The following is a 55965-nucleotide window of genomic DNA, read 5'->3' on the forward strand; positions in this document are numbered from 1 at the left end:
GCTTTTTCGTTGTGATCAAGCCGATGTGATCGGTCCATACGCTAAATCTCCCGCTGGTTGTATTTGCATCGCTTGGCTCCCGTTTCATCGTCCGATATCTACTTCGGCGGGAAAAGATGGTGGTGGCTCTAAAATTCTCGCCTGCCACTCTCTATATCTAGGATCACGACCGCATCGGGCGGCCAGAGGAGAAACCAATGTTATCCAAGCTTCGGCGTTTCCAGAAACTCTTCGCGATCTTCGCGGTCGGAATGGCAGTTTCGCTAACAGCCGTCGATATGGCGGAGGCGCGCCGCGCCGGCGGCGGTTCCAGCTTCGGCAGCCGCGGTACGCGCACGTTCGCACCGCCGCCGACCACCAACACGGCACCGGGCACGGCAACCGGCATCAATCGTTCGATGACGCCCAACACGCAGCAGAACGCAGCGTCTCCTGCTAACGGCGCAGGCGCCCAGGCGGCTCAGCCGCGTCGTGGCCTGTTCGGCGGCATGGCTGGTGGTCTTCTCGGCGGTCTGGCTCTCGGTGGCCTGTTCGGCATGATGATGGGCAACGGTTTTGGCGGTATGGCCGGCATGTTCGGCATGCTGTTGCAGATCGCGCTGATCGCGGGTCTTGCCATGCTGGCCTTCCGCTTCTTCGCCCGTCGTCGCCAGCAGCAGCACCCGGCGGGTCCTGCGGGCAACGCGCGCGATAACGGTTTCGGCGGTAACAGCCGTGACAACAATAACCATGCCTACCAGGCACCGCAGAACAACGGTGGCGGCTTCCAGATCCCTAAGATCGGTTCTGGCGGCGGTGCGATGGGTGGCTTCGGTGCCACGCAGGCTGCGTCTGCTCCGCGTCAGGCGGGTCCCGACACGGATGAAGTCGGTATCACCGGTCGCGATCTCGGCCTCTTTGAAAAGATGCTGACGGATGTCCAGGCTGCCTATGGCGCGGAAGACTACGCGAAGCTTCGCAATCTCACCACGCCGGAAGCCATGTCCTATCTGGCTGAAGAGCTTGGTGAAAACGCCACCAACGGCGTGAAGAACGAAGTCCGCGACGTGACCCTGTTGCAGGGCGACCTTTCGGAAGCCTGGCGCGAAAACGGCCAGGAATACGCAACGGTTGCGATGCGCTACTCCAGCGTCGACTTCCTGAGCGATCGCAACACCGGCGCTGTCGCCGAAGGGGATCCGAATGCCGTCACGGAAACGGTCGAGATCTGGACCTTCGTGCGCAAGCCGGCCAATGACTGGAAGGTCTCGGCCATCCAGTCGGCTGCCTGATCAGCCAATCCCCAGCAGCGCGATCGTCTTGTCGTCGCGCTGGCCGCCGAAGAACTTCTCAAGGGCTCGCTCGAAAGGCGAGCCCTTTTCTGTTGCGGCTTTATCGAACAGCGTCATCGAACTGCGAAACTTCATGTCGTCGGGGAACCCGAGGATGGTGCGCGCCGAAAGTCCTTCATGCGGAAGCATGGCGTGCGTGCATTCGAGGAGACGTGGTCCAAGCACCGGATGGTCGAGATAGGTCTGGGCTTCTTCCAGAGAGGTAAGTGCGAAGCGTTGTGACATGATTGAGGGACCAAGACCGGCGATCTGCGGGAAAATGTACCACATCCAGTGCGACTCTTTGCGGCCGTTTCGCAGTTCGCTCATGACCTGCGCGTAGACCGGATCTTGTGCATCCACGAATCGGGTCAGATCGGATTTTCCGTTATCGACAGTCATGCCGCGCTCCTCGCATCATCTCCCAACGGCCGCCATGAAGACACCGCAACTGTGAAATTTTTGCGGCAGGGGTGTTTCATGCTGCACTGCACCCTAAATCGGTTGGATGGATTTTTTGATTACAGAGTTTCGTCAATATACCGACTGGCTGCCGAACTGGATGGTGAGCGTCGGCCTTCTCGTGGGCGCGGTCCTGATTGGTCTGGCGATCCACCGTTTCGCGTTCGGTATCTTCAAGCGGCTGGTGGAAGACAAGGACCTGTTCTGGCGATCGCTGGTGTCGCGCGGGCGCCGGCCGATGCGTTTGACGGTTCTGACATTCACTGTATCGTTTGCATCATCTATCGCACCGCTTGCGGCTCGACCGGCCGAAATCATCCGGCATGTGCTGCTGCTGGGTTTCATCCTCGTGCTCGGCTGGGTCGCAAAGACGGCTTTGCATATTTGGATGACGGTCTATCTGCGCCGCTTCAAGCTGGATGCGGAAGACAACCTTCTTGCCCGCACCCACGTGACCCAGTCGCGGATTGCCGAGCGCATTGCCGGCGCGATGATCGTCATCGTCACGGTTGCCGCGATGCTGATGACCTTCCCGGCCGTCCAGCAATACGGCGTCAGCGTGCTCGCCTCCGCCGGTGTCGCCGGTATCGTGCTGGGTCTTGCCCTGCAGCCCATGCTGAAAAACATCTTTGCCGGCATCCAGCTTGCCATTACGCAGCCGATCCGCATCGACGATGCGCTGATCGTCGAAGGGGAGTGGGGCAATGTCGAGGAGATCACCTCGACTTATGTGGTGGTGAAGCTGTGGGACTGGCGGCGCATGATTCTGCCGCTCTCCTATTTCATCGAGAATCCGTTCCAGAACTGGACCCGCGAAGGTTCGGCCCTGATTGGCACTGTGATGATCTATCTCGATTATTCCGTTCCCGTCAGCGCCATCAGGCGCAGGGTCGAGGAAATCGCCAACGAGTCGAAGATCTGGGACAGGCGCGTGGTCAATGTTCAGGTGACGGATTTCAAGGAAAGCGTGATGGAGATCCGTATCCTGATTTCCGCCAACAACGCGCCGAAGACGTTCGACATGCGTTGCGAGATGCGCGAGAAGATCATCGACTTCGTTCAGCGGGAATATCCGGCAGCGCTGCCTCGTCTAAGGGCCGAAGGTGCGAGCAACAGCAACGGGCACGCAAACGGCGCCGTCGCGGATACGGCCCTGCGTCACGCGAACTTCCAGTCCTGATGTTGCTGCTCTCTGACACTGAGGGCGCAGATGGGGTGAACGGGCTTCTCTTGCGCGCCAGCTCATTCCTTTCTATATCCTCTTTCTGAAAGCCTTTGCGCGGACGATCCCGCACATCTGGTGCCACTCTGCCGGCGTGCTTGCCGCCGCGGCCTGAGAGACTTTAAGAGAGTACCCCGTGAATACGCTGGATTTTGACAAGAAGCCGGAAGATACGCGCGTCGTGGTCGCCATGTCGGGCGGCGTGGATTCCTCCGTCGTGGCCGGGCTGTTGAAGCGCGAAGGCTATGACGTGATCGGGATCACGCTTCAGCTCTACGATCACGGCGCGGCCGTGCACCGGGCGGGTTCCTGCTGCGCCGGCCAGGATATCGACGACGCGCGCCGGGTCTGCGAGACGCTTGGTATTCCGCATTACGTGCTCGACTATGAGAAGCGTTTCCGCGAGACGGTGATCAATCCATTTGCCGAAGCCTATGCGATGGGCGAAACGCCGGTTCCCTGCGTTGCCTGCAACCAGACGGTCAAGTTTGCCGATCTTTTGGCGACCGCGCGCGAGCTCGGCGCCGATGCGCTGGCAACCGGCCATTACATCCGTTCGGCGCCGAACCCTACGGCGGACAATCCGGGCCGCCGTGCGCTGTTCAGGCCGATCGATGCGGACCGCGACCAGAGCTGGTTCCTGTTTGCGACCACGCAGGAGCAGATCGACTACCTGCGGTTTCCTTTGGGCGGCATGGGCAAGGCGCAGGTGCGCGAGCTGGCCGAAGACATGGGGCTGGTGGTTGCCAAGAAGGCCGACAGCCAGGATATCTGTTTCGTCCCCGCCGGCAAATATGCCGATATTATCGCCAAGGTGAAGCCGAACTCGGCTTTGGTGGGCGATATCGTCCACATGGACGGCCGCGTGCTGGGCCGCCACGAGGGGATTGTCCATTACACGATCGGTCAGCGCAAGGGTCTGGGCGTTGCGACCGGCGAGCCGCTCTACGTGGTTTATCTCGATGCCCGCTCGCGCCGCGTCATCGTCGGGCCGAAGGAAGCGCTCGATACGCACCGGGTCTATCTGCGCGACGTCAACTGGATCGGCGACGGGACGCTGCAGGATGATGCGGGCAACGGCTTTGCGTGCTTTGCCAAGGTACGCTCGACGCGCCCGCCGTCACCTGCCACGCTGCATACGGATGAGCGCGGCGTCTATGTCGATCTGGCGATCGGCGAGCAGGGCGTGGCCCCCGGTCAGGCCTGCGTTCTCTATTCCGCCGAAGGTGCCGATGCGCGCGTCCACGGCGGCGGCTTCGTCGAACGGTCCGAACGGGCGGCCGATGCCGAGGCATCGTTGCGGGCGCTTCTGGCGACCCCTGTAGCCGCTTGAAAGACCGGTTTTATTCGGCCTGGAGAATGAACGAGGGATCGGGAAAATAGCGGTTCAAATCTCGCCGTTTTTCTCCCATCCTGCGCTTGACACTTCAGTGACGCGGGTTCTATAAGCCGCACATCCAAACGGATCGAGACACTCGATCCACCCTGTGGCGGGGTAGCTCAGTTGGTGAGAGCGCAGGATTCATAACCCTGAGGTCGGCAGTTCAATTCTGCCCTCCGCTACCAAATTTCCCTAAATTTCTATCTGATCTCAGCTGTATCCTGCGGGTGATATCCGAGGCTTGGCCCGGATGCTTCTGCGCCCGCAGCTTCTCGGTGCGAAGTGCTGCAGCCCGCACATTTTCACAGGCAGCAGCTGTTGCGGAAAATCACTTCGCCCGCGCGGCCAGCGCCTTTGCGCGCTTCATCCTGGCGAGGCGTTTCTTTGCGAGGTTGCGGCGGTGCTTGCGAGCTCTGATCTTGAGCTTGGCCTCCCGGTTCTCCAGTCTTCGCTGCAGGCGGACCTGATCGCGGAAGTGCTTGTCGTACGCAAGCGCGCGCGCGCGAACTGCGAAGAACACGGCTGCAATCAGAAGGACCAGGAAACCCAGCAGTGTTACGAGAATGGTGACCATTATTGCGATGCGAACCTTTTTGCTCGCATGAGTAATAGCTCACTTTCCGATAGGGTCAATGTCGCGAAGTTGCAGGAGTGCGCAGGCGTCCGTCGAGAGCGCACTCCTGCGCATCTTTGCGCGTCCCGGATCAACCGGTACGTTCGATGCGCTTTCCGGCGCTGTCGAAAAGATGAAGATGGTGGGGCGCTGTCGTCACGGGCAGTTTCTCGCCGATCGCGATGCGCGAGCGGCCGGGGACCCGGAAGACAAGAGGGCTTCCGTCCGACGTCGCACCATGGACGTAGCTTTCTGCTCCGACGAGTTCGACGGCGATGACCTCGACGTCGGCTCTGAAAGGCGAGGAAACCTCTCCCTCGGCAATCACGATGTCTTCCGGACGAATGCCGACGGTGGCGACAGTGGAGGGAAGGCCTTCGGCCACGCTCCAGCCGCCGGGCTTGCCAAGTGTCATCAGGTTCATTGACGGAGACCCGATGAAGGTTGCGACGAAGGTGGTCGCGGGTTTCTCGTAGAGCTCGATCGGCGTTCCGACCTGCTCGATCCGGCCGGCGCTGAGGACGACGAGGCGGTCGGCGAGCGTCATCGCTTCCATCTGGTCGTGTGTCACGTAGATCGACGTCGTCGCGAGCGATCGCTGCAGCCGGCGGATCTCGACCCGCATCTGCACGCGCAGTTTCGCGTCGAGGTTCGACAGCGGCTCGTCGAACAGGAAGGCTGCGGGCTTGCGCACGATCGCGCGGCCCATGGCGACGCGCTGCCGCTGGCCGCCGGAAAGCTGCCGTGGCTTGCGGGCGAGGAACGGCTCGATTTCGAGTGCGCGCGCGGCCTCGGTGATGCGCCGTTCGATCTCGTCCTTCGAGGTTCCGCGGTTCTTCAGACCGTAGGCAAGGTTCTGCTTGACCGTCATGTGCGGATAGAGCGCGTAGTTCTGGAACACCATCGCGATATCGCGCTCGGCCGGTTCCATGTCATTGACGCGCTTGCCGTTGATGATGACGTCGCCACCGGTGATGCTTTCGAGCCCGGCGACCATGCGCAGCAGCGTGGACTTGCCGCAGCCGGATGGGCCGACCAGAACGATCATCTCGCCGTCTGCGATGTCCAGTGACACGCCCTTGATGGCGTCGATATTGCCGCCATAGACCTTGCGGACGTCTTTCAGTTCAATTGTTGCCATTACTTTTCGGTCTCCACCAAACCTTTGACGAACCAGCGCTGCATGAGCACCACGACGATGACGGGAGGGATGATTGCCAGGATCGCCGTGACCATGACGTAGTTCCAAGGAGTTGATGCATCAGTGAAATCGACCATGCGGCGCAGGCCGATGATGATCGTGTTCATCTCCGCACGGTCGGTGACAAGCAGCGGCCAGAGATACTGGGTCCAGCCGTAGATAAACAGGATGACGAACAGGGCCGCGATATTGGTCGTCGACAGCGGCAGCAGGATATCGCGCATGAACCGGAACGGCCCGGCATTGTCGATCCGCGCCGCCTCGACCATTTCGCCGGGGATAGTGAGGAAAAACTGGCGAAACAGGAAGGTCGCCGTTGCCGATGCCATCAGCGGCAGCGTGAGGCCGGCATAGGTGTTGAGCAGGCCGAGATCGACGATCACCTTGTAGGTCGGCAGGATGCGCACTTCGACCGGCAGCATCAGGGTGATGAAGATCATCCAGAAGAAACCCATGCGGAACGGGAAGCGGAAGAAGACGATCGCGAATGCCGACAGGAAGGAGATGATGATCTTGCCGACGGCAATTGCCACCGCCACCACGAAGCTGTTGAACAACAGTCGCTCCAGACTGACGCCGACGACGCGCTCGACACCGCCGGAGATGGACTCGCTGTAGTTCTCGACCATATGGCCGCCAGGCAGCAGCGACAGCGGTGGTCGGATGATCGCGCTCGACGTCGCCGTCGAGGCAATGAATGTGTAGTAGATGGGGAAGGCGACGATGATGATCCCAAGGATCAGCATCAGATGCGCCATCAGGCGTGCGACAGGACGGTTCTCGATCATCTGATAATTTTACCCGTAATGGACGCGTCGCTCGACGAAGCGGAACTGGAAGGCGGTCAGCGCGATGACGATGACCATCAGGATCACCGACTGGGCCGCAGACGAACCGAGGTTGAGGTTCACGAAGCCGTCGTTGTAGACCTTGTAGACCAGCGTTTCGGTGGCCTTTGCCGGTCCGCCGCCGGTCACCGAATGGATGATGCCGAACGTGTCGAAGAAGGCGTAGACGGTGTTGACGACCAGAAGGAAGAAGGTGGTCGGGGCAAGCAGCGGGAAGACGATCGTCCAGAACCTTCGGCTGCCCCGGGCACCGTCGATCGCGGCGGCTTCGAGCAGGGATTTCGGGATTGCCTGCAGGCCGGCGACGAAGAACAGGAAATTGTAGCTGATCTGTTTCCAGGCGGCTGCCACCACGACGAGGGACATGGCTTGATCGCCGTTCAGCAGCGGGTCCCATGCAATGCCGTTGCGCCGCAGAATATAGGCAAACGTGCCCATGGCCGGGTTGAACATGAACAGCCACAGCATGCCGGCAACCGCCGGCGCCACCGCGTAAGGGATGATCATCATCGTGCGGTAGAAACCCTTACCGCGCACGACGGTATCGGCGGCGGTCGCCAGCAGAAGTGCGACACCCATGGAAAGCAGCGCGGTTGCCACGCTGAAGACGACGGTGACGCGGAGCGCGTGAAGATAGCTCTCGTCGGCCAGGATGGCGGAAAAGTTGGCGAAGCCGACAAAGCTGCTCTGCAGCCCGAACGGATCTTCGCGCATGGCCGACTGGTAGAGCGCCTGGCTGGCCGGCCAGAAGAAGAACACGACGGTCAGGACAATCTGCGGCGCCACCAGAAAATAGGGCAGCACCTTGTTGGGAAATACGACGCTTTGCACGGGCAGGCTCCGTTGAAATGCTGCAGGCCGCCCTCGACAGTCGCCGGGGCGGCCCTAACGCTTACCGCTTACTTGCCGATGGCTTGCTGGATGGCGGCATTGCCTCGCTGCACAGCCTTGTCGAGAGCGGCCTTGGCATCCTGCTTGCCGGCGAGCATCGATTCGAACTCTTCGTTCATGATGTCGCGGACCTGCGGCAGGTTGACGAGGCGAACGCCCTTGGAGTTCTCGGTCGGAGCCTTGCCCATCATCTGCAGCAACGGCGTTTCGCGCGCCGGGTTCTTCTCGTAGAAGCCGGATTTCTTGGTATCCTCATAGGCTGCCATCGTGACCGGCATGTAGCCGGAGACCTGGTGCAGTCGCGACTGGATCTTGGTCTGCGACAGGAAGTTGAAGAAGGTCGCGACCCCCTTGTATTCGGCATCGCTCTTGCCGCCGAATACCCAGAGGCTGGCGCCGCCGGGGATGGTGTTCTGCGGGCGTCCCGGACCTTCTGCATAGGGCAGCTGGCCGATGCCGTATTTCAGGCCGGACTTGACGATGTCGCCCAGACCGCCGGAGGATTCGGTCAGGATGGCGCATTCGCCCGAGGTGAACAGCTGCTTGGCTTCAGACGTGCGGCCGCCGTAACGGAACGTGCCGTCCTTGGCGAGATCGGCGATTGCCTGGAAATGCTTGACGAAGGGTTCGGCGTTGAAGGCAAGCTTGACGTCGGTGCCGCCGAGGCCGTTTTCATTGCTTCCGTAGGAGAGGTTGTTCCAGGCCGCAAAGTTTTCCGTCTGGATCCATGTGAGCCATGTCGAGGTAAAGCCGCAGGGAGCGGCACCGCTGGTCTTGATCTTCTTGGCGGCGTCAAACACCTCGCCCCAGGTCTTCGGCGGCGTGTCGGGGTTGAGCCCGGCCTTCTCGAAGATATCCTTGTTATAATAGAGGATTGGCGAGGACGAATTGTAGGGGAAGGACAGCATCGTGCCGTCAGGCTTCGAATAGTAGGCAACGATCCCCGGCAGGTACTGGCTCTTGTCGAATTTGAAGCCGCCCTTTTCCAGAACGTCCGCAACCGGCACGATGGCGCCCTGGGCGCCCATCATGACGCCGCTGCCGGCGTCAAACACCTGCATGATGGCCGGTGGCTGCTTGGCGCGGAAGGCGGCGATGCCGGCGTTCAGCGTTTCCGGGTAGGTGCCCTTGAAGACAGGCATGACCTTGAAGTCCGACTGGCTTTCGTTGAATTCCTTGGCGAGCTGGTCGACAACCTCGTTGTTGGCGCCGGTCATGGCGTGCCACCACGAGATTTCCGTTGCGGCCATGGCGGTTGATCCCATCAGAAACGATGCGGTCGCCAGAATTGCCGAGCCTGTAATGACTTTCATGAAAATTCCTCCCTTGGCATGAATACCGGTCGAGATCCTCCAATCCCGATCGACGCACCGTGTCGATGACGGCGCATTGGCGGCGACTATGTGTTGGCGAGAGCGCCCGCGTCAACACCTGTCGTTCGCGGCGAGCCGATGGTTGTGGATAGAGAAAGCAGATGAAGCGGTGTCACTTCAGCCTTCAAAGCGGCTGACCGGCCCGAAGCGTGATCCGGGTCAGTTCGGAGGGAACACCGATCCGCAGCGCGAAACCGGGCCAAATGCCCGTGCCGTTGTTGACGTAGAGGGTCATCCCGCCGATCTGATAGCGGCCCGAAACAAAGCCGTTGTTGGCGCGTGCGACCACGCGATCAAGGCCGACAACCATGCCGCCATGAGTATGTCCCGACAGTTGGAGGGCGATCCCCGATGCGGCGGCTTTCTGTGCCAACCTGGGCTGATGGTCGAGAAGAATGATCGGCGCGTCGGCGGGAGCGCCCGCAATAGCCGTATCGAGGTCCGGGGCCGGCGCTCCGTGTCCGCGTGCCGAAAGGTCCGTGACACCGGCCAGCACGAGCCTGCCGCTCCCTCGCGTCAGCACCAAGTGGGCATTCTGAAGCATCGTCATGTTCAAGGTTGCGAGGTGGCGCATCCAGTCCCGGTAATCGAAGAAGTATTCGTGGTTGCCAGGGATGGCATAGACCCCATCGCGCGCCCGCAGGTTTGCCAGCGAAGCGACGTCGCTGCGGCGGTCTGCGACGCTGCCGTCGATAAAGTCTCCCGTGATGACGATGAGGTCCGCATCGAGCGCGTTGGTTTTCGATACGACCGCCTCGGCCCATTTCGCTGGGAACAGTCGGCTGATGTGGAGATCGGTCAGCTGGACGAGGCGATAGCCCTCGAATTCCGGCGGCAGGTTTGCGATTGCAATCTCGATGTCGTTGAGTGGCGGTACACGGATTGCCTGGCTGATACCATAGGCGGAAAGGCAGAGCGCGACGCCACCCATGGCATAACGGAGCCCGGCGGGTGCGGCGGGGAAGTGGCCATTGAAGGGCATGATCAGGAGCGAGGCGACATCGAGCGCGATCTGGAAGACGGCCAGAAAAACGATCGCGCCAAACAGGAGGTTGAACGCAATGATCAGCGGTCGCGGAAACTCCGGCGAAAAGACCGAGCCGGACGAGAGCCGGCTGAAGAAATGGTATTGCGAGGCGATCAGCAAAAGCACCGCCACTGCCACCTTCGCCGACCAGTGCCAGGGCAGCGGCTGAATGAAGCGGAGGACGACAATCAGCCAGGGCAGTCCAAAGATGAGATGAAACATTGGGTACTTTCAGTTGCGCATGTCGACCGCGGCGCCGGTTCCGCAATCCTACCTATCCCTCGTCGATAGGGTGTGGAAGAGCCGAGCGGGCCGTGTCTGCTCGAAGTAGCGCAGATCAGTCCCGTATCTTTCCGTTTGACGGCTTGAGGCAGGTGCCATGTTCGTGGCTGCGGCTGTTTGATCCTCCCCTTGAGTCGCGGCTGGAGTTCGTTAACATGCCTGTTGGAGGAGGGGCTTCGCTTCTCGATGGAAACCGCGGAGACTGACGGTCAGACTGTGCGAAGTCATGCGCAGGCTGACTGTTTGTTCGCGCGATCGGTCGAGAAAGCGGACGTGTGATGCTGTCGTCTACGGCTGTGGCGCATCCCTCGAAGCTGGCTATCTGGTTTCTCGAAGAAAGGATGCGACCTTGGACATCAAACAGATCATCGGCGGCCAGTTGGCCGACGCCATTTCGGGCAAGACGTTCGAACGGATCAATCCCTTTACGGGCGATGTCGCGAGCCGATCGCCGGCGTCCGGCATCGAGGATGCCAAGGCCGCGGTCGCCGCAGCGCAGACCGCCTTTCCGGCATGGTCGACGACCGGTCCCGGCGCACGTCGCGCGCTTCTCAACAAGGCGGCAGATGTTCTTGCCTCCAAGGGTGGCGAGCTCACCGAGCTGATGACCGCCGAGACCGGCGCGACAGGCGGATGGGCCGGTTTCAACGCACATCTTGCGGCCAACATGCTGCGCGAGGCGGCGGCCATGACGACCCAGATCCAGGGTGAGATCATCCCGTCGGACAAGCCCGGAAACCTGTCGATGGCGATGCGCCAACCGGTCGGCGTCTGCCTTGGCATCGCGCCGTGGAATGCACCGATCATTCTCGGCGTGCGGGCCATCGCCATGGCGCTTGCCTGCGGTAACACGGTCATCCTCAAGGCATCCGAAGCATGCCCCGGACTGCATGTCGCGATCGGCAAGGTGTTTATCGAGGCCGGTTTCCCGGTTGGAGTCGTCAACGTCATCACCAACGCGCCCGAGGATGCCGCCGTCGTTGTCGAAGCGCTGGTTTCGGCACCCGAAGTCCGCCGCGTCAACTTTACCGGTTCCACCAAGGTCGGCCGCATCATCGGCGAACTCTGCGGCCGCCATCTGAAGCCGGCGCTTCTCGAACTGGGCGGCAAGGCACCGATGCTCGTGCTTGAGGACGCCGATATCGATGCGGCCGTCAACGGCGCGATCTTCGGCTCGTTCATCAACATGGGCCAGGTCTGCATGGCGACCGAAAAGCTGATCGTCCACGACAAGATCGCCGACGAATTCGTGGCTAAACTGTCCGAGCGCGCAGCCAAGCTTCCGGCGGGCGATCCCCGCGGTCACGTCGTGCTCGGTTCGCTGGTGACGATCGGTGCCGCGGAGAAGATGGGAGAGATCATTGCCGACGCGATCGCCAAGGGGGCCAGTCTCACCGCGGGCGGCAAGCGCACCGGCAGCGTCGTGGAGGCTACGGTGCTCGATCACGTCAAGCCCGGCATGCGCATCTATGACGAGGAGTGCTTCGGTCCGGTCAAGCCGATCATCCGGGTCAAGGACGAGGAGGAGGCGATCCGGATCGCCAATGATACGCAATACGGTCTATCAGGTTCGGTCTACAGCCGCGATATCCAGCGCGCGCTCGCCGTCGCCGGCCGGGTCCAATCGGGGATCTGCCACATCAACGGCCCCTCTGTCGCGGATGAGGCGCAGATGCCGTTTGGCGGCGTCAAGGGCTCAGGTTATGGCCGCTTCGGCGGCAGGGCGGCGATCAACGAATTCACCGATCTGCGCTGGATCACCATCGAGGATCCGCACCAGCACTATCCGTTCTAGCGCGAACGCGGCTGAAGAGGGAGGCCGGCCAATGCGGACGGCGCGCGGGGTTACCTCGTGACGTCGATCACGATCCGGCCGCGCACCTTGCCGTCGATGATCTCTTCTGCCAGTTGCGGCAGGTTGGACATCGGTTCCGTTCTGGTCATGGCGGCAAGTTTTCGGCTGTCGAGATCGCGGGCAAGGCGCGACCAGGCGGTGAGGCGTTGTTGGCGCGAGGCCATGACGGAATCGACTCCGATCAACGTGACGGCGCGCAGGATATGGGGAAGGACCGTCGCTGGAAGGTCGGGTCCACCGGCAAGGCCGCAGGCTGCGATTGCGCAGCCCCGCATGGTCTGCGACAGGGCGTTGGCAAGCGTCGTCGAGCCGACGCTGTCGATGCCGCCGGTCCAGCGCTCCGTCTGCAGCGGGCCGCCCTTTTCGGAAAGCGTTGCGCGATCGATGAAGCTGGTGGCACCGAGCGAGGCCAGATAGTCGTGGGTTTCCGGACGCCCGGTCGAGGCTGTGACGACGTAGCCGCGCGCCGCCAGAAGCGCGATCGCCACCGAGCCGACGCCACCGGCGGCGCCGGTCACGAGGACCTCGCCTGCGCCGGGTTTAATCGAGCCCCATTTTTCAAGCGCGTCGACGCAGAGCGCCGCGGTATAGCCGGCCGTGCCGATTGCCATCGCCTGTTTCATCGTGAAGGCGTCGGGCAGCGGGATCAGCCATTCCGGTTTGACCCGCTGGTAGCGGGTATAGGCGCCCCATTCCGTTTCTGACAGGCCCCAGCCGTTCACGACCACCTTGTCGCCCGGCTTCCAATCCGGGGAGCGTGATTCGACCACGGTTCCGGCAAGATCGATGCCGCCGACCATCGGCATCCGGCGAGCGATCCGGCCCTTGCCGGTGATGGCCAGACCGTCCTTAAAGTTGACCGTCGAATAGGCAATTTCGACCAGAACGTCATTGTCAGGCAGATCGGCGACGGAGATTTCCCGGAAGGCGCCTTTCGGCTTGCCGTCAACGGTATCGATCACCATGGCGGTAAATGTCTCAGTCATGTCCATGCCTCCCGGGCTCTACAGGTCTTGACGAGTTGATCCTTGTCTATCCAGATTTCGATGCACTCAGGCGCGTCGGCATCGAGGACCCCACAGGTCAGGCATGCCTGCGGGGTGCTCCGATCACGCGACGAGCGGCGTGGTCTTGCGCTCACGCGGCCGGCCGATCCGTTTCGGCGCCTTGATCTCGACCGCCTGGGCGGTGGTCAGCGCGCCACGAACCGCATCGGAAATGGTGGTGACGACAAAGTCTGCATCGATGTCCTCTGTCGCAAGGGGGCTTTCCCGCTGACCGTCAACGCCGGTGATCATGATCCCCACCCGAACCGACGGCTTCTGTCGCTTGAACCGGCGGACGGCCTGGCGGGCGTGGGCTTTGGAGCCGCCATTGAGGAAAGCGATGAGGACCGTGTCGACGTCGGTCAGGTTCATCAGGCTTACCGTCTTGCCGCTCACGGCCGTGTGGTCGGCCTGAGACACGGTGGCGCCCTGAATGGCGAGAACCTGCGACAACATGGCGGCCGCGGCATCGTCAATCGCGCCTCTGCCGCCGAGGCAGAGAACGGATTTCCCTTCGCCGCTGGGTAGGTCGATTTCACCGGTGATCTGCTCTGTGACAGCGGCTTCGCCTTCGACCGGATCGTCTTCCGCTTCTTCCTCGATCGCGATCTCCGCCAGATTGCCAATCAGCGTCTGGGTGGTGGAGGCAAACAGGGCAATCTGGGCCTCGCTCATCACGCCGCGCTGCCGGTCGAGTTCACCCAGCCTGAGTGCAGGCAGTCCGACTTTTTCATAATAGTCGACGAGATACTCCTCCTCGAGAAAATCCTCCGCGTTGTCGGTCGCCTCGTTGGGATCGCCGGCAAGCAGTCTCTGGTAGAGTTTTTCCTGCGGTTGCAGAACCGGCTCATTGCCGAGCAGCACGTCGAGAAAGCTGAATTGCGGGACGTAGCGACCGAGAACGACGAGACAGACGGTGAGGGGCGTCGAAAGCATCAGCCCGACAGGCCCCCACAGCCACGACCAGAAGATGGCCGAGACGATGATGGCGAGCGGCGAAAGCCCCGTATGGCTTCCATAGAGCCACGGTTCGACGACGTTGTTGCTGACAAGTTCGGTGACGATAAACAGTGCGGCGACCCAGGCAACCAGCGACCATCCGGGGGCAATCGCCAGTGCCAGAAACAGCGGCAGGATCATGCCGATGACCGGACCGATATAGGGGACAAAGCGCAGGACGAGCGTCAACAGTCCCCACAGGATGGCGTTCGGAATGCCGAGCAGCCAGAGGCCGATCGAGATCGGCAAGGCATAAAGCGCGTTGACGACCAACTGCATCAGCAGATATTTGCCGACGCGTTTTCCAGCATCCTGAAGAGCCGCCGTCGTCCTGTGGAGATCGCCGAGGCCGACAAGGCGTATGAACCGGTCGCGCAGTTCCTCCCGCTCAAGCAGCATGAAAATCACGAGGACGATAACCAGACCCGCGGTTGCAAAGGGACTGATGAGTGGCAGAATGAAATTGCCGAGCGTTTCGATCGGGTTGGCGCGGGTTACGATCTCGACAGGCATCGGATCGCGACGCTTGATCTGTGGCGGCGCGTCTTCCTTGCTCTCTTCCGCGTTGTCCTGCAGTTCCGAGCCGATGCGCTCGACGACCTTGCTGAGATGTTCGAACACGCCGTTGCCGGAGCCCGCCTGGCTGAGAGAGTGCACCTTAGCGACGATGTTGCGCTGATAGGTCGGAATATTGTCCGCGAGATTGGCGACCTGTCCGGCAACGATGAAACCGAAGGCTGCAATGACAAAAAACGCGGTGGCGACGGCGAGGAGGACGGCGGCGATCCTCGGGACGTAGCGCTTGCGCAGGAAACTGACGATCGGCGCTAGCGTGAAGGTGAGGAGGAGTGCGAGCGCAAGCGGCACAAACACTTCCTGGCCGACATAGAGGATCACCGCCACGCCGATGAGAATAAGGATCGTTCGGCCCGAAAGGGTCGGCGCGCTCAGCCCGACAGGCTTGTTCGCGATCCCCGCCGCTGCGATAGCCCCTTTACTCATGTCGCTCATAGCCGTCCCCGATTGAATGCGCTGCTGCCAGAACCCAGGCATGACAGTGTAAATGCGCTTGGAACAAAACTTATCGAGCGGTGACGCAAAAATAATTCGCGACAGCCGTTTGCGGGTCACGCTGGCGGGGAAAGTGGAAGCGTTCAAGCCAAGCGAAACCGCAAGTCGTTGCGGCACGGTTTGTCCCAGAAACGATTAGCTGGACGCAAATCGCGAGAGCGAGACCTCGGCCGACCATTCGAGGTCGCTGGGGTTGTAGTGGACGTCTCGTTCGGAAAACGACAGCGGATTGAGGCCGTAGCACTCGGTCCAGCTGCCGCCCGGTTCGATGATCTTGTCGCTTCGAAGCGTTGCCCTGTAGATCAGGGAGCTATGGCCCGCTTGGCGCGCACTCAGCGTGAAAGATGTCGCGAGCAGCTGTCTGTCCGCGTTGTTGGTGAAGGTAACGGATACGGGCGCGCCGGGTGCCTTGCATGTCTCGCCGCCGGAGCTTGCGACCACGGCGACGGATTGATTGGTCGGCACTTTCGAGTTGATCTGTCCCGACATCAGCCAGAGGCCGACATAAAGCACAGCCAGAACGGCCACCGCCGCTATTCCAGCCCGTCGCGAGTACAGGTAGAGAACCACGACGGCTGCTGCGCCTATTACCCAAATCATCGCGCACCTGTCTTTTCCGGAGTGATATCAACTCCGTATATGTAAGGATTTGGAGGTTAAACCGCAACGGGAACTCCGCAAAGGCCAAGCCTTAAGCGGCCGACGGCAAGATACCGACACGCGAGCGTGCGGGCAAATTCCTATGCGGTTTATATTTCTTCGGCATCTGGGCCATCTCGAATCCCTATGGGGTTCCGCCGCATATTGAGGACGAGACGGATCGTGATCGTCTCCAGCCGGAGAGAGAATGACGCGTTATCAGAACGACGCCCTTCCTGGCTGACACCACGAACAACCAGGATTCCAGAACAATGATGGACCTTATTCTCGTCGCGGCGACTGTTGGCTTCTTCGGTCTCTGCTCGGTCTATACCCGTGCCTGCGACAGGCTTTGAGGAGGGATGCCATGACCCTCGATTATATCCTCGGCGGCGGTGTGACCGTCTTCCTCGCCCTCTACCTCACCTATGCTCTCATTCGCCCCGAACGCTTCTGACCAAAGCTTCAGCTTGCCCGAAAGTCTCTACCCATGACCTTCAACGGATGGCTACAGATCCTCGTCTATTGCGGGATCCTCCTTCTGCTCGTCAAACCGCTCGGGGCCTATATGACCCTTGTGTTTTCCGGCGGGCGCACCTTTCTCTCCCCCGTGTTCGGTCCGATCGAACGCGGGCTTTACGCGCTGGCCGGCACCAGCGAGCGTGAAGAGCAGCATTGGACCGCCTACGCGTTTTCCGTGCTGATGTTCAATCTCGCCGGTTTCCTGCTGCTCTACGGTATCCTGCGGCTGCAGGACGTTCTGCCGATGAACCCGGCAGGTCTCGCATCGCCCGGACCGGAATTGTCGTTCAACACCTCCGTCAGCTTTGTCGCCAATACCAACTGGCAGAGTTACGGCGGCGAAAGCACCATGTCCTATTTCAGCCAGATGACTGGGCTCGCGGTGCAGAACTTTGCCTCGGCTGCGACAGGCATGGCGATCGCCATCGGCCTCATTCGGGCGTTCTCGCGGGCATCGGGCAAGGCGATCGGCAATTTCTGGGTCGATACGACCCGCGCCACGCTCTACATCCTCTTGCCGCTCTGCATCGTGCTGACGCTCATCTATGTCTCGCTCGGCGTTCCCCAGACGTTTTCGGCATACGTCAATGCCACGACGCTTGAAGGCGTCCAGCAGACGATTGCGGTCGGCCCTGTCGCGTCGCAGCTTGCCATCAAGATGCTCGGCACCAATGGCGGCGGTTTCTTCAACGCCAACTCGGCGCATCCTTTCGAAAACCCCGACAACATCTCCAACATGATCCAGATGCTGTCGATCTTTGCGATCGGTGCCGCCTTTACCAACGTGTTCGGCCGGATGGTCGGCAACCAGCGCCAGGGCTGGGCGATCCTCGCCTCGATGGGCATCCTGTTTCTGGCCGGCGTTACCGTTGTCTACTGGGCGGAAGCGTCCGGAAATCCGATCATGCATACGCTCGGCCTTTCCGGCGGCAACATGGAGGGCAAGGAAGTCCGCTTCGGCGTCGTCATGTCGTCGCTGTTTGCCGTGATTACCACTGCGGCCTCGTGCGGTGCGGTCAACGCCATGCATGGCTCGTTCACGGCACTCGGCGGGCTTATTCCGCTCATCAACATGCAGCTCGGCGAAGTCATCGTCGGTGGTGTCGGCGCAGGCTTCTACGGGATCGTGCTGTTCATCATCGTCGCCGTGTTCGTGGCAGGCCTGATGGTTGGTCGTACGCCGGAATATCTGGGCAAGAAGATCGAGGGCAAGGACATGAAGATGGCGCTTCTCGCCATTCTCTGCCTGCCGCTCGCCATGCTGATCTTCACGGCTGTCGCCAGCGTGTTGCCGTCGGCGGTCGCCTCGATCGGGACTGCCGGTCCGCACGGCTTCTCCGAGATCCTCTATGCCTATACCTCGGCTGCCGCCAATAACGGCTCCGCCTTCGGGGGACTGTCGGCCAACACGCCCTGGTTCAACATCACTCTCGGCATCGGCATGCTGATGGGCCGCTTCCTGGTCATCATTCCGGCGCTGGCAATTGCCGGTTCGCTGGTCGCCAAGAAGACGGTTCCGGCATCGGCCGGCACTTTCCCCACCGACGGCCCGCTGTTTGTCGGTCTGCTGGTCGGCACGATCATGATCGTCGGTGGCCTGACCTTCCTGCCGTCACTGGCGCTGGGTCCTGTCGTCGAGCACCTGATGATGATCGCGGGCCAGACGTTCTGAGGTCACACCATGGGTCACCGTCAGACGCGTCCCGCACAGTCTCCTCCCGTCACGCAAAAGCGTGGCGGGACGGTCCCCCGCTGGTGGTGCGGATCGAACGCCATTCTCGTGATGATGACGGCAGTGCTCGCCATCGTCGCAACACTAGAAATCCTTCGTGGCTGACCTTTCCCCGGTCGCCTCCCTTTCCAAGGCTGGAGCCTCATATGAGCCAGGCAAAATCCGATAGCGCACCAAGATCCGCAAGTATCCTGGACAAGCGCATCCTCGTTCCGGCAATCGGCGGTGCTTTTACCAAGCTGAACCCGAAAACCCTCGTCAAAAACCCGGTCATGTTCGTCGTGGCCACGGTGTCTGTGCTGACCACCGTTCTGTTCCTGCGCGATCTTGCCGCCGGCAGCGACGACCTGGGCTTCTCCCTGCAGCTCAACATCTGGCTCTGGTTCACCGTCCTGTTCGCCAATTTCGCGGAAGCCGTTGCCGAAGGACGTGGCAAGGCGCAAGCAGAATCGCTGCGCAAGGCCCGCACCGAGGTCCAGGCGAAACTTCTCACCGGCAAAGAGCGGACCGACTACCAGATGGTCGCCGGCACCACTCTCAAGCTGAACGACATCGTTCTGGTTGAAGCCGGCGACATCATCCCCTCGGATGGGGAAGTGATCGAAGGCGTCGCCTCCGTCAACGAAGCAGCAATCACGGGCGAATCCGCCCCTGTGATCCGCGAATCCGGTGGTGACCGCTCGGCCGTCACAGGCGGCACGCAGGTCCTGTCCGACTGGGTCCGCGTGCGCATCACGGCCGCTGCCGGCTCGACCTTTATCGACCGGATGATTTCGCTCGTCGAAGGCGCCGAACGTCAGAAGACCCCGAACGAGATCGCGCTCAACATCCTTCTCGCCGGCATGACGCTGATCTTCGTTCTGGCAACTGCGACCATTCCGGCGTTTGCGTCCTATGCGGGCGGCTCCATCCCGGTCATCGTGCTGGTCGCGCTGTTCGTGACGCTGATACCGACGACGATCGGCGCACTGTTGTCGGCGATCGGCATTGCCGGCATGGACCGCCTGGTGCGCTTCAACGTGCTTGCCATGTCGGGCCGCGCTGTCGAGGCTGCCGGCGATGTGGATACGCTTCTCCTCGACAAGACCGGCACGATCACGCTCGGCAATCGCCAGGCAACGTCCTTCCGTCCGGTCAAGGGCGTATCGGAACAGGATCTTGCCGATGCGGCGCAACTCGCCTCGCTTGCCGACGAAACTCCTGAGGGACGTTCCGTCGTGGTGCTCGCCAAGGAAAAGTACGCCATCCGCAGTCGCGATATGGCGAGCCTCAAGGCAACCTTCGTTCCGTTCACGGCACAGACCCGCATGAGCGGTGTCGATCTGGACGGAGAGCAGATCCGCAAGGGTGCGGTCGATTCCATCCTTTCCTATATCCGCCAGAATGCCGTGGCCGGTGGGCCCGTCACGCAGGACGCCGTCCTGGTGGAATGCCAGGCGATTGCCGACGAGATCGCCAAGGCTGGCGGTACGCCGCTTGCCGTTGCCCGCGGCGGAAGGCTGCTCGGCGTCATCCAGCTCAAGGATATCGTCAAGGGCGGCATCCGCGAGCGGTTTGCAGAATTGCGCCGCATGGGCATCCGCACGGTGATGATCACCGGCGACAATCCGATGACGGCGGCCGCGATTGCGGCAGAGGCAGGGGTCGACGATTTCCTCGCCCAGGCAACGCCGGAAAACAAGCTGTCGCTGATCCGCGAGGAGCAGGCCAAGGGCAAGCTGGTTGCCATGTGCGGCGACGGTACCAACGATGCGCCGGCGCTCGCCCAGGCCGATGTCGGCGTGGCGATGAACACCGGCACGGTGGCCGCGCGCGAAGCCGGCAACATGGTCGATCTCGACAGCGATCCGACCAAGCTCATCGAGATCGTCGAGATCGGCAAACAGTTGCTGATGACCCGCGGCGCGCTGACGACGTTTTCGATCGCCAACGACATCGCCAAGTATTTCGCGATCATTCCGGCCATGTTCCTGGCCTTCTACCCGCAGCTCGGCGTTCTCAACGTGATGGGACTGGCGACACCGCAAAGCGCCATCCTGTCGGCGATCATCTTCAACGCGCTGATCATCGTTGCCCTGATCCCGCTGTCGCTGCGCGGCGTCAAATACCGCGCCGTCGGTGCCGGTGCGCTGCTGTCGCGCAACCTTCTGATCTACGGCCTCGGCGGTATCATCCTTCCCTTCTTCGCCATCAAGGCGATCGACATGGTCATCACGACCATCGGTCTTGCCTAAGGAGCATTCGTCATGTTGAAACAGATCCGTCCGGCAATCGTCATGATCGTTGCCGTCACCGTCATCACCGGCCTTGTCTATCCGTTTGCCATGACCGGCATTGCCCAGGCGATCTTCCCCGTCCAGGCGAATGGCAGCCTGATCGAACAGGATGGCAAGGTCGTCGGCTCCGCGCTGATCGGCCAGGCGTTTACCGGCGAGCAGTATTTCCATGGTCGCCCGTCTGCTGCAGGCGATGGCTATAACGCGGCCTCGTCCTCCGGCTCGAACCTCGGCCCGACCAGCCAGAAGCTGATCGATCGCGTGAAGGCCGACACGGAAGCTGCGAAAGCGACCAACCCGGGCGCGGATGTGCCGATCGACCTCGTCACCGCATCGGGCAGCGGTCTCGATCCGCATATCTCGCCGGAAGCGGCGCTGTTTCAGGTGCAGCGTGTCGCAAAGGCGCGCAGCATGGATGAAGCCGCCGTCCGCGCCCTGGTCGAGCGTCATATCGAACAGCGAGAACTGGGCTTTCTGGGTGAGCCTGTGGTGAATGTGTTGGCGCTCAATATGGCGCTCGACGCCGAGAAGTCGTAGTTGAACGAGCGGCGGTCAGTTTGGCCGCCGCTCGTTTGCGGAACGAAAGACCTCCATGCCGGACGCAAAACACGAAGGCGCTAGCAGACCATCACCGGATGCTCTTCTCGAGTACGCCCGGCAGGAGGGGCGTGGCCGGCTGAAGATCTTTCTCGGGGCCGCACCCGGCGTCGGGAAGACCTATGAAATGTTGATGTCCGGCCGCAGCCGAAAGGCCGACGGCATCGATGTGGCGATCGGCGTGGTTGAAACACACGGGCGGAAGGAAACCGAAGCGCTGGTCGAGGGTTTCGAAATGATCCCCCGCCGCGTGTTCGACTATCGCGGCCAGCAGCTCGACGAGATGGATCTCGATGCGATCCTTGCCAGGAAGCCCCGTCTGGTGCTGGTCGATGAACTGGCCCATACCAACGCCCCCGGCAGCCGCCACCCGAAGCGATATCTCGATGTCCTCGAAATCCTTGCCAGTGGCATCGACGTCTTTTCGACGCTCAATATCCAGCATGTCGAGAGCCTGAACGACATCGTCGCGCAGATCACCCGTATCCGCGTTCGGGAAACGGTGCCGGACTCGGTGATCGACCGCGCCGACGATATCGAGATCATCGATATTACGCCGCAGGATCTGATCAAGCGTCTGCATGACGGCAAGGTCTATCTGCCCACGACCGCGCGCCGTGCGGTCGAGAACTATTTCTCTCCGGGCAACCTGACGGCGCTGCGCGAACTGGCGCTGCGTCGCACGGCGCAGCGGGTGGATGATCAGCTTCTCAATCACATGCAGGCGCATGCCATCGCGGGTCCCTGGGCTGCGGGCGAACGCATTCTCGTTTGCCTCGATCATGGCCGAAACGGTGCGGCACTGGTGCGCTACGCAAGACGGCAGGCCGACAGGTTGCGGGCACCCTTGACGGCGCTGCATCTGGAGACGCCCGGATCCGCCAATCTGGGCGAGGCCGACAAGGACCGGCTATCGGCTGCGATGCGGCTCGCCGAACAGCTCGGCGCCGAAACCGTGACGCTGCCTGCCTCAAGGGTGTCGCGGGAAATCATCGCTTACGCCAATGCTCACAACTTCAATCACCTGATCATCGGCAAGTCGACCAAGCCGCGCTGGCGAGAGCTGTGGGATGGGTCGATCACGCACGATCTCATCCGCTATTCCGGGGCAATCAGCGTTCATGTCATGTCCGGCGGCAGCGAGGAGGCTGTCTCGACGGGCGTCAGGACAGCGCCGCCGACGAGAAGGCTCAATCCGAAACACTATATCCGCGCCACGCTGTTCATGACGGCCGCGGTTGCGATCGGTACGCTGCTCGACCGGGCGCTCGACGTGCAGAACCTGGCGCTCGTTTTCCTGATGGGCGTGCTCGCTTCGGCAATCCGGGGAGGGCTGGGGCCGGGTCTCTATGCGTCCGTCATCGGCGCTCTCGCCTTCAATTTCTTCTTTCTCGAGCCGCGCTTCACGTTCACGATCCGAGATCCGGAAAGCGTCGTTGCCCTTCTCTCGTTTCTCGGAACCGCCGTTGTGGCAAGCAATCTGGCCGCGTCGGTTCAAAGGCAGGCGATAGCCGCCCGGCAGAGAGCCCGCACGACGGAGGATCTCTATCTGTTCTCGAAGAAGCTTGCTGGAACCGGGACGCTTGACGATGTGCTCTGGGCCACCGCGTTCCAGATCGCCTCCATGCTGAAGGTTCGGGTCGTCATTCTGTTGCCCGAGAACGACACCCTTGCCGTCCGGGCCGGCTATCCGCCTGATGACACGCTTGTCGATGCCGACATCGCGGCTGCGAAATGGACATGGGAACACAATCGTCCGGCCGGCCGCGCTGCCGATACGTTACCCGGCGCCAAGCGGTTGTACCTGCCGTTGCGCACGGGGCGAGGGGCGATCGGCGTTGTCGGCCTCGACAACGACAGGCAGGGACCGTTGCTCACCCCGGACCAGCAGCGTTTGTTCGATGCGCTGGCCGATCAGGCAGCACTCGCGATCGAGCGCATTCAACTCGTCGCTGACGTCGACAAGGCCAAGCTTGCCGCCGAAACGGACAAATTGCGCACCGCGCTGCTGACCTCGCTTTCGCATGATCTGAAGACACCGCTTTCAGCCGTGCTCGGGTCGGCGAGCACGCTCAAGGATTTCGGGGCGAACCTGACCGATCATTCGCGAGATGAACTTCTGACCACCGTGATCGAGGAGTCCGAGCGCCTCAACCGGTTCATCGTCAACCTGCTCGACATGACGCGCATCGGATCAGGCGCCATGGAGCCAAACTTTGCGCTTCATTATGTCGGCGATATCGTCGGGACGGCCTTGACGCGGGCACAGAAAATCACCGCCGATCACAGGCTGAAGGTGGCTATTCCATCCGAAATGCCGATGATCAGAAGCGATCCGGTCCTACTGGAGCAGGCACTCTTCAATCTCATCGACAACGCGGCCAAATATGCGCCAGAGGGCACGACCATCGAGGTTCTGGGCTGGTCAGATGCGAAATACGTCACCCTTGCCGTTCTGGACGAGGGGCCGGGGATACCTGATGCCGACCTGGAACGGGTGTTCGACACTTTCTACCGGGTGCGCAAGATCGATCATGTCAAGGCCGGCACCGGCCTTGGACTGTCCATCAGCCGTGGTTTCATCGAAGCGATGGGCGGGCGTCTGACGGCGGGAAACAGACCAGCGGGTGAGGGCGCGATCTTTACGATCCGTATGCCAATTCCGGCCCAGCTGCAGATTGACGGAGACATGCGATGAACCAGGCCGCCACGAGAATTCTGGTCGTCGATGACGAGCCGCCGATCCGCAAGCTGTTGCGGGTCGGGCTTTCGACGCAGGATTTCGTCATCATCGAAGCCCCGAACGCGAGGACCGCAATGGAACTCGTGGCCGCGGACCAGCCCGATCTCGTTCTGCTGGATCTCGGCCTGCCTGATATGGCCGGGCACGATCTTCTGGCGAAATGGCGCGCCGAGGGGCTGACGCTGCCGATCGTGATCCTGTCGAGCCGGACGGATGAGGAAGGGATCGTCAAGGCGCTGGAAATGGGTGCCGACGATTACCTTACCAAGCCGTTCAACATGAACGAACTGATTGCGCGGATCCGGGTTGCGTTGCGCCACCGGTTGCAGACCCAGGGCGAAAAGCCGATCTTCCAGACGGGTGATCTCAGTGTCGATCTCGTGCGGCGCGTGGTCAAGGTGAAGGGCGAGGAGGTAAAATTCTCGCGCAAGGAATACGACATCCTGCGGATCCTCGTGCAGCATGCGGGGCGCGTGCTGACCCACCGATACCTGATCGACCAGGTCTGGGGGGAGGTCACCGACATCCAGTACCTGCGCATCTACGTGCGCCAGATCCGCCAGAAGATCGAGGAAATGCCCGACCAGCCGCGATACATCCTGACCGAAACGGGCGTCGGCTACCGGCTGGCCGAAAGCTGAAATCCGGCCGCGGGGTGATCTGGCCGGTTGATCGGTGTATGTCTGCAGCCTGATTCCCGACTGTGATGCGCATCCATGGAAACCTCCCTCTATCTACCGGTCAAATCCTTTCTCGAGACTGCAGGCTATGTGGTGAAGGGCGAAGTTGGCGGCTGTGATCTCGTTGGTCTGAGCGAGGGCGATCCCACCGTCGTCGTCATTTGCGAGCTCAAGCTGAGCTTCAATCTCGAGCTTATTCTCCAGGCGGTGGACAGGGCGGCAATCGCGGACGAGGTCTGGATCGCGGCAAAACTTTCGCTCAAGGGCAAGGGCCGCGAAACCGACAAGCGCTACCGCGACCTCTGCCGCCGGCTTGGCATCGGTATTCTCGGCGTTTCGGCCGGGGGCGAGGTCAGCGTCATCGTCGGGTCCGTGTCGCCGATGCCCCGGACCAATCCGAAACGACGCTCAAGGCTGATGCGCGAACACCAGAAGAGACGCGGCGATCCCGTGCTTGGCGGCAGTACGCGGGTTCCCGTCATGACTGCCTATCGCCAGCAGGCGCTCAGCTGCGCTGCCATGGTCTCCAACGGTCCGTCCCGCGTGCGCGATATCAGGGCGGTCATCCCGGATGCAGGCAAGATTTTGCTCTCCAATGTCTATGGATGGTTCGAGCGGCTCGACAGAGGCGTCTACGGCCTGACCGATGCTGGCCGTGAAGCATTGGCGAGATGGCCGCAGACTGATCCCGGCCCTTCTGACGTTTGATTACGGGCAGGGGCTCCCACGATTACACCAATGTTCCATGGCTGCACCAATTTGACGAGGAAATACGAAGATTATTTGCGACACTTAATCGCAAATTAACTTGTGTTCGGATTCACGAAGTCTCAATGCGTTTGTAGTTCAGTGTGGCGAGCTGAAAGCCGCCAGGCGCGTCCGCGTGGTCGCTTCGAACAGTATTGGAATTATCGCATGCTTGCTTTGATCGACCGCTACATCAAGCAGGCCTGTGCGTCGGACCGGTTCGAGACGCGACGCAAAGTCCTCGCATTCGCTTTGCTCATGACCGTTTGCGTCACCGTTGTTGCCGACATTCTCAACGTTGCGGCCCACTACACGCTTCATGGATTGGGATGGCTGCCGTATGACGTCGTGCCCGCCGCAACGGTTGGGGTTATCATCTCGACTGTCGTTGCATCGGCGCTGACATTTTCGATCGTCTATATCGTTGGTCTAGCAATTCATCACCTCACGATCTCCCGGGCGGCTTTCGAGCATTTGAGCCGAACGGACATGTTGTCGGGGCTGATGAATCGGCGAGCGTTCCTGGATGAGGTGACGCGCGCTCCCGCCGCATCTTCTCTCATCCTGTTCGATATCGATAAATTCAAAGCGATCAACGACCGCTTTGGCCACGATATCGGGGACCAGGCCATCATTGCAGTTGCGCATCAGCTCGCCGAGATCTTTTCGCAAAGTCGTGCCGTTGCCCGGATCGGTGGTGAGGAGTTCGCAGTCCTCGTGTCAGCGCTTTCGCCGACGGAGCGTCTCTCGCTCGCGCACCGCTGCAGGGCCCTGATTGCTGCGCGGCCCATACAAGCGGGCAAAAGGCAGGTCGATATCACGGTGTCCGGTGGCGTTGCGGACCAGGAGGACTACCCTACGTTCGAGGCTCTCTACCAGGCCTCCGACAAGGCGCTGTTCGTTGCCAAGGCGTCCGGGCGCAATTGTGTCGTGCACAGCAAAGACATCGCGGTCATTCTCGACGCCCATAAGGTGGCCACGATGTAACGGCCTGCTCCGGTAGGCGGTGAGAACACGCTCCAATTCGTTCAGGCCGCTGTCAGCTTGCCGTCATACCCATCCGGTGATGACAACCGGAGGTAAACCCATGCTCACAATCCGAGACACCGCTATTGCACTTGCCCTTTTCGTTGCTGCAACGCCTGCACTGGCCGGCTCTATGGTCAAGGTTGTCGAGTCCGGCGAAGCGGGTGAGCCGATGACGTTGACAATGGATCAGACGACCGTTCCGGCAGGCGACACAACGTTTATGGTCCACAACGACGCGACGACCGAGGAGCACGAAATGGTGCTCGTCAAGTTGAAGTCGCCAGATCAGACACTCACCGTAGTCAAGGCCAAACATCGCGTCGATGAGAAGACGCTGAAAAGCCTTGGTGAAGTTGCCGATCTGAAGCCCGGTGCCGATGGCCAGTTGAAGGCCAAGCTTGTCCCCGGAACGTATATGCTCTTTTGCAACATCAAGGGCCATTACGAAGCCGGCATGCATGCGACCCTCACGGTGACGAAGTAATCACCGCTTGCTTGTGGGCTCCGCCGCCTCATAGCGGCGGCCAAGTCACGCTCGCATCGTCAGGCAGACGTGGTGGCCAGCGAAAGGCGTTGCAGCTTGTGCAACGCCTCAGGTTGAACCCCGGCTCGATCTCAGGGACGAGCGGTTTCGCGGGAGATAGCGGCCGCGGCTTCCGGGCCCGGTCAGCTCTCCGTCCTTGACGATGGTCCTGCCGCCCAGCAGCATCTGCACCGGCCAGCCGCGGATATCGAGCCCTTCATAGGGCGTATAATCAGCGCCGTGTTTCAGGAGATCGTTCGTCAAAGTGACGCGCTTGTCCGGATCCCACAGGGCGATGTCTGCATCGGCGCCGATCGCGATCGTGCCCTTGCGGGGATAGAGACCGTAGAGTTTGGCGTGATTGGTCGAAGTCACCGCGACGAATGTGTTGATGTCGATGCGGCCCTTCATGACGCCTTCGGAAAACAGGATCGGCAGGCGGGTGGCGACGCCCGGTATGCCGTTCGGGATCCAGCGGAAATTGCGCTTGCCCTTTTCGTTCAGCTTGCCTTCCGGATCGTCGAAACGGAAGGGGCAGTGGTCGGAGGAGAAGAGGTCGAAGACACCCTGTTCAAGTCCTTCCCAGCAGGCATCCTGGCTGGCCTTGTCGCGCGGCGGCGGGGAGCAGACGAATTTGGCGCCCTCCATCTCCGTCTGGTCGAGATCATCGGCCGTCAGCATCAGATATTGCGGGCAGGTTTCGCCGGCGATCTTCTGGCCGCGCTGACGGGCGCGGCGGATCTCTTCCATCGCCTCGCGGTTTGAAACGTGGACGATGACGATCGGCACATCGACGATTTCGGCCAGCGACAGCGCCCGGTGGGTGGCTTCGCGCTCGGCGGCGATTGGTCTGGTCGTGGCATGGAATTTTGGCGCGAACTTGCCCTCTTCCTCATGCCGGCCGATCAGGTAGCGGATCGCATCCTCGTTCTCGCAATGAACCATGACCAGCGCGCCGGTGCGCCGTGCGGTGTCGAGCGTCGCCAGGATCTCGTCGTCGCGCAGACGCAGACCCTCATAGGTCATGAACACCTTGAGCGAGGTATAGCCGTCCTCGACAAGTGCCGGCAGTTCCTGGCCGAGGACGTCAGGCGTCGGATCGGTGATGACCAGATGGAAGGCGACGTCGACATGGCATTTGCCGTCTGCCTTGGCGTGATAGATCTTCAGCGCCTCGCGCAACGTCTGGCCCTTCTCCTGCATGCAGAAGGCCAGAACCGTGCTGTTGCCGCCGATCGCCGCCGACCGGGTGCCCGAGTCGAAGTCGTCTGCCATGACGATGCCGTCGCCGGACGGCTGGTCGAGATGGACATGGCTGTCGATACCACCCGGCAGAACGAACAGTCCTGTCGCGTCGATCACCTCATCGGCTTCGGTAAGCTCTGCCGCAAGGGCAGCGATGCGGCCATCCTTGATGCCCACATCGCTCACGAACGTGTCGCTGGCGGTGACCACCGTGCCGTGCCTGATGACCGTATCGAAGCGCATGATCCGTTCCCTTCTTAAGCGGCGGCGGCGGCCGCGCGACCGGCGTCGGTTGCGAGGATCCGATCGAGTGCTGCGGTAAAGCGATCGATCTCTTCCAGCGTGTTGTAGTGGACCATCGACACGCGAACCATGCCGCCGTGGTCTGTCAGCTCAAGGTATTCGGCAAGCCGGCGCGAGTGGAAATCGCCGAAACGGATGGCGATCTTCTCGCCGTCCATCGCCTTGCAGACTTCGCCGGCGTCGCGGCCATCGAAGCGGAACGCGATCGTCGGGACCCTCGTGCTACCGCTGTTCGTCGTCTGGCCGACGATGCGGCAGTCGTTGCGCGAGCGGAGGTACGCGAGAAGGCGTTCCGCCAAGAGGTTTTCCTGGGCCGTGATTGCCGCGAAAGCCGCTTCGATCTTCTGGCGCACCGTGCCGGTCTCGCCGGCCTGTTCGCCGAGCGCCGTCAGGTAGTCGACGATGCCGCAGGTCGAATAGGCAAGCTCGTAGTTCGGGTTACCCGGCTCGAGCTTGCCCGGCACTTTGTCCTTGCCGTAGAAGTAATGATAGAGCGTATCGAGCTCGGCCAGCAGATCGTATTTGCCATACATCAGCGCGTAGTGCGGACCATAGGTCTTGTAGAGGCTGAAGACGTAGTAATCGACATCCAGCGCCTGCACGTCGACGGCGCGGTGCGGGGCATAGGCCACGGCATCGACGCAGATCTTTGCGCCACGGGCATGCACGAAATCGGCGATCTCTCTGATCGGGTTGATCGATCCGAGGATGTTCGACACGTGCGTGACACAGACCAGCTTGGTGCGATCGCTCATCAGCGGCGCAAGGTCGGCCAGATCAAGCGTCAGCGTGTCCTTGTTGAGCGGCCAGAACTTCAGCGTGATGCCGCGCTCCTGCAGCCGGTCCCAGGGGCCGATATTGGATTCGTGATCGCTGACGGTGACGATGATTTCGTCGCCGGGCGAGAGCTGGCTCTGCATGGCGCGGGCGAGGTTTTGCAGCAGCTGAGTGGTGGAAGCGCCGAAGACGATTTCTTCCGGACGCGAGGCGTTTACCAAGTTCATGGCCGCGGTGCGTGACTCGTAGAGTGCGGCGGCTGCTGCCTGCGATACGGCGTAGGAGCCGCCGATCTGGACGTTCTTCTCGATCAGGAATGTGTTGATGCGCTCAACGGCACCTTTAAGGATCTGCGACCCTCCGGCGTTGTCGAACAGCGTCCAGCCGCGGGCGAGGCCGGGGAACTGGCTGCGCACGTAGTCGAGATCGAGTGGTGAAGTGGTGTTCATCCCTGTAGTCCTGCGTTTGTTGTTCTTCAATGATTGAGTACGGCGCGCAAGAAGCTGCGTGTCCGTTCTTCCCTAGGATTGTCGAAGATCTCGGCCGGCGTGCCCGCCTCGACAAGCCGTCCCGCATCCATGAAGATCACCCGGTCGGCGACCTGGCGGGCAAAGCCCATCTCATGGGTGACGATGATCATGGTGACGCCCGTGCCGGCGAGCTTGCGCATCACGTCCAGCACTTCGCCGACCATTTCGGGATCGAGCGAGGAGGTCGGCTCGTCGAACAGCAGCACGCCGGGTTCCATGGCGAGCGCCCGGGCTATTGCCACGCGTTGCTGCTGGCCGCCGGAGAGCTGGCCGGGGAACTTTTCCGCCTGTTCAGAAATGCCGACCCGCGCCAGCAATTCGCGGGCTTTGCGCTCGGCGTCTTCTGGCGATGCCTTCCTGACGCGCATCGGTGCCAGCATGACGTTTCTCAGCACCGTCATATGCGGGAAGAGATTGAACGACTGAAACACCATGCCGACTTCGGCGCGGACTTTCGCAAGCGCCGGTCCCGGTGCGACGCGGGTGCCGTCAACGGTGATGGTGCTGTCCGGCGAGAAGGCTTCGAGGTGGTTGATGCAGCGGATCAGCGTCGATTTGCCGGAGCCGGAGGGGCCGATGATGCAGACCACTTCGCCTTCGGCCACATCGAGATCGATATCGTGCAGAACGGTGAATGTGCCATAGGCCTTGTTCAGGCGGCGAATCGAGATCAAGGGGCCGGTTGTCTTCGCCATCAGCGTTTCCCCCGGCTGTAATGCTTTTCGAGACGCGCAACGACGGCCACCATAGGCCAGAGCAGCGCGATATAGATGAGAGCGGCCCCGATCAGCGGCGTCGGGTTGGCGTTGAGCGCCTGCGCCTGGGTTGCCTGCTTGAGCAGATCCGGCATGGCGACGACGGAGGCAAGCGCCGTGTCTTTCATGACGTTGATGCAATTGTTGGTGAGCGGCGGAATGACGATGCGGATCGCCTGCGGCAGGATGATATCCATCATCGTGCTGCGGCCCGACAGGCCAAGGGCAGCAGATGCCTCGAACTGCCCGCTCGGAATGGCCTCGATGCCGGCGCGAAAGATCTCGGCGGTATAGGCGGCCGAGACGAGCGACAGCGCGGTTACGGCCGACAGGAACGGCGACAGGCGGATGCCGACGAAGGGGAGGGCGTAGTAGACGACGATCAGCAGCACCAGCAGCGGTATCGAGCGAAAAATGTCGATATAGATGCGGATCAGGACCTGAAAGAATGCCGGCGCATAAAGCCTTGCCACCGCCAGAAACAGTCCGCCCGCGAGGCCGACCAGGATGCTGGTGATGCCGATCTGCAGCGTGACGACCAGGCCCCAGAGCAGCTGCGGCAGACTGTTCAGGAAGACCGGTATGTTGAAGAATGTATTGAGAAGGTTCATGCCGGATCGGCTCCCTTGGCAAGCCGACGGAGCGTTTGGCGCTCCGCCGGATGCAATTCAAGCGTGCTCGGGTGAGCCTTACTTGGCCTTCGGCATGTCGAGGACCGCGACGGTCGAAGTCGTGTCTTCGGCCTTGGCACCGAACCATGTCTGGTGCAGCTTGGCGATAAAGCCTTCGCCCTTCAGCGTGGTGATGACAGCGTTGACTTCTGTCGCCAGCGGATCGCCCTTGTTGAACATGATCGAGTATTTCTCGCCGGTCGGGATGCGCTCGACCACCTTTAGTTCCGGCTTGTCCTTGGCGTAGTAGAGCAGGGCCGGGATGTCGGAGATGTAGCCATCGACGCGGCCGGCAACGAGGTCGAGCATGGCAGGCTGCAGGCCCTCGAAGCGGCGGATTTCGCCGAGCTTGTATTCGCCCTTGTGGCTGTCTGCCCACATGTCGCCGGTCGAGCCCGTATCGACGCCGACGACCTTGCCGCTCATGCCCTTGAGGCCGGTAATGCCGGAAGCGGCCGTGACGGTCAGCGACTGGTCGCTGTCGTAATAGGGCTGGGCGAAGGATACCGACTGCAGGCGCTTCTCGGTGATGGTGATCGACGACACCGCCATGTTGATGCGGCCGGACTGGACCGCCGGGAACAGGCCGTTGAACGGCGTGTTGACGAATTCGACGGTCTTGCCGAGGCGCTTGGCGATTTCGTTGACGAGATCGATCTCGAAACCGGTCACCTTGCCGCTGGCGTCTTCGAATTCCCACGGCACATTGCCGATATTGGCGCCGACGGTAAGATCGGCGGCATGAACGCCGATTGCGCCGAGCGCTGTAAACAGGCCGGCGAGAACTGTGGTTTTGATGCGTGACGCGTGTAGCATTGAGAGAACCCCTTGTTTTTATGATGAGACGCAATCTATGTTGGTCTAACTGGTCAGACCAGTCCGACCAAACAAGCACGGCACTTTGGGCTTTGCAAGATAGCTCGGGGAAAAATATATTTGACGTGCCGCAGGGGCCCAGCTGGAATAGTTTCGCATGCTCAACAAAACGCTCGTTCCGCAGTCGGTGGCCCGTGAAATCCAGACGATGATCCAGGCCGGCCAGTTGAAGGCCGGCGAAAAGATCCCGTCGCAGCGTGAGTTTTCGCAAAAGTTCGGGATCAGCCGGGCGTCGTTGCGCGAGGCGCTGCTGACTTTGGAAACGCTGGGATTGCTGAAGACCGAAGCCGGACGCGGCACGTTCGTGACGGCGGGTTCGAGCTCGGTCTCGGACGGGGTGAACCAGTCCGGTCACATGGCGCCGTGGCGTTACTCGGACAGCTATTCGGTGTTCGATGTGTTCCAGACGCGCATTCTGCTGGAAGGGGAGATCGCGCGTCTGTCCGCGGGCCGCCTGTCGCAGGCGCAACTCGAGAAGATGGAAATGGCAACGCAGACGATGGAGGATTGCTGGGCGCGCCAGGACCTGCTCGCAAACGTCGAGGCGGATCTCGATTTCCACGGCACGATCGTTTCGGCCTGCGCAAACACGATGCTCAAGGCGCTCTACCAGACGGTGCGCGACCAGGTCACCGAGACCCAGCGGCAGCCGATCCCGATGACCGATCCCGAACGGATGCGACAATCGATCGCCGAGCACCGGCGCATCATTGCGGCCTTGAGATTGAACGACGCGGCGTTGGCGAGGAGCGAAATGGAAACGCATATCCGCAACACGGCACGCTGCGCGGGTCTTCAGCCATAAACTGAAGGTGGATGCTCTGATAAATTGTGCCTTTGCCCTCTAGTGTCTGTTGCATAAAGGCTTTAGCGTTCTGCTTTTCGGATTCCTCAATGTCAGAGTTCCCCCATGACTGAGCCTTCTCTGTTTGCCCGCGTCGTCGCCTTTATCGGCCAGGGCGCTGTTCTTATTCGTCATTCGGGGGATGGCCCGCGACAGCCGGTGTTTGGCACGACGCCGGCCATTCCGGCCGCAAAGCCGCAGGGCAAGATCCCGACGCTGAAGATGCCAACAGCCAAGGGCTGGGAGGGCGATCACAAGCCGACGGCAGCGGCGGGGCTCAAGGTCAATGCATTCGCACGCGGGCTCGTGCATCCGCGCAACATGCATGTTCTGCCGAATGGCGATGTGCTGGTGGCGGAATCGATGGGCGAGCGCGGCAATCCGCGCAGTCTCTTCGACCATGCCATGTCGGCGACGATGCAGCGGGCGCGCGCTTCCGGCGACAGCCCCAACCGTGTGACGCTGCTGCGCGACGCCGATGGCGACGGCGTGGCCGAGCAAAGTTTCGCCTATATCGAAAACGTGCGCCAGCCCTATGGCATCGCGCTTGTCGGTGACACGCTCTATGTGGGAGGGAGCGATGCGCTTCTGGCCTACCCTTACGTGGCCGGCGCGACGAAGATTACCGCGCAGCCGAAGAAGCTGATGGATCTGGTGCCCGGCGGACACTGGACGCGCAACCTGATCGTCAGCAAGGATGGCACCAAGCTTTACGTGGCTGTGGGATCGCTCAGCAATATCGCTGACGAAGGCATGGGTGTTGAAGAAAACCGCGCCTGCATTCACGAATACGACCTTCAGACGGGCCAGTCGCGCATCTTTGCCGGCGGTCTTCGCAATCCCGTCGGCATGGCGTTCGAGCCCGAGGGCGGCATGCTGTGGACGGTTGTCAACGAACGCGACGGGCTGGGCGACGAAACGCCGCCGGATTATCTGACATCGGTTCGCGACGGCGGGTTCTACGGCTGGCCCTACTGCTACTGGAACCGGGTCGTGGACGACCGGGTTCCGCAGGACGCCGCCAAGGTGGCATCCGCGCAGCAGCCCGACTATGCGCTGGGCGGCCATACGGCGTCGCTCGGGCTCTGCTGGTTGCCGGCGGGCACGCTGCCCGGCTTTCCGGCGGGGATGGCGATTGGCCAGCACGGGTCGTGGAACCGGTCCAAGCTTTCCGGCTACAAGCTCGCCTTCGTCGCTTTTGAGAACGGCAAGCCCGTGGGAATGCCGCGCGAAATCCTCACCGACTTCCTGTCCAAGGACGAAAAGCACTCCTTCGGCCGTCCGGTCGGAGTGGCTCTCGCCGCCGACGGTGCCGTGCTGATGGCGGACGATGTGGGCGATGTCATCTGGCGCGTCACCGGCGCTTGATCGCGCGACGTAGAACATTTGAGTTGATTGCTGCGTGCCACCCGATGGGTGCGCAGCAATCGCGTTCCGTCGCTGCAGGCCCGACCGCAGCGGCGATGATCAATCCGCAAGCTCTTGCGTCAGGATCCGTCCGGCAAGGCGGGCAATGGCCATGAGGCGGTCCAGTTCCAATCCGCTGCGGGCCTTGGCGGAGAGGCCGGTCATTGTGGTCGAGACGAAATCGGTCACGCTTTCCGCCTTTTCCGGATGCCGCGCTGCGATAAAGCCGCGGATCACATCCTCCGCTGCTGCCTGCAATGCACGGGTCGCCGCGCGTGCCTCCGGATCATCGCAATGGGTTCCCTCCAGAACGAGACAGCCAGCGGTAGCCGGGTCGGACGCATAGCGCCGGCAGGCGTCTTCCAGCACGGCCGCAAGGCATTCGGCAACCGGGCGGTCGGGCCTCAGGATATCAGCAAGCGGAATCGCCGCCGTTAGCGAGTAGCGTTCAAGAACGCGCGCGTACAAGCCGGCCTTGTTGCCGAAGGCGGCATAGAAGCTCGGCGGATTGATGCCGAGTGCCTGCGTGACATCGGCAACCCCCACGGCATCATAGCCGCGCGCATGGAACAGCTTTTGGGCGATCTCCACACCTTGGTCGGCATCAAAACGACGTGGGCGACCGCGGGTACGCGGAATATCTGTAGTCATTATTACAAAATACCTTGACGATGAACCCTGATGATTTATGTAGCAGTCATTACTGTATTTCTCAAGGATCTCAGATGACGACTTTTCAGGGAAAATCCGTTCTGGTTCTCGGCGGTAGCCGGGGTATCGGCGCCGCCATCGTGCGGCGGTTTGCAAACGACGGTGCCAACGTGACCTTCACCTATGCCGGCTCTCGCGCGGCGGCGGATGAGCTGGCGGCAGAGACCAAGACTACGGCTGTTCAGACCGACAGCTCCAGCCGCGATGCCGTGATTGCCCGGGTGCGAGAAAGCGGCCCGCTGGACGTGCTGGTGGTCAATGCCGGAATTGCTGTCTTCGGCGATGCGCTTGAACAGGATCCGGACGCGATCGACCGGCTTTTCCAGATCAATATCCATGCGCCCTATCACGCCTCGGTCGAAGCGGCGCGTCAGATGCCGGACGGCGGGCGGATCATCGTCATCGGTTCCGTCAATGGTGACCGGATGCCCATTCCGGGCATGGCCTCCTATGCAATGAGCAAGTCTGCCCTGCAGGGACTGGCCCGCGGGCTGGCGCGCGATTTCGGGCCACGCGGCATCACCATCAACGTCGTTCAGCCGGGGCCGATCGATACGGATGCCAATCCGGAAAACGGACCGATGAAAGACCTGATGCACAGCTTCATGGCGATCAAGCGCCACGGTCGTCCGGAAGAGGTTGCTGGAATGGTCGCCTGGCTCGCCGGCCCGGAGGCGGGGTTCGTGACCGGGGCAATGCACACGATCGACGGTGCGTTCGGAGCGTAATCCCGGCATACCCCATCCGGGGCGACATCGCATAAGGCCAGTCGCACGACTGGCCTTACAGCTCTGGACTCAGCAATCTGCGATCTGCTTGCCCAAGTCTTTCAGCGCGTGGGAACAACGGCGCGGGTTTTCGGTTCCTCTCTCTCAGAAAAGAGAGGATTATCGATGACGCAGATCGTTTTCGTGCATGGCATGTTTCAAAATCCCAAAAGCTGGGACAACTGGGTTCGCTACTTCAGCGACAAAGGCTACGACTGCAGCGCCCCGGCATGGCCTCTCCACGATGGCGATCCGAAGGCATTGCGCGACAACCCGCCAGCCGGGCTCGGTGAGCTGAGCCTCGATGCCATCTATGCATCCATCAAATCGGCGGTCGCAGGCCTCGATAAGCCTGTCGTCATCGGTCACTCTGTCGGAGGTCTCATCGCGCAGAAGCTGCTCGCGGATGGCCACGTCTCGGGTGCAGTGGCGATCTCGTCGGTTGCGCCGAATGCCATGCTCGATTTCGACTGGGGCTTCATCAAGAACAGCGCCATCATCACCAATCCGCTGAAGGGTGATGAGCCGGTCTACATGGACGCAAAGACGTTCCATGGCTCCTTCGCCAACACGCTATCGGAAGAGCAGGCGGCTGTCGAGTTCGAGAAGACGGCGACCCACGACAGCCGCAACGTTCTGCGCGACTGCATGGGTTCGTCCGGCAAGATCGATCTCAGCCGTCCGCATGAACCTTTGCTTCTGGTTGCCGGCGAGAAGGATGAGATCATTCCCGCCGATCTCAACGAGAAGAATTTCAAGGCCTACGAGAATACCGGCAGCGTGACCGACTTCCGCGAGTTCCCCAACCGTGGCCACTACATCTGCGGTGAACCCGGCTGGGAAGAGGTCGCCGCCTATATCGACGGCTGGCTTCAGCAGAACCGGTTCGACGTCGACAACCGTATCTATGCTCCAAGCGCGATCTGAGGGACAACCATGACCAATATCAAAGCACGCGGGTTCGAAAGCACCGCTCTTCTTAATGAACATCTCGACGAGTTGGATGACGTCGCCTATGGCGATCGCGGCGCATCGGCCGGGGCCATGTCCGGCAGCGAGGCCGAAATGGAGCGGCTGCGTCGGGAAGTCGTCTATCTGCGCAACCGGATTGCCGAGATCGAAGACGAGGGCCAGACCCGGCGTGCATCGCTGTCCTCCCAGACCCCAGAAAATTCGTGGGTGAAGCTGATCGGAACCGCCACGGCAACCTTCGTTCTTGGTCGGCTTGCACAACGGTTGCGGCTTGGACCCGTGGGGACGGCTGCCGTTCCGCTGATCGCCGGACAGCTTCTCAGCCGTATCCGCTGAACCACTGACATATTGCACCGGCGGCAGAGCTGCGGCCGGTGCATTCTTTGCATGGATTACGCCTGGTCTGGTGGCTGAACGAAGCCTCCCGTGAAGATAGACAGGCGAATGTGGGAACACTCCCCGTCCACCTTAGTTCTTGGGCTATAATCCAGGAACATTATAGTGCCGACATTCCCATCGTTCATTCTTTCCCGCCGACACATGCTTGCGTCCACCACAGCGGCGCTCGCGGCTTCGGCGTTGCCGGCATTTTCTCAAGATACGACTGTAAAGGCATCCAGTATGGAAGACCCGACGACCAAGTACCCGCAGCCTCCGTTTCAGGAGCAGACCCAGCCATTCCCAGGACTGGCCGGCAAGATGACGCCGAAGCCGGATCACGGCGAGACGTCTTACAAGGGCTCGGGCCGGCTGGCCGGTCGCAAGGCTCTGATCACCGGCGGCGATTCCGGGATGGGCCGTGCGGCTGCCATCGCCTATGCCCGCGAGGGTGCCGATGTCGCGATCAACTATCTGCCCGATGAAGAGCCTGATGCCAAAGAAGTCATCGCCCTGATCGAAAAGGAAGGTCGCAAGGGCATCGCACTTCCCGGCGATCTGCGCGACGAGGCATTCTGCGTGAAGCTCGTCGAAGATGCCGCAAAGGCTCTGGGTGGTCTCGACATTTTGGTCAACAATGCGGGCCGTCAGCAGCAGGCCCAGTCGCTGTCTGATATCACCACCGAAGCCTTCGACGCGACGATGAAGACGAACATCTACGCGATGTTCTGGCTGACCAAGGCGGCGCTCAAGCATCTGCAGCCGGGATCGTCGATCATCCAGACAACGTCCGAACAGGCCTACGATCCGTCCGAGAACCTGGTCGATTACGCCATCACCAAGGCTGCCGGCATGAGCTTCACGAAGTCGATGGCCAAGCAGCTCGGCCCGAAGGGCATCCGCGTCAACGGCGTTGCGCCGGGCCCGGTCTGGACGCCGCTGCAGGTGTCGGGCGGTGCGACGATGGAAAAGCTGGTCGAGTTCGGTGGCGATACGCCGCTCGGCCGACCGGGTCAGCCTGCCGAGCTTGCGTCGATCTACGTCCAGCTTGCCGACAACGGCGCAAGCTTCTCGACGGGACAGATCTACGGTGCTGCCGGTGGCAGCGGGCAACCTTGAACATGAACATGCGCATGAACACCAACGCGAATGCAATACGACCGGAGGTTAGAACGTGAAAGCTCTTACATGGCACGGCAGCGGTGATATCCGCTGCGAAGAAGTAGACGATCCAATCATTCAGCATGACCGCGACGCGATCATCAAGGTCACGAGCTGCGCCATCTGCGGCTCGGATCTTCACCTTTATGGTGGTTTCGTTCCCGGCATGCACGCAGGCGACGTGATGGGCCATGAAACGATGGGTGAGGTGGTCGAAGTCGGCCGCGGAAACTCGAAGCTCAAGGTCGGCGACCGCGTGGTCGTGCCGTTCACGATTTCCTGCGGCGAGTGCCGTCAGTGCAAATGGGGTCAGTTCTCGCTTTGCGAACGATCCAACCCCAACGGCGCGATGCAGGCCAAGCAGATCGGCTATCCGACGGCCGGCCTGTTCGGCTTCTCGGAAATGTACGGCCAGATCCCGGGCGGCCAGGCCCAGTACCTGCGCATTCCCTACGCCGATGTCGGGCCGATCGTGGTGCCGGATGGATTGACCGACGAACAGGTCCTGTTCCTCTCCGACATCTTCCCGACAGGCTACATGGCGGCCGAAAACTGCGACATCAAGCAGGGCCAGACGGTTGCCGTGTTCGGTTGTGGTCCGGTCGGCCTGTTTGCGATCAAGTCGGCGTTCTTGCTCGGTGCAGAGCGCGTGATTGCGATCGACACCGTGCCGGAGCGCTTGGCGCTTGCTCAACAGTCCGGTGCCGAGACGCTTGACTATGCGGATGAGGATCTGCAGCAGCGCATTCTCGACATGACGAACGGTCTTGGGCCGGATGCGGTCATCGAGGCGGTGGGTCTTGAGAGCCATGGCGCCGGTGGCGTGATGGAAACGCTTCAGACCAAACTGTCGGCAACCGAGCGTCCTTACGCGCTCAACCAGGCAATCCTCGCCTGCCGGCCCGGTGGTACGGTCTCTCTTCCCGGCGTGTTTGTCGGTCCGGCCGTTCCGACGTCGTTGGGCGCCTTCATGGGCAAGGGCCTGACCCTCAAGACCGGTCAGACCCATGTTCAGCGTTATCTCGAGCCGCTGATGAAGCTGATCCAGGATGGCAAGATCGATCCGTCATTCCTGATCACGCACCGCATCGGACTTGAGGAAGGTCCGGAGGCCTACAAGACGTTCCGCGACAAGCAGGACGGCTGCGTCAAGGTCGTGATACGCCCGAACGGCTAATCAAATAGAATGGCCTGCGGCATCTGCCGCAGGCCATTCTCTTGTAAGCATGAAGAGGATGCGGCGAAGCACCGGGCGCGTACCGTGCATTCAGCCGCATTGTCGTTTTGATACCTTGAGTTTAACGGAAGATACCGGTCGCGAGCGCGCGCTGTATGCCGCGCACATCGGTGCCCTTTTTCAGCGTTTTCGCAATCGGGCTGTCGCTACCCGATACCCAGATTTTCAGCTCCGAATCCAGATCGAACGTTCCCGCAGTCTCGACCGAAAACCGGGTGATCGACCGGTAGGGAATCGACATGTAGTCGACCTTACTTCCCGTCATCCCCTGGATGTCGACCATAATGATGCGATACTGGGTGAAGACGAAGAAATCGCGGATGAGTTTGAAGGCGAGTTGCGGCTGTTCTCCATCGATCAGCACGCCATCGAGGCGCTTGTTCAGGTCCGCCGGGTCGACCGTCGATCCATGGCCCAGAAATGCGTCAAAAAGGCCCATGATTGCAATCTCCCGGCAAAGGTTTTTGGTTTTTAGTCCTGAAGCGGCTTGATCGTCTCGATCACACCACCGGCGTCGATGACGCCGCGAGAGAGATCGGTTCGGCCACGCGCAATTTCAATGACGGTGTAGAGCTTTTCGTCCCGGAACGCGCTGGCGAAGTCGGTGCTGACGCCTTCGGCAGGCGCTGCGTCAACTTGCTGGAAGTCAACTTCCTGGCTGGTCGCGACAATCCTTGCATCGCCGGCAGTCCTTGCGGCAACCGTGACTGCGCCCTGCATGGGAGCATTCTGCCACCGCGGATCGTCGCTACGGGCGGTCGGTTCGAGCCTGTAGATGTTGAGCGTTTCGCCGGGCGTGGTCGTCACCGACGCGTCTCTGATCTGGGCCTGGCTTTCGACCGATTGCCCAACCCTTGTCTCGCTGATCGAGGTGTCCGAGAATTTGTCACCGTGGATGTCGTCGATATCAGACATTTCGTTTTCTCCTGCAAGGTTCCCGAACTGACGGCGGGTTGCACAGTTCCACTGCTCTGCTCGTTTACCGACAAGTGTTGCGATCGGTCGTTCGAGCCGTCTGGTTAAATGCGGAAGGCGACACCATATATTGGCGAGACGGACGAACAGGAGATACATCATGACAACCGAACGCGCAGTTTTAGCAGGCGGCTGCTTTTGGGGAATGCAGGATCTGATCCGCAAGCTTCCCGGTGTCCAATCCACACGCGTGGGCTATACGGGCGGAAGTGTTGCAAACGCGACCTATCGCAATCACGAGGGCCACGCGGAGGCGATCGAGATCAATTTCGATCCGACCAGGACGACCTACCGCGACCTGCTGGAGTTCTTCTTCCAGATCCACGATCCAAGCACCCGCAATCGGCAGGGTAACGACGTCGGCTCGAGCTATCGCTCCGCGATCTTCTTCACCAGTGACGAACAGAAGAATGTTGCCGCTGACACGATCGCCGATGTGGATGCGTCCGGTATCTGGCCGGGCAAGGTCGTGACGGAAGTCGTGCCTGAGGCAGAATTCTGGGAGGCGGAGCCTGAGCATCAGGATTATCTGGTGCGAATCCCCAATGGCTATACCTGCCACTTCCCGCGGCCCAACTGGCGGCTGCCGAAGCGTGCAGCGTAACGGGTCGCCCGATAACATTATCCCGAAACGCACTTGGGCCCGGTGGAAACACCGGGCCCAAGTCGTAATGCCATCCCACTTGGGGACAGATCAGCTTACAGCGAGATCTGGCCTTCGTCGCTGCCGTCCCAATAGCGGATCGTCTTAGCCGTCACGCGGATCATCACGACACCGGGGGTGTCGATCCCTTCCGGGAAATACCGGTCGAGGTCCTTGGTCCAGTGATCCTTGAATGTCGCTTTGTCGGTGATGAGCGTTGCCGCGCCTTCAACGCCGACAAAGAGCGGCGAACCACCCAGCATGCCGACTGCGCCCGTATAGGTAAGGCCGACTGCGCTGTCGGCGCGGATTTCCGCAATCTTTTTCGACTGCTCGTAGGCGAAGAAATAGCTGTCGCCGTCGTACTCGACGTCGCCGTTGTTGCTCATCGGCCGCGAAGTGAGGTTGCCGGATGATGTCGTGGTGGTCAGCATGGCAAAGTCCAGCTTTGCCATCTTCTTCGACAGGTCGTGCAGCGTAAGTTCGGACATGGTTGCTCCAGGTGTTGCTCGAATGGAGTAGGAACTGGCGGTTCTCTCGTTGGTTCCGGTGCGCCAGTCTCGGGCGCCATAGACCGGCATCCGGTCACCTACCTACGTACGTTAACGTACCCTTCCCGGATTGGGCGTCATCGAACGGAACGATGAGCGCAACTGCGACTTGAGTTACCTCTAGTAGGAGGAGACGAGAATGGATGCCGATCTCAGATTGCACCACGAAGTCGTAGCACTTATTCCAGCGCTGAGGCGCTTTGCGATGCGCTTCCATCGAAACGCGACCGATGCTGACGACCTTGTCCAGGAAACCTTGCTCCGGGGCCTTGCGGCGCTGCCTTCGTTCGCCACCGGGACCAACCTCAAATCATGGTTGTTCACCATCATGCGCAACACCCATCATACCGCCTTTCAGCGGGCAAAGCGCATGAGCATCGGAACCGAAAATCTCGAGCACCTCATGCCTGCAGCGTCTTCGCCCCAGGAGTGGGCCATCCGCAAGAGCGAGTTCGACCGGGCATTGATGGCGATGCCGGAGACGTACCGGGATGCCTACAAGCTGGTGATTGAGGACGGCCAGTCCTATGACGTTGCAGCCGATAAGTGCAATGTCGCCGTCGGTACGGTGAAGAGCCGGATCAGCCGTGCCAGGCATTTCCTCGCAGCCCAGATGGGCGAGACTGTCTCCACAGTGGCGTCGATCTGAGCGCCACCGTGACCGAATATCGTCAGGCTGAACACAGTGTCAGCCAGACGACGCCGGTGAAGCAGAAGGCGGTCGAGAACAGGGCCGCTATCGAGACGTAGATCGCCACACGGTTCATGAAGCTGGACGTCTCGGAAACGGGTGACGTCCGGCTCGACCGTAGCTGGCGCAGCAGAATTACGACAACCGCCATGACGCTTGCGATCATCATCGATATCAACAGCAGCCGGAGCGGCGATGTCCAGGCTCCGAGGTTGCCACTCTGCCAGTCCAGGCTGCAGCCGGTCGCCTGAACCGCGTAGATCGTCAGGAATGCTCCACTCCAGACCACGAACGCCGAGATAGCAAGCAGAAGCGGATGGCGCATCTATAGGCCTCCTTCGCCGATCAGGCTTTGCAGAGCCAGATAGAAAGCCGCGGCGCAGATGCCTGCTGCTGCCGTATAGTCATGCCACAGCCTGCCAATCCTGAGATCGAGGGAAAGAAGCGCCTTCCTGTTTCCGAGGCTCGTCCACAGGGCGTGGGCCGCAAACACGGCGCCGATGGTGCCGTGCAGGGCGGCGTAGATGAAGATCACGAACACGGAGGCGATCGCGGCATGGCCCGACGGCGCGGGGAGGACCAGCAACGCGATGGCGAGGAACAGCCCGGTCGAGATCAGGTGTCCGAGCAGCGCCAGCGCACTGCCCACCATCACCGCCCCGTTGGGACGTGCGGCCAGACGACCTCCGACACAGCTCATGATCACCCCGCCGACCGCGAGCGCCAACAGCTTCACGTCGACGACAAAGCCGGCCGGCGGCCAGTTGGGCGCGGAAACCCATAGGAAAAGGCAGCCGAACAACAGGGATATGTAGAGCGTCGCATCGGCGACGAGCGTGAGCACCATCGCCAGATAGGATGGCGGCGTGCTCGCATGCAGGTGAACCGGCACGCTTAACCCATGCCCGATCGGAACGAGATCGTTTTCGACGGGGAGGGGGTCGCGGCGTGTCCAAAGCCAGAAGCAGGCGATGATGGAGATCAGCGCCAGGGGCGTTGCCCAATAAAGCTTGAACAGCATCATCAGGAAAAATGCGCCTGTGGCGATCGCGGTCCAGAGCGGCAGGTATGTCTGGCGCGGCAGCATCACCACCTGGTCAGGCTCTCCCGTTACCGGATCCACGCCCAGCACTTCCATGCGATCATTGCGCGGCATGCCGAGATAACCGCGTCCAGCCGCAAGGTAGGGGCCGAGCGTATCCGGATCGAGCAGGTCCGCGCGTTTGTTCACCCTCGGAATGGACGCGAAGTTGTAGGACGGGGGCGGTGTCGGCATCGCCCATTCCAGCGTGCCGGCCTTCCACGGGTTTCGTCTGAACGGCCGACCGAACTTGAACAGAAGGATGAAATCGAGCGCCACCAGCGCAAACCCCATCGCCATGATGAAGCTTCCCATCGACGAGATGAAATTCAGGGTCTCCCATCCGAACTCGGTCGGATATTCGAAGACGCGCCGCGGCATGCCGAGCAGACCCGTCAGGTGCATGAAGAAGAAGGTGACGTTGAACCCGACGAAGATCATCCAGAACGCCGCATTCGACAGGTGTTGAACGGGCTGTTTTCCGGTCAGATGCGGCAGCCAGTAATAGGCCATGGCCAGCATCGGGAAGATGAAGCCGCCGACGAGAACGTAGTGCAGGTGGGCAACCACAAAATGGGTGTCGTGCGCCTGCCAGTCGAACGGCACCATGGCCAGCATGACCCCCGTCAGGCCGCCGATGACAAAGACGAAGAAGAACCCGAAAATATGCAGCATCGGAATGGAAAAGCGCGGGCGTCCATGCGCCATGGTGGCGAGCCAGGCGAAGATCTGGACCGCCGTCGGCACGGCGACCAGCGCACTCGCCGCCGAGAAGAAGGAGAGCGCCACATGCGGTATGCCGACCGTGTACATGTGATGCACCCAGAGGCCGAAGGACAGAAACGCCATCGAGACGATGGCAGCGACAATCACCCGGTAACCCGCGAGCGGCGTGCCTGAGAGCACCGGGAGAATGGTCGAGATCGCACCGGCTGCGGGCAGAAAGATGATGTAGACTTCCGGGTGACCGAACAGCCAGAAAAGGTGCTGCCACAAAAGCGGATCGCCGCCGCGCGTGGGGTCGAAGAACGGCAGGTCGAAGGCGCGCTCCACCTCGAGCAGGATCGATCCGAGGATGAGCGGCGGAAATCCGACCAGCATCATGGTTGCGACCACGAGCATGTACCAGGCGAAGATCGGCATCCGGTCAAGCGACATGCCGGCGGCGCGGATCTTCACGATCGTCACGATGATCTCGACAGCAGCGGAGAGGGCAGAGATCTCCACGAAAGTGATGCCGAGCAGCCAGACGTCGGAGTTGATGCCGGGAGAATAGACCGACGAAGATAGCGGCGTGTACATGAACCAGCCGCCGGAGGGCGCAACGCCGCCGATCAGCGCGCCGATCAGGATCATGCCGCCGAACAGGTAGCACCAGTAGCCGTAGGCCCCGAGACGGGGAAAGGCGAGGTCGCGGGTGCCGAGCAGTTTCGGCAAGAGGTAGATCGCCATGCCCTCGAAGAAGGGGATCGCGAACAGGAACATCATGATGGTGCCATGCATCGTGAACACCTGACCGTAGGTCTCGGCGTCCATGAACACGCTGTTGGCGGAGGCAAGCTGGGTGCGGATCAACATTGCCAGGATGCCGCCGATCGCAAAGAACACGAGAGCGGTCAGCATGAAACGGACGCCAACCACATTGTGGTTGACGGCAGCGAGACGACCCCAGCCGGGCTTTCCAGCCCATAAGCGGTCCAGCGCGCGATGCAGCTCGATCGGATTGTGGCCGGGTGACGTGGGTTCGTTCATCGGGTGACTTCCCCAATGATTGCCTTTTCGAAATCGTCAGCCGTGTGCGCCTGTACCTCGAAACGCATGCCGGCATGTCCGGTGCCGCAATATTCCGAGCAGACGCCGCCATATCGTCCGGGCTGGTCGGCACGGATGCGCAGCCGGTTGGCATGGCCGGGAACGGCATCGATCTTGCCGCCGAGGCGGGGAACCCAGAAACTGTGAATGACGTCCTCGCTTACGGCGATGATTTCGATGGTTCGGCCCGCCGGAATATGCAGGAGGCCTGTTGCGGTCCGGCTGCCCGGCAGGGACGGGTAGGAGAACTGCCATTGCCACATGCTGCCGACAGCCCTGACCTCCAGCACGTCCTCTGTCTTCGCGCTGCCGCCGCTCAACAGAAATTCGCCTTGGGAAAACGCATAGAAGGTCAGTGCGGTGAGGACGGGCAGGGGAAGAACGAGGCCGCCCCATACAATCCAGCCGCTCTGGGAGAGGCCGCGTCCAAAGCGCGGGCGAAACAGGGTGGCGGCAAAGAGCCCGACGACGAGGGTAAAGAGGACGACAGACCCCCACAGCATCACCCACCACAGCTGGGCAATCGAACCCGCGGATGGTCCGGCGGGGTCGAGCGCGGAGAGGTCGCCGGTGCAACTGCTGAGCGCTGCAGAAACGGAGGCCAGCGCGAGGACGCGGAACCAAGTGCGGACCTGATGGATTTGCCCTGCGAACGGAGGGACGTAATGAAAGACGATACCGAAACGACGAACCCGGTCGTGGCCGATGTCAGGGACAAGGATGCCAGCTCTGCAATTGCCGTCGCCGGGCACCCGCTGCATGCGATGAGCGTGCACTTCCCGATCGCCCTTGCCTTCATAACGCTTGCGGTCGATGCGCTGTTCTGGTGGTCCGCCGATCCGTTCTGGCTGCGGGCCGGCCTCTGGAGTTCCGGTGGCGTCTTCTTCTTCGGTCTCGCAGCCGGTGCTGTCGGCACGATCGAGCTTTTGTCGGTGCCGGGCATTCGCGGCCGCGTCGCCAGCTGGGCACATGCGATCGCCGCGGTGACGCTCATCGCCTGCGCCGGCCTCAATTGGGGTCTGCGGGTCACTGGCGCCGGCGACGTGTTGCCGCATGGAATTCTTGTGTCTCTGCTCACCTGCATCATGACGGGCATGGCTGGATGGCATGGCGGCAAGCTGATTTTCGATCATGGTGTCGGCCTCATGGTATCGGCCAAGGACTGATGCGCTCGGCCAGCGTGCGCAGGCCGCCCGGGCGCATGAATTCGCCGGGCAATTCCAGTCCGATAAACGGTTTGGCGAGGGCGACGAAAACGATTGCTCCAACGACCGCGGTGGTGACGATGGTTGCCGCAACAAAGCGCCAGACGGGATACGTCTCTCCCTCCTTGAAAAGCCGGATGATGATCAGGCCGGTCAGGACATGCAAGATGGCGAGCAGGCCAACGAACAGCAGCTTGATCGAAAACCAGCCGGCAAACGTCTGCTGTCCGAAAATCAGAGCCGTGCCGCTGGCCACCGCCACGAAAGCCGCGGGCGAAATGATCGCCACATAGGCGTAGCGTACGATCATCTGAAGACGGTAAAGCGCTTCCTTATCCTTCACATGGGCACGTTGCACGTAAAGGCCCGGCAGGCTGATCAACCCGGCTGCCCAGATGGCAATCGTGGTGATGTGAACGAATTTCAGGAATGCGATGATCAATACCGGCCCAATGCATGACGGATGTGGTGCAAGCGTGCGTAAATGGAGCCGTGTACCCGTCTTTCCAGGACACGAATCTGTGAGGACCTCGTAGCGGCCGTCCGTGCGCGGGGAGATCGAAGGCTGTGGGACTATCCGAGCAACCCGTCGCGCCCGAATTCTTCCCAGCCCGACAGGCCCGCGCCCTCGTTGTCATCAGCCGTTTTTCCAGCCGTCGATTGGCGTTTGGCGGCGGTCTTCAGCGATCGGGTCAGCTTCGTCTTGAGCGCGGCCCGCCGTCTGTTTTCCGCCGCCATCGCCTTGTCGTCCTCACGCCACTCGTCGACCGTGCCACCGTCGAGCAGCTCTTCGACGAGGCGGGGATCGAAGACATGGAAGGTGATCTTCTTCGCGCGTCCCGCCAGCCGCACGGTGCGAGTTCCGGCGCTGGGCAAGCGGCCATCGGTGAGCCAACGAAGTCGCTCGGTCGGGGAGATCGTCAGGATATCCTGGATTTCGCGCGGTATCACGGCGAGGCTTTCGATGCCGACGAGCGCTTGGCTGACAACGCCCGACACAAAACGGAATTCGGTCTTCGACGTCTCGGGCATCGCAAGCACAAGGCTGCCTCCATCGAGATCCAGCAACTTGCGCGACGCCATAGGCAGGCGCGCGCGGATCTCCAGCAGGATCCCCTTGGCGCGGACCGCCGAGCCGAGCGTTGCCTTGGGAGGCAGGGGCCACTGTTTGAACAGTTCCGGCGCCTCATTCGTCTTTTGTTTTGGCATCAGGGATAGATGGTCCGCGGGGCCTCTAGCGTCAATGCCGATTTCGGCTGTAGCACGCCGGATGAATGCCTGGTGCGAAATGACTCATCTGAGGTCCTGCCAGACGAGCAGTGCCTTCAACTTGTTAGGAACACATTCTCATGACATGGTCTGCGCATCGGCATTGCTGATGAGCGTCGGGCTATTCGATGTTCGCAACTGCCGCTTTCGCTTCCTACCTTTGACCACGGATGTACTGGCACCGGTGAATGAAGCGACGATGAGGAAGGTCGGTGCAATTTTGCCCGGCCTTTTTTCATTCTAAACATACCGAAAGACAATCATGAAAAAGACCGATGCGGCGCTGCTTCTCAAGAAGGCTGAGCGACAGATTGCAAATACCAGCGGCGGTGGTCATCTCGGTGGCACAAATCACGGCCAAGGCTATGATGCCAAGACGACCGGCGCGCACAGCCAGGGCCGCAAGGCGTCGCCCCGCGGCGGCTCCGCCAAGAAGTAAGCGGGCTACCACACTATTGATCAGACCCGTCGTTCACCACGGCGGGTTTTGTCGTTTTAGGGCTTGGGTATTCGGCGACCGCGCTTTTAAGCGCTGGTTTCAGCATTTTGGCACAATTACTTCGGTTTGCGTACCAGATTGGAAAATTATCGCTTTCCCAACGCAAACTGGGATGTCAGACTTTGCATCTGAGAGGGCAGATCGCAATGTTGGATACAGATGCATATGCATCTCCCGCGCCGCCGGAAGGCAAGGCGGGAGTGGCGGAACGGGCGTTGAGGAGCGCGATCGTCGGTTGCGTTCTGATGCCGGGAGAGCGTCTGTCGGAGACTTCGCTGACCACCGAATTCGCGCTCGGTCGCGGTGCCGTACGCGCCGCACTGGCGCGGCTGAAGGCGAGTGGGCTTGTATCCTCGACTGCCCGCAGCGGTTGGGAGGTCGCTCCGATTTCCGCGGCAGAGATCCGCGAACTGATAGCCGCACGCCGCCACCTTGATCCGATACTGTGCTCGGCTGCTCTCGACGACGCCGCTAGACGGCGGCTGACCACGCTGTCCCAGATGCATATGGCGCTGCTGCAGCGGCCGGATCTGGGAGGCGATGTGCTACCCACCATTCGTCGCTGCGAGCGGGACATGCTGGATCTCCTCGCCAACGCCCTCGGCATGCCTGTCGTCGCGGGTTTTCTTGCGGACCTCTGGGATCGCTCCAACAGGCTCGTGAACTTCTTCGAGCGGAGCGGGCGCGCTAAATTTCTGCCGACGAGGCTTTCGTCTTTCGCGGAGGCTCTCGTCGAGGGTCGCACCGCCGATGCAATCGCACATCTCGCGTCCGCCAACGCGGCGCTGGAAGCCTATCTGCTCGATCGCTTTCTCGAAACCGACGCGATGGTTGGCCGCAAGTCCGGCCGTCGCGCCGCGAACAAAGATAAACCGGGTCGCAATCAGCGACCTCAACCGCCCACTGGAAAAACAAGGACATTGTAGATGATGATAGTCAGTCGTTCGATGCGAGCCTCTCTGGCAGGCCTGCTTCTGGCCTGTTCGCCAATTGTCCTGTCCCAGGCAATGGCCAAGGATCAGCTGGTCGTTGATCTCGTCAACGAGCCTTCGTCGCTCGATCCGCACAAGCAGTGGAACCCGGACAGCTACTATGTCTACCGCAATATCTTCGACAACCTGGTTACCCGTGACGATGCCGGTGCCATCGCCCCGCAGATCGCCACCGAATGGAAATATTCTTCCGACAGCGAAATCGTCTTCACGATCCGCAGCGACGTCAAGTTCCACGACGGCACGCCGCTGACCGCCAAGGACGTCGCGTTCAGCGTCAACCGCATCATCGACAAGAAATTTGCCAGCCCGCAGCTCGGCCAGTTCAACAAGATCCTGTCGGCGGAAGCGACCGGCGAACACGAAGTGACGTTGAAGACGGATGGCGCCTATCCGGTGCTGCTCGCCCAGCTCGTCAAGCTGTCGATCGTGCCGCAGCACGTCGTCGAGGAAAAGGGCAATGACGGCTTCAATGCCGCGCCTGTTGGCTCCGGCCCCTACAAGTTCGCCGCATGGCAGCGTGGCGTTTCGGTTTCGCTTGCCCGCAACGACGACTACTGGGGCGAAAAGGGCGTGTTCCCGACCGCCGAATTCCGCGCCGTGCCGGATGCCGCCACGCGTATTGCCAATCTTGAAGCGGGCGCCAGCGACCTCGTCGTCGGCCTCGATGCGGATCTCTCCGAACAGCTCAAGAGCTCAGGTGCCGCCAAGCCGCTCTCGGTTCTGACCGAGCGTATCGGCTATGTGAAGCTCAACCCAAACCTTCCGCCATTCAACGACAAGCGCGTGCGTGAAGCGGTCGCCCGCTCCATCGACAAGCAGGGGATCGTCGATGGTCTTCTCGGTGGCGTCGACAAGCCGCTCGACCAGATGGCGACATCGGCGCATTTCGGTTACGTGGAAGGCCTGAAAGGCTACCCCTACGATCTGGACGAGGCCAAGCGCCTGATCAAGGAAGCGGGCGCGGCTGGCAAGTCGGTTGCCTTCGCGACGTCTCCGACATTCGACCAGCGCATCGTCCAGGCGGTGGCACAAATGATCAGCGATACCGGTCTGACCGTCAACATCGAGATGACGGACATGGCGACCTATCTCAAGAAGGCCCAGAGTGCGCCGGCAAGCCAGCCGTCGATCTCCTTCGGCCGCTGGTCCTGCGCCTGCCAGGATGTCGATGGCGTAGAGTTCTCGCTGCTGCATTCGTCCAGCGCGTGGGCTTCGATCGCCGACCCGAAGATCGACAAGCTCTTGGAAGATGCCCGCAACACGCTGGATGAGAAAAAACGTCTCGACGCCTACAAGACGGTGAGCACCTACGTCGTTGAGGAGGTGCCGATGGTGCCGATCTATCAGGCGGCGATCATCTACGGCGCAGCGAAAAACCTCGAATGGCAGCCGACGGCGAACGAAAGCCTGTTTCTCAACCGGATGAAGTGGACCGATTGATTTCGGTTCAGGGCCGGCCCCGGTTGCGGGGCCGTTTTGCCCGCAAGTCACGAAGTGGACTGCAATATTGCCGGCATTCTTCCTCAAGCGCGCTTTCCAGGCCCTCATCGCCATTATCGGCGTGATGACGCTGATCTTCTTTCTGCAGCGGCTTGCGGGGGATCCCGTGCTTCTGCTCGTGCCTGAAAATGCCACCAAGGCAGATATCGAGGCGCTGAGGGCGTCGCTCGGTTTCGATCGGCCTCTGTCGGTCCAGTATCTCGAATATATGGGCGCGCTCCTGACCTTTGATTTCGGCCGCTCCTATGTCCAGAACGTGCCGGTCTGGACGCTGATCGCCAGCCGTCTTCCCTATACGCTGATGCTGGCCGGCGGCGCGCTCGTCGTCGCCTTCGGTGTCGGCATCCCGCTTGGGGTGGCGATGGCCGTGCGCCGCGGCTCGGCGGACGCCAAAGCGATGATGGGCGTTGTTCTGGCGGGACAGTCGATGCCAACGTTCTGGAGCGCCATCCTGATGATCATGGTGTTTGCGGTGTGGCTCGGCTGGTTGCCGCCATCCGGCGCGCGCGACTGGCCGAGCATCATCATGCCGTCGATCGCACTCGGTCTTCTCTCCATGGCAACCTTCGCCCGTGTTTCGCGCACGGCGGTTCTCGACGAACTGGAAAAGGACTATGTCCGCACCGGCCACGCCAAGGGGTTGCCGATGATCCGCATCGTGATGCGCCATCTGCTGCGAAACGCCGCGATCCCGGTGGTGACAGTTGCAGCTCTCGAAATCGCCAATCTTCTGGCGGGTGCCGTGATCGTCGAGACGGTGTTTGCCTGGCCGGGGCTCGGCCAGTTGACCGTTCAGGCCATCAACGCGCGCGATTTCATGCTGGTTCAGGGCGTCGTGCTGCTCGGCGCCATCACGGCCATCGTTCTCAACCTCGTCGCCGATCTGCTCTACAGCATCATCGATCCGCGTATCCGCATCGAAGGGAGCGCCTGATGGCAGTGACCACTCCCGCACCGCGCGCGGTGTCCCGGTCACGGCGCATGCCGTGGACCGTGGTGCCCTTTGCCGCCATTCTGGTCGCTCTGCTTCTGATGGCGATCTTTGCGCCTCTCGTCGCGCCGCTCGATCCCAATGCCCAGAACCTTCTGGCGCGCTTGAAGGCGCCGGGCTTTCAAAGTCGCGGCCTCGTCTATTATCTCGGCTCGGACGAACTCGGCCGCGACGTTCTCAGCCGGACGATCTATGGCGCAAGGGTGTCGCTGCTGGTTGCCTTCGCATCGGTCATCCTTTCCGGCATCTTCGGAAGCGCGCTTGGCATGATCGCTGCCTTCTATCGCGGCTGGGTCGAAACCATCATCATGCGGCTGGTCGATATCGTCCTGTCCGTGCCTGCCATTCTTCTGGCGATCATCACGGTTGCGGTACTCGGTCCGAGCCTTTCCAACGTGGTCATCGTGCTGGCCCTGACGCGGTGGCCTCGCTATGCGCGCGTTGCCTACGGCCAGACGCTGTCGGTCGCGAACATGCCCTATGTCAGACTCTCGCGGTTCATGGGCGCCGGGTGGTTCAGGCTGCTGTGGCGCCACATCCTTCCCAATATCGCCGGCGGCCTGATCGTCGTCGCGACGCTTGAGTTCGGCCTGATGGTGCTGTTTGAGGCCGGACTTTCGTTCCTCGGCCTCGGCGTGCAGCCGCCAACCGCGAGCTGGGGCGCAATGCTTTCCACCGGCCGCAACTATGTCGGGTCCGCCTGGTGGATCGCGACATTTCCGGGACTGGCGCTGTTTCTGCTGGTTCTCTCGATCAACCTGATTGGCGATCATGCCCGCGACCGCCTCGATCCGCGTGGGCGATAGGAGTATTTCATGAATTTCGAAAATGAATTCAAGGCCAAGAAGGTCATCGTCACAGGTGCCTGCGGCATTATCGGCGGATGGATCGTCGATGCGTTTGCGCGCGAGGGGGCAGAGGTCTGCCTGACCGACCGCGATGCCGAGAAGCTCGAGGCGAAACTGGCGACGCTGCCCGGTACCGGTCATGTGGCGATCGCCGCCGACCTCACCGATACCGGCTCGATGACCGCATTTGCTGAACAGGTTTCGGGACGCTGGGGCGCGCCGGATATCCTCGTCAACAATGCCGGCATCTATCCGTCGGGGTTCCTGCTCGACATCTCGATCGATGACTGGGACGACATCATGGGCGTCAATCTGCGCGCGCCGTTCCTGTTGTCGCAGCTGTTTGCCAAGCAGATGATCAGCGCCGGCAAGCCGGGCTCGATCGTCAACATCTCGTCTGGTGCCGCGCGGAAAATGCGCACGACGGTGGTTCCCTACTGCACATCCAAGACCGCACTTGATCGCCTGACCAAGGGTTTTGCGCTGGAACTCGCTGAATACGGGATCCGCGTCAATGCGGTGGAGCCGGGGTTCATTTCCGGCAGCGATGTCAGCGCGCTGGCGCAGGATCATATCGACACGGTCACAGCCTCCATTCCGCTTGGCAGAACGTCGTCCGCGCAGGATGTCGCGTCGGCGGTTCTCTACGTCACGTCAGCGGGCGGCGCCTACATGACCGGCGCGACTGTCACCGTCGATGGCGGCAATTCGATCGGCTCCCAGGTCGTTTTCCAGGCAAAGAAGAAGGCGCTGTAACAAGCGCGTTCCAAGCGAGGTCGGATGTCAAATCCCCTGCAGATAAAGTCTCCCTGGCCCGCCTATGAGTGGCCGCAAAGCAAACAGTCGGCAGTGCTTCTGTCGGTCGACGTGGATGCGCATGTGCCGTTCATGTGGGCGAACAAGGACCATGTGCCGGACCGGATGGGCACGCTCGAAATCCGCCGCTTCGGTCCGCGCACGGGGATCTACCGGTTGCTCGACCTGTTCGCCCGCTATGAGGCAAAGGCCAGTTTCTACGTGCCGGCGCTGACGGCCGAGACCAATCCCGAGATGCTTGCCGCCATTCTCGAAGGCGGCCACGAGATCGGTCTGCACGGCTATTTCCACGAGATCGTCTCGGAAGTCTCCGACGACGAATTTACCGGCGCGCTCGAAGCCAGCATCGAACTGCTGACGCGGGAAACCGGGGTAAAGCCCGTCGGCTTCCGCTCTCCGGCCTGGGAAATGACGCCGCATATGCTGCGTGAGCTGCGTCGTGTGGGCCTCGCCTACGATTCCTCGCTCTCGGGCTTCGATCATCCCTACGAGATCGACGGTGTGGTCGAGATCCCGGTGCAATGGGCGCTCGACGATGCGATCTTCTTCAAGTTCGAAGGGGGAGGCCGCGACAAGTGGCCCTATCAATCCGGCCGCGCCGTGCTGGAGGACTGGATCGCGGAATGGCAGGCGCTTCACCGCTTCGGCGGGTTGTTTACGCTGACGGTGCATGACTGGATTTCCGGTCGCGCCCAGCGCATCGCTCTTCTCGAAGAGTTGCTCGATACGATCACGGCCGAAAAGGCAACCTGGATCGCGACGGCCGCCGAGATCGCTCACCACCACGCCACATCCGGCAATGCCGGCCGCTTTGCCGTTGATGGCAAGGCTCCCGAGGCGATCGGAACCCGCAGGTTCGGACAGGATATTGGACATAGCCATGGGTGAACACTGGAACGTCCAGAAGGGCGAGCGGCGCAGTGCAGGCGGGCTCGTCGCTTGCCAGAACTGGATGGCAGCGGAAAGCGGCGCCGATGTGCTGTCGCGCGGCGGCAATGCCATGGATGCGGCGGTCACGACCGCACTGACGCTCAGCGTCGTCGAGCCCTGGCTTTCAGGTGTCGGCGGTGGCGGGTTCCTGCTGCGGGCCGACGGGCAAGACGGCCGGGTCGATACGCTCGATTTCAACGTCCGCTCGTCACGCAACATCGATCCTGCCGATTATCCTGTCGTGGCGGGCCGCGACGGAGACTGGTTCGACTGGCCGCAGGTGCGCGAAGATCGCAACCTGATCGGCTATAGCTCCATCTGCCTTCCCGGTGCCATCGCCGGCCTTTCGGAAGCGCTGGAACGGTTCGGCACGATCAGCTTTGCCGAGGCGCTGCAGCCGGCGATCGACCATGCCCGTCGGGGCCTTGCGCTCGACTGGTTCACTGTGCTCTGTCTTGCCATCGATACGGAAGGTCTCGCACGCTTCCCGGCATCGTCGCAGCTGTTTCTGAAGGATGGCCGTGCACCGCGCGTGCAGGAAATCGGACCGGGCAGCACGATCCCGATGCCGCGCAAGGCGGCCATGCTGGAACGACTTGCAAAGGCCGGTGCGCGCGATTTCTATGAGGGCGAAACCGCAGCATCGATCGTCAGCGATCTCAACGCCGGTGGATCGCCGATCGACCTCGCCGAAATGCGCGACTACCAGCCGCGCTGGTCCGACCCGCTAAAGGTCGATTACCGCGGCATGACGATCAATGCGATGCCGGGTCTTTCCGGCGGTCCGACGCTTGTCGAGGCACTGTCCGAGCTTGACGGGACGCTGCCGAAGGACGGCCCGCTTTCCGGCGGGACGGCGCTTGCGTTTGGCCGCGCCATTCGTCGCGCCTCGGAGCATCGCTTGCGCACGCTCGGCCACGGCAGCAGCGGAGAAAGCTGCACCACGCATATCAGCGTTGTCGACCGCGACGGCACGATGGTCTCGCTCACCAATACGCTTCTGTCGCGCTTCGGCTCGAAAGTGGTTCTGCCGTCTAGCGATCTCCTGATGAACAACGGCATGATGTGGTTCGATCCACGCCCGGGCCAGCCTAATTCGATCGCCGCGAATGCCAGGCCGCTTGCCAATATGTGCCCGATCATCGCAACAAAGGGCGGGCGGCCGAAGCTGGCGCTCGGGGCTGCTGGCGGACGCCAGATCATGCCGGCGGTGGCGCAGATCCTCTCCTATGTCGCGGCCTTCGGCATGTCGCTGGAAGAGGCGATGCATGCGCCGCGGATCGATGCGAGCGGCGTCACGCTGCGGGTCAACGACAAGGCGAAACCCGATGTCGCATCACGGCTCGGCGAGGAGTTTCCGGTCGAGATCATCGCCGATACGCTCTACCCGGTGAATTTCTCCATTCCGTCAGCGGTTCTTCGCGACGGCGCAGAGAATATCGGGATGGCGCATCCG

55 protein-coding genes and 1 tRNA gene (1 of these 56 running past the window's edge) are annotated in these 55965 nt (G+C 61.4%); 32 read left to right on the forward strand and 24 right to left on the reverse strand.

Going from position 1 to position 55965, the window contains the following annotated elements; all coding sequences use genetic code 11:
• The first annotated feature begins 197 nt into the window (after positions 1-197).
• Complete coding sequence (locus tag ACQY1L_RS02520; protein ID WP_062460715.1) at positions 198-1271, forward strand: Tim44 domain-containing protein; 1074 nt, start codon at positions 198-200, stop codon at positions 1269-1271.
• On the opposite strand, the gene ACQY1L_RS02525 is transcribed toward ACQY1L_RS02520, so the two are convergent.
• Positions 1272-1712 (reverse strand): DUF1810 domain-containing protein, encoded by a 441-nt coding sequence (locus ACQY1L_RS02525; RefSeq protein ID WP_062460710.1) that lies wholly within the window; start codon positions 1710-1712, stop codon positions 1272-1274.
• A gap of 106 nt (positions 1713-1818) precedes the next feature.
• Between ACQY1L_RS02525 and ACQY1L_RS02530 the strand changes: the two genes are divergently transcribed.
• The 3 genes from ACQY1L_RS02530 (at position 1819) to ACQY1L_RS02540 (ending at position 4560) form a co-directional block, all read left to right on the forward strand.
• The gene (locus ACQY1L_RS02530; RefSeq protein WP_062460705.1) at positions 1819-2952 is read left to right on the forward strand and encodes a mechanosensitive ion channel family protein; all 1134 of its coding nucleotides are present in this window, start codon (positions 1819-1821) and stop codon (positions 2950-2952) included.
• 178 nt (positions 2953-3130) lie between these two features.
• Positions 3131-4327 (forward strand): tRNA 2-thiouridine(34) synthase MnmA, encoded by a 1197-nt coding sequence (gene mnmA, locus ACQY1L_RS02535; protein WP_062460702.1) that lies wholly within the window; start codon positions 3131-3133, stop codon positions 4325-4327.
• A 156-nt stretch (positions 4328-4483) separates the two neighbouring features.
• Positions 4484-4560, forward strand: a tRNA-Met gene (locus ACQY1L_RS02540).
• Positions 4561-4703: 143 nt separating this feature from the next.
• Here the strand turns inward: ACQY1L_RS02540 and ACQY1L_RS02545 are convergent.
• The 6 genes from ACQY1L_RS02545 to ACQY1L_RS02570 all read right to left on the reverse strand — a co-directional run bounded on the left by ACQY1L_RS02545 (position 4704) and on the right by ACQY1L_RS02570 (position 10550).
• Positions 4704-4949 (reverse strand): hypothetical protein, encoded by a 246-nt coding sequence (locus tag ACQY1L_RS02545; protein WP_062460699.1) that lies wholly within the window; start codon positions 4947-4949, stop codon positions 4704-4706.
• 130 nt (positions 4950-5079) lie between these two features.
• Entirely contained in the window at positions 5080-6129 is a 1050-nt protein-coding gene (locus ACQY1L_RS02550) for a sn-glycerol-3-phosphate import ATP-binding protein UgpC (RefSeq protein ID WP_430242501.1), read from the reverse strand.
• A complete protein-coding gene (gene ugpE, locus ACQY1L_RS02555; protein ID WP_062460693.1) occupies positions 6129-6977 on the reverse strand; it encodes a sn-glycerol-3-phosphate ABC transporter permease UgpE in 849 nt (282 codons plus the stop codon). The genes ACQY1L_RS02550 and ugpE overlap by 1 nt, the downstream gene beginning before the upstream one ends.
• A 9-nt stretch (positions 6978-6986) precedes the next feature.
• Positions 6987-7868, reverse strand: a complete 882-nt coding sequence (gene ugpA / locus ACQY1L_RS02560) for a sn-glycerol-3-phosphate ABC transporter permease UgpA (protein ID WP_062460690.1) — start codon at positions 7866-7868, stop codon at positions 6987-6989.
• 68 nt (positions 7869-7936) lie between these two features.
• A complete protein-coding gene (gene ugpB / locus ACQY1L_RS02565) occupies positions 7937-9241 on the reverse strand; it encodes a sn-glycerol-3-phosphate ABC transporter substrate-binding protein UgpB (RefSeq protein ID WP_062460687.1) in 1305 nt (434 codons plus the stop codon).
• Between the two features lie 184 nt (positions 9242-9425).
• Entirely contained in the window at positions 9426-10550 is a 1125-nt protein-coding gene (locus ACQY1L_RS02570; protein ID WP_430242505.1) for a metallophosphoesterase, read from the reverse strand.
• 409 nt (positions 10551-10959) lie between these two features.
• Between ACQY1L_RS02570 and ACQY1L_RS02575 the strand changes: the two genes are divergently transcribed.
• Positions 10960-12405, forward strand: coding sequence for an aldehyde dehydrogenase (locus ACQY1L_RS02575; RefSeq protein WP_430242507.1), 1446 nt, complete (start codon positions 10960-10962; stop codon positions 12403-12405).
• Positions 12406-12455: 50 nt separating this feature from the next.
• Here the strand turns inward: ACQY1L_RS02575 and ACQY1L_RS02580 are convergent, their stop codons facing one another.
• The 3 genes from ACQY1L_RS02580 to ACQY1L_RS02590 all read right to left on the reverse strand — a co-directional run bounded on the left by ACQY1L_RS02580 (position 12456) and on the right by ACQY1L_RS02590 (position 16181).
• Positions 12456-13451, reverse strand: a complete 996-nt coding sequence (locus ACQY1L_RS02580; RefSeq protein ID WP_430242509.1) for an MDR family oxidoreductase — start codon at positions 13449-13451, stop codon at positions 12456-12458.
• Positions 13452-13574: 123 nt separating this feature from the next.
• Positions 13575-15521: an AI-2E family transporter gene (locus ACQY1L_RS02585; RefSeq protein WP_113109808.1), complete on the reverse strand. Its 1947-nt coding sequence runs from the start codon at positions 15519-15521 to the stop codon at positions 13575-13577.
• Between the two features lie 195 nt (positions 15522-15716).
• Positions 15717-16181: a hypothetical protein gene (locus tag ACQY1L_RS02590; RefSeq protein ID WP_162728260.1), complete on the reverse strand. Its 465-nt coding sequence runs from the start codon at positions 16179-16181 to the stop codon at positions 15717-15719.
• A 406-nt stretch (positions 16182-16587) separates the two neighbouring features.
• Between ACQY1L_RS02590 and kdpF the strand changes: the two genes are divergently transcribed.
• From kdpF to ACQY1L_RS02635, 9 genes are all read left to right on the forward strand, one after another.
• On the forward strand, positions 16588-16677 hold the full coding sequence (kdpF, locus tag ACQY1L_RS02595) for a K(+)-transporting ATPase subunit F (protein WP_062460674.1): 90 nt from the start codon (positions 16588-16590) through the stop codon (positions 16675-16677).
• A gap of 33 nt (positions 16678-16710) precedes the next feature.
• Positions 16711-18414: a potassium-transporting ATPase subunit KdpA gene (kdpA, locus tag ACQY1L_RS02600; protein WP_430242512.1), complete on the forward strand. Its 1704-nt coding sequence runs from the start codon at positions 16711-16713 to the stop codon at positions 18412-18414.
• Between the two features lie 206 nt (positions 18415-18620).
• Entirely contained in the window at positions 18621-20708 is a 2088-nt protein-coding gene (kdpB, locus tag ACQY1L_RS02605) for a potassium-transporting ATPase subunit KdpB (protein WP_430242513.1), read from the forward strand.
• 12 nt (positions 20709-20720) lie between these two features.
• Positions 20721-21287 carry a potassium-transporting ATPase subunit KdpC gene (gene kdpC, locus ACQY1L_RS02610; protein ID WP_430242515.1) on the forward strand — a complete coding sequence of 189 codons (567 nt, stop codon included), beginning with the start codon at positions 20721-20723 and terminating at the stop codon, positions 21285-21287.
• Positions 21288-21342: 55 nt separating this feature from the next.
• The gene (locus ACQY1L_RS02615) at positions 21343-24045 is read left to right on the forward strand and encodes a DUF4118 domain-containing protein (protein WP_430242517.1); all 2703 of its coding nucleotides are present in this window, start codon (positions 21343-21345) and stop codon (positions 24043-24045) included.
• Complete coding sequence (locus tag ACQY1L_RS02620; protein ID WP_174196249.1) at positions 24042-24731, forward strand: response regulator transcription factor; 690 nt, start codon at positions 24042-24044, stop codon at positions 24729-24731. Before ACQY1L_RS02615 ends, ACQY1L_RS02620 begins: the two co-directional genes overlap by 4 nt.
• A 75-nt stretch (positions 24732-24806) precedes the next feature.
• Positions 24807-25478, forward strand: coding sequence for a DUF2161 domain-containing phosphodiesterase (locus ACQY1L_RS02625; protein ID WP_430242519.1), 672 nt, complete (start codon positions 24807-24809; stop codon positions 25476-25478).
• A 216-nt stretch (positions 25479-25694) separates the two neighbouring features.
• Entirely contained in the window at positions 25695-26504 is an 810-nt protein-coding gene (locus ACQY1L_RS02630; protein ID WP_430242520.1) for a GGDEF domain-containing protein, read from the forward strand.
• A 100-nt stretch (positions 26505-26604) separates the two neighbouring features.
• Entirely contained in the window at positions 26605-27030 is a 426-nt protein-coding gene (locus ACQY1L_RS02635) for a plastocyanin/azurin family copper-binding protein (protein WP_430242522.1), read from the forward strand.
• A 108-nt stretch (positions 27031-27138) separates the two neighbouring features.
• On the opposite strand, the gene hydA is transcribed toward ACQY1L_RS02635, so the two are convergent.
• The 5 genes from hydA to ACQY1L_RS02660 form a co-directional block, all read right to left on the reverse strand.
• Positions 27139-28557, reverse strand: a complete 1419-nt coding sequence (hydA, locus tag ACQY1L_RS02640; RefSeq protein WP_430242524.1) for a dihydropyrimidinase — start codon at positions 28555-28557, stop codon at positions 27139-27141.
• Between the two features lie 14 nt (positions 28558-28571).
• The gene (locus ACQY1L_RS02645) at positions 28572-29843 is read right to left on the reverse strand and encodes a cysteine desulfurase-like protein (protein ID WP_430242526.1); all 1272 of its coding nucleotides are present in this window, start codon (positions 29841-29843) and stop codon (positions 28572-28574) included.
• Positions 29844-29869: 26 nt separating this feature from the next.
• A complete protein-coding gene (locus ACQY1L_RS02650) occupies positions 29870-30619 on the reverse strand; it encodes an amino acid ABC transporter ATP-binding protein (protein WP_062460642.1) in 750 nt (249 codons plus the stop codon).
• On the reverse strand, positions 30619-31290 hold the full coding sequence (locus ACQY1L_RS02655; protein ID WP_209901718.1) for an amino acid ABC transporter permease: 672 nt from the start codon (positions 31288-31290) through the stop codon (positions 30619-30621). The genes ACQY1L_RS02650 and ACQY1L_RS02655 overlap by 1 nt, the downstream gene beginning before the upstream one ends.
• A 78-nt stretch (positions 31291-31368) precedes the next feature.
• Positions 31369-32166, reverse strand: coding sequence for a transporter substrate-binding domain-containing protein (locus ACQY1L_RS02660; RefSeq protein ID WP_062582473.1), 798 nt, complete (start codon positions 32164-32166; stop codon positions 31369-31371).
• 157 nt (positions 32167-32323) lie between these two features.
• Between ACQY1L_RS02660 and ACQY1L_RS02665 the strand changes: the two genes are divergently transcribed.
• Both ACQY1L_RS02665 and ACQY1L_RS02670 read left to right on the forward strand, forming a co-directional pair.
• On the forward strand, positions 32324-33031 hold the full coding sequence (locus tag ACQY1L_RS02665; protein WP_430242529.1) for a FadR/GntR family transcriptional regulator: 708 nt from the start codon (positions 32324-32326) through the stop codon (positions 33029-33031).
• Between the two features lie 105 nt (positions 33032-33136).
• Entirely contained in the window at positions 33137-34438 is a 1302-nt protein-coding gene (locus ACQY1L_RS02670; protein ID WP_092659951.1) for a PQQ-dependent sugar dehydrogenase, read from the forward strand.
• Positions 34439-34537: 99 nt separating this feature from the next.
• On the opposite strand, the gene ACQY1L_RS02675 is transcribed toward ACQY1L_RS02670, so the two are convergent.
• A complete protein-coding gene (locus tag ACQY1L_RS02675; protein ID WP_062460626.1) occupies positions 34538-35128 on the reverse strand; it encodes a TetR/AcrR family transcriptional regulator in 591 nt (196 codons plus the stop codon).
• 74 nt (positions 35129-35202) lie between these two features.
• Here ACQY1L_RS02675 and bdcA point away from each other — a divergent pair, with 74 nt between their 5' ends.
• The 5 genes from bdcA to ACQY1L_RS02700 all read left to right on the forward strand — a co-directional run bounded on the left by bdcA (position 35203) and on the right by ACQY1L_RS02700 (position 39643).
• Positions 35203-35916, forward strand: a complete 714-nt coding sequence (gene bdcA, locus ACQY1L_RS02680; protein WP_430261946.1) for an SDR family oxidoreductase — start codon at positions 35203-35205, stop codon at positions 35914-35916.
• A gap of 165 nt (positions 35917-36081) precedes the next feature.
• Positions 36082-36882 (forward strand): alpha/beta hydrolase, encoded by an 801-nt coding sequence (locus ACQY1L_RS02685; protein ID WP_062460619.1) that lies wholly within the window; start codon positions 36082-36084, stop codon positions 36880-36882.
• A gap of 9 nt (positions 36883-36891) precedes the next feature.
• Complete coding sequence (locus ACQY1L_RS02690; protein ID WP_430242534.1) at positions 36892-37263, forward strand: hypothetical protein; 372 nt, start codon at positions 36892-36894, stop codon at positions 37261-37263.
• Positions 37264-37467: 204 nt separating this feature from the next.
• A complete protein-coding gene (locus ACQY1L_RS02695; RefSeq protein ID WP_113109924.1) occupies positions 37468-38424 on the forward strand; it encodes an SDR family oxidoreductase in 957 nt (318 codons plus the stop codon).
• 55 nt (positions 38425-38479) lie between these two features.
• A complete protein-coding gene (locus tag ACQY1L_RS02700) occupies positions 38480-39643 on the forward strand; it encodes a zinc-dependent alcohol dehydrogenase (protein WP_062460610.1) in 1164 nt (387 codons plus the stop codon).
• A 121-nt stretch (positions 39644-39764) separates the two neighbouring features.
• On the opposite strand, the gene ACQY1L_RS02705 is transcribed toward ACQY1L_RS02700, so the two are convergent.
• Both ACQY1L_RS02705 and ACQY1L_RS02710 read right to left on the reverse strand, forming a co-directional pair.
• Positions 39765-40142, reverse strand: coding sequence for a PH domain-containing protein (locus tag ACQY1L_RS02705; protein WP_174196258.1), 378 nt, complete (start codon positions 40140-40142; stop codon positions 39765-39767).
• Between the two features lie 32 nt (positions 40143-40174).
• Complete coding sequence (locus tag ACQY1L_RS02710) at positions 40175-40618, reverse strand: hypothetical protein (RefSeq protein ID WP_113165507.1); 444 nt, start codon at positions 40616-40618, stop codon at positions 40175-40177.
• Positions 40619-40778: 160 nt separating this feature from the next.
• Here ACQY1L_RS02710 and msrA point away from each other — a divergent pair, with 160 nt between their 5' ends.
• The gene (gene msrA / locus ACQY1L_RS02715) at positions 40779-41282 is read left to right on the forward strand and encodes a peptide-methionine (S)-S-oxide reductase MsrA (RefSeq protein ID WP_430242537.1); all 504 of its coding nucleotides are present in this window, start codon (positions 40779-40781) and stop codon (positions 41280-41282) included.
• 95 nt (positions 41283-41377) lie between these two features.
• On the opposite strand, the gene ACQY1L_RS02720 is transcribed toward msrA, so the two are convergent.
• On the reverse strand, positions 41378-41812 hold the full coding sequence (locus ACQY1L_RS02720) for a pyridoxamine 5'-phosphate oxidase family protein (protein WP_430242540.1): 435 nt from the start codon (positions 41810-41812) through the stop codon (positions 41378-41380).
• Between the two features lie 199 nt (positions 41813-42011).
• Here ACQY1L_RS02720 and ACQY1L_RS02725 point away from each other — a divergent pair, with 199 nt between their 5' ends.
• Positions 42012-42521, forward strand: a complete 510-nt coding sequence (locus ACQY1L_RS02725) for a sigma-70 family RNA polymerase sigma factor (RefSeq protein WP_062460596.1) — start codon at positions 42012-42014, stop codon at positions 42519-42521.
• Positions 42522-42543: 22 nt separating this feature from the next.
• Here the strand turns inward: ACQY1L_RS02725 and ACQY1L_RS02730 are convergent, their stop codons facing one another.
• The 3 genes from ACQY1L_RS02730 to coxB are packed head-to-tail and all read right to left on the reverse strand — an operon-like array spanning position 42544 to position 46133.
• Complete coding sequence (locus tag ACQY1L_RS02730; protein ID WP_209901708.1) at positions 42544-42888, reverse strand: hypothetical protein; 345 nt, start codon at positions 42886-42888, stop codon at positions 42544-42546.
• Positions 42889-45396: a cytochrome c oxidase subunit I gene (ctaD, locus tag ACQY1L_RS02735; RefSeq protein WP_430242544.1), complete on the reverse strand. Its 2508-nt coding sequence runs from the start codon at positions 45394-45396 to the stop codon at positions 42889-42891.
• Positions 45393-46133: a cytochrome c oxidase subunit II gene (gene coxB / locus ACQY1L_RS02740; protein WP_430243793.1), complete on the reverse strand. Its 741-nt coding sequence runs from the start codon at positions 46131-46133 to the stop codon at positions 45393-45395. Before coxB ends, ctaD begins: the two co-directional genes overlap by 4 nt.
• Between coxB and ACQY1L_RS02745 the strand changes: the two genes are divergently transcribed.
• On the forward strand, positions 46122-46622 hold the full coding sequence (locus ACQY1L_RS02745) for a DUF2231 domain-containing protein (protein WP_062460587.1): 501 nt from the start codon (positions 46122-46124) through the stop codon (positions 46620-46622). The genes coxB and ACQY1L_RS02745 overlap by 12 nt on opposite strands.
• Here ACQY1L_RS02745 and ACQY1L_RS02750 read toward each other — a convergent pair.
• Both ACQY1L_RS02750 and ACQY1L_RS02755 read right to left on the reverse strand, forming a co-directional pair.
• Positions 46600-47103, reverse strand: a complete 504-nt coding sequence (locus tag ACQY1L_RS02750) for a CopD family protein (RefSeq protein ID WP_210311727.1) — start codon at positions 47101-47103, stop codon at positions 46600-46602. The two genes, ACQY1L_RS02745 and ACQY1L_RS02750, sit on opposite strands and share 23 nt — an antisense overlap.
• Positions 47104-47234: 131 nt before the next feature.
• Positions 47235-47870 carry a hypothetical protein gene (locus tag ACQY1L_RS02755; protein WP_430242549.1) on the reverse strand — a complete coding sequence of 212 codons (636 nt, stop codon included), beginning with the start codon at positions 47868-47870 and terminating at the stop codon, positions 47235-47237.
• Positions 47871-48192: 322 nt separating this feature from the next.
• Between ACQY1L_RS02755 and ACQY1L_RS02760 the strand changes: the two genes are divergently transcribed.
• The 8 genes from ACQY1L_RS02760 to ACQY1L_RS02795 form a co-directional block, all read left to right on the forward strand.
• The gene (locus ACQY1L_RS02760; RefSeq protein ID WP_165699875.1) at positions 48193-48369 is read left to right on the forward strand and encodes a hypothetical protein; all 177 of its coding nucleotides are present in this window, start codon (positions 48193-48195) and stop codon (positions 48367-48369) included.
• 206 nt (positions 48370-48575) lie between these two features.
• The gene (locus ACQY1L_RS02765; RefSeq protein ID WP_430242552.1) at positions 48576-49355 is read left to right on the forward strand and encodes a GntR family transcriptional regulator; all 780 of its coding nucleotides are present in this window, start codon (positions 48576-48578) and stop codon (positions 49353-49355) included.
• Positions 49356-50864: an ABC transporter substrate-binding protein gene (locus tag ACQY1L_RS02770; RefSeq protein ID WP_430242555.1), complete on the forward strand. Its 1509-nt coding sequence runs from the start codon at positions 49356-49358 to the stop codon at positions 50862-50864.
• A 67-nt stretch (positions 50865-50931) separates the two neighbouring features.
• Positions 50932-51858 carry an ABC transporter permease gene (locus ACQY1L_RS02775; protein ID WP_062460129.1) on the forward strand — a complete coding sequence of 309 codons (927 nt, stop codon included), beginning with the start codon at positions 50932-50934 and terminating at the stop codon, positions 51856-51858.
• Positions 51858-52721: an ABC transporter permease gene (locus ACQY1L_RS02780; protein ID WP_430242558.1), complete on the forward strand. Its 864-nt coding sequence runs from the start codon at positions 51858-51860 to the stop codon at positions 52719-52721. The genes ACQY1L_RS02775 and ACQY1L_RS02780 overlap by 1 nt, the downstream gene beginning before the upstream one ends.
• A 9-nt stretch (positions 52722-52730) precedes the next feature.
• Entirely contained in the window at positions 52731-53519 is a 789-nt protein-coding gene (locus ACQY1L_RS02785; protein ID WP_430242561.1) for an SDR family NAD(P)-dependent oxidoreductase, read from the forward strand.
• A gap of 24 nt (positions 53520-53543) precedes the next feature.
• Positions 53544-54467 (forward strand): polysaccharide deacetylase family protein, encoded by a 924-nt coding sequence (locus ACQY1L_RS02790; protein ID WP_430242564.1) that lies wholly within the window; start codon positions 53544-53546, stop codon positions 54465-54467.
• Positions 54460-55965 carry the 5' portion of a gamma-glutamyltransferase family protein gene (locus ACQY1L_RS02795; RefSeq protein WP_430242567.1) on the forward strand. It continues 39 nt past the right edge of the window, so only the first 1506 of its 1545 coding nucleotides appear in the window; its start codon is at positions 54460-54462; the stop codon falls past the right edge of the window. Before ACQY1L_RS02790 ends, ACQY1L_RS02795 begins: the two co-directional genes overlap by 8 nt.

The sequence above is a fragment of the Neorhizobium sp. DAR64862/K0K3 genome (genome assembly GCF_050500185.1).
Lineage (GTDB): Bacteria > Pseudomonadota > Alphaproteobacteria > Rhizobiales > Rhizobiaceae > Neorhizobium > Neorhizobium soli.

Bases quoted from the DNA above. Each gene is read 5' to 3' on its own strand.
- ACQY1L_RS02520 (WP_062460715.1), top strand. From the start codon at position 198: ATGTTATCCAAGCTTCGGCGTTTCCAGAAACTCTTCGCGATCTTCGCG.
- ACQY1L_RS02525 (WP_062460710.1), bottom strand. From the start codon at position 1,712: ATGACTGTCGATAACGGAAAATCCGATCTGACCCGATTCGTGGATGCA.
- ACQY1L_RS02530 (WP_062460705.1), top strand. From the start codon at position 1,819: ATGGATTTTTTGATTACAGAGTTTCGTCAATATACCGACTGGCTGCCG.
- ACQY1L_RS02545 (WP_062460699.1), bottom strand. From the start codon at position 4,949: ATGGTCACCATTCTCGTAACACTGCTGGGTTTCCTGGTCCTTCTGATT.
- ACQY1L_RS02550 (WP_430242501.1), bottom strand. From the start codon at position 6,129: ATGGCAACAATTGAACTGAAAGACGTCCGCAAGGTCTATGGCGGCAAT.
- ugpE (WP_062460693.1), bottom strand. From the start codon at position 6,977: ATGATCGAGAACCGTCCTGTCGCACGCCTGATGGCGCATCTGATGCTG.
- ugpB (WP_062460687.1), bottom strand. From the start codon at position 9,241: ATGAAAGTCATTACAGGCTCGGCAATTCTGGCGACCGCATCGTTTCTG.
- ACQY1L_RS02570 (WP_430242505.1), bottom strand. From the start codon at position 10,550: ATGTTTCATCTCATCTTTGGACTGCCCTGGCTGATTGTCGTCCTCCGC.
- ACQY1L_RS02580 (WP_430242509.1), bottom strand. From the start codon at position 13,451: ATGACTGAGACATTTACCGCCATGGTGATCGATACCGTTGACGGCAAG.
- ACQY1L_RS02585 (WP_113109808.1), bottom strand. From the start codon at position 15,521: ATGAGCGACATGAGTAAAGGGGCTATCGCAGCGGCGGGGATCGCGAAC.
- ACQY1L_RS02590 (WP_162728260.1), bottom strand. From the start codon at position 16,181: ATGATTTGGGTAATAGGCGCAGCAGCCGTCGTGGTTCTCTACCTGTAC.
- kdpF (WP_062460674.1), top strand. From the start codon at position 16,588: ATGACCCTCGATTATATCCTCGGCGGCGGTGTGACCGTCTTCCTCGCC.
- kdpA (WP_430242512.1), top strand. From the start codon at position 16,711: ATGACCTTCAACGGATGGCTACAGATCCTCGTCTATTGCGGGATCCTC.
- kdpB (WP_430242513.1), top strand. From the start codon at position 18,621: ATGAGCCAGGCAAAATCCGATAGCGCACCAAGATCCGCAAGTATCCTG.
- kdpC (WP_430242515.1), top strand. From the start codon at position 20,721: ATGTTGAAACAGATCCGTCCGGCAATCGTCATGATCGTTGCCGTCACC.
- ACQY1L_RS02615 (WP_430242517.1), top strand. From the start codon at position 21,343: ATGCCGGACGCAAAACACGAAGGCGCTAGCAGACCATCACCGGATGCT.
- ACQY1L_RS02620 (WP_174196249.1), top strand. From the start codon at position 24,042: ATGAACCAGGCCGCCACGAGAATTCTGGTCGTCGATGACGAGCCGCCG.
- ACQY1L_RS02625 (WP_430242519.1), top strand. From the start codon at position 24,807: ATGGAAACCTCCCTCTATCTACCGGTCAAATCCTTTCTCGAGACTGCA.
- ACQY1L_RS02635 (WP_430242522.1), top strand. From the start codon at position 26,605: ATGCTCACAATCCGAGACACCGCTATTGCACTTGCCCTTTTCGTTGCT.
- hydA (WP_430242524.1), bottom strand. From the start codon at position 28,557: ATGCGCTTCGATACGGTCATCAGGCACGGCACGGTGGTCACCGCCAGC.
- ACQY1L_RS02645 (WP_430242526.1), bottom strand. From the start codon at position 29,843: ATGAACACCACTTCACCACTCGATCTCGACTACGTGCGCAGCCAGTTC.
- ACQY1L_RS02650 (WP_062460642.1), bottom strand. From the start codon at position 30,619: ATGGCGAAGACAACCGGCCCCTTGATCTCGATTCGCCGCCTGAACAAG.
- ACQY1L_RS02655 (WP_209901718.1), bottom strand. From the start codon at position 31,290: ATGAACCTTCTCAATACATTCTTCAACATACCGGTCTTCCTGAACAGT.
- ACQY1L_RS02660 (WP_062582473.1), bottom strand. From the start codon at position 32,166: ATGCTACACGCGTCACGCATCAAAACCACAGTTCTCGCCGGCCTGTTT.
- ACQY1L_RS02665 (WP_430242529.1), top strand. From the start codon at position 32,324: ATGCTCAACAAAACGCTCGTTCCGCAGTCGGTGGCCCGTGAAATCCAG.
- ACQY1L_RS02670 (WP_092659951.1), top strand. From the start codon at position 33,137: ATGACTGAGCCTTCTCTGTTTGCCCGCGTCGTCGCCTTTATCGGCCAG.
- ACQY1L_RS02675 (WP_062460626.1), bottom strand. From the start codon at position 35,128: ATGACTACAGATATTCCGCGTACCCGCGGTCGCCCACGTCGTTTTGAT.
- bdcA (WP_430261946.1), top strand. From the start codon at position 35,203: ATGACGACTTTTCAGGGAAAATCCGTTCTGGTTCTCGGCGGTAGCCGG.
- ACQY1L_RS02685 (WP_062460619.1), top strand. From the start codon at position 36,082: ATGACGCAGATCGTTTTCGTGCATGGCATGTTTCAAAATCCCAAAAGC.
- ACQY1L_RS02690 (WP_430242534.1), top strand. From the start codon at position 36,892: ATGACCAATATCAAAGCACGCGGGTTCGAAAGCACCGCTCTTCTTAAT.
- ACQY1L_RS02695 (WP_113109924.1), top strand. From the start codon at position 37,468: ATGCTTGCGTCCACCACAGCGGCGCTCGCGGCTTCGGCGTTGCCGGCA.
- ACQY1L_RS02705 (WP_174196258.1), bottom strand. From the start codon at position 40,142: ATGGGCCTTTTTGACGCATTTCTGGGCCATGGATCGACGGTCGACCCG.
- ACQY1L_RS02710 (WP_113165507.1), bottom strand. From the start codon at position 40,618: ATGTCTGATATCGACGACATCCACGGTGACAAATTCTCGGACACCTCG.
- msrA (WP_430242537.1), top strand. From the start codon at position 40,779: ATGACAACCGAACGCGCAGTTTTAGCAGGCGGCTGCTTTTGGGGAATG.
- ACQY1L_RS02720 (WP_430242540.1), bottom strand. From the start codon at position 41,812: ATGTCCGAACTTACGCTGCACGACCTGTCGAAGAAGATGGCAAAGCTG.
- ACQY1L_RS02725 (WP_062460596.1), top strand. From the start codon at position 42,012: ATGGATGCCGATCTCAGATTGCACCACGAAGTCGTAGCACTTATTCCA.
- ACQY1L_RS02730 (WP_209901708.1), bottom strand. From the start codon at position 42,888: ATGCGCCATCCGCTTCTGCTTGCTATCTCGGCGTTCGTGGTCTGGAGT.
- ctaD (WP_430242544.1), bottom strand. From the start codon at position 45,396: ATGAACGAACCCACGTCACCCGGCCACAATCCGATCGAGCTGCATCGC.
- ACQY1L_RS02745 (WP_062460587.1), top strand. From the start codon at position 46,122: ATGAAAGACGATACCGAAACGACGAACCCGGTCGTGGCCGATGTCAGG.
- ACQY1L_RS02755 (WP_430242549.1), bottom strand. From the start codon at position 47,870: ATGCCAAAACAAAAGACGAATGAGGCGCCGGAACTGTTCAAACAGTGG.
- ACQY1L_RS02760 (WP_165699875.1), top strand. From the start codon at position 48,193: ATGAAAAAGACCGATGCGGCGCTGCTTCTCAAGAAGGCTGAGCGACAG.
- ACQY1L_RS02765 (WP_430242552.1), top strand. From the start codon at position 48,576: ATGTTGGATACAGATGCATATGCATCTCCCGCGCCGCCGGAAGGCAAG.
- ACQY1L_RS02770 (WP_430242555.1), top strand. From the start codon at position 49,356: ATGATGATAGTCAGTCGTTCGATGCGAGCCTCTCTGGCAGGCCTGCTT.
- ACQY1L_RS02780 (WP_430242558.1), top strand. From the start codon at position 51,858: ATGGCAGTGACCACTCCCGCACCGCGCGCGGTGTCCCGGTCACGGCGC.
- ACQY1L_RS02785 (WP_430242561.1), top strand. From the start codon at position 52,731: ATGAATTTCGAAAATGAATTCAAGGCCAAGAAGGTCATCGTCACAGGT.
- ACQY1L_RS02790 (WP_430242564.1), top strand. From the start codon at position 53,544: ATGTCAAATCCCCTGCAGATAAAGTCTCCCTGGCCCGCCTATGAGTGG.